This is a genomic window from Cellulomonas sp. P22, assembly GCF_044392165.1.
In genome coordinates this window covers 1-56,094 of record NZ_JBISBW010000001.1, presented here as the reverse complement: position 1 = coordinate 56,094, position 56,094 = coordinate 1, and the positions used below count along the sequence as shown (strand labels likewise).

Annotated in this window: 56 protein-coding genes (1 of these 56 only partly in view); 21 read left to right on the top strand and 35 right to left on the bottom strand. The window is 73.5% G+C overall.

The genetic code is table 11. The features are described 5' to 3' along the window. The 4 genes in view from ACGIF2_RS00280 to ACGIF2_RS00265 are tightly spaced (at most 46 nt apart) and all read left to right on the top strand, a layout consistent with a single transcriptional unit that may run on beyond the window. Positions 1-1,588, top strand: partial view of a SulP family inorganic anion transporter gene (locus ACGIF2_RS00280; RefSeq protein ID WP_396042262.1) — the 3' portion only. The gene continues 158 nt to the left of window position 1, outside the view; 1,588 of the gene's 1,746 nt are visible here — the last part of the coding sequence; the start codon falls outside the window, past its left edge; it ends in the stop codon at positions 1,586-1,588. Between the two features lie 38 nt (positions 1,589-1,626). Continuing rightward, positions 1,627-2,169, top strand: a complete 543-nt coding sequence (locus ACGIF2_RS00275) for a YbhB/YbcL family Raf kinase inhibitor-like protein (protein ID WP_396042260.1) — start codon at positions 1,627-1,629, stop codon at positions 2,167-2,169. A gap of 46 nt (positions 2,170-2,215) precedes the next feature. Beyond that, on the top strand, positions 2,216-2,791 hold the full coding sequence (locus ACGIF2_RS00270) for a YbaK/EbsC family protein (protein WP_396042258.1): 576 nt from the start codon (positions 2,216-2,218) through the stop codon (positions 2,789-2,791). A 24-nt stretch (positions 2,792-2,815) separates the two neighbouring features. After that, a complete protein-coding gene (locus ACGIF2_RS00265; protein WP_396042256.1) occupies positions 2,816-3,331 on the top strand; it encodes a GNAT family N-acetyltransferase in 516 nt (171 codons plus the stop codon). A gap of 68 nt (positions 3,332-3,399) precedes the next feature. On the opposite strand, the gene ACGIF2_RS00260 is transcribed toward ACGIF2_RS00265, so the two are convergent. The 8 genes from ACGIF2_RS00260 to ACGIF2_RS00225 all read right to left on the bottom strand — a co-directional run bounded on the left by ACGIF2_RS00260 (position 3,400) and on the right by ACGIF2_RS00225 (position 13,529). Next, on the bottom strand, positions 3,400-4,722 hold the full coding sequence (locus ACGIF2_RS00260; RefSeq protein ID WP_396042254.1) for an endo-1,4-beta-xylanase: 1,323 nt from the start codon (positions 4,720-4,722) through the stop codon (positions 3,400-3,402). 126 nt (positions 4,723-4,848) lie between these two features. Next, entirely contained in the window at positions 4,849-6,072 is a 1,224-nt protein-coding gene (locus tag ACGIF2_RS00255; protein WP_396042252.1) for a methyltransferase domain-containing protein, read from the bottom strand. 301 nt (positions 6,073-6,373) lie between these two features. Next, positions 6,374-7,231, bottom strand: coding sequence for a TrmH family RNA methyltransferase (locus ACGIF2_RS00250; protein WP_396042250.1), 858 nt, complete (start codon positions 7,229-7,231; stop codon positions 6,374-6,376). A gap of 59 nt (positions 7,232-7,290) precedes the next feature. After that, positions 7,291-9,183, bottom strand: a complete 1,893-nt coding sequence (locus tag ACGIF2_RS00245; protein WP_396042432.1) for an ABC transporter ATP-binding protein — start codon at positions 9,181-9,183, stop codon at positions 7,291-7,293. A gap of 101 nt (positions 9,184-9,284) precedes the next feature. Further along, positions 9,285-11,021, bottom strand: a complete 1,737-nt coding sequence (locus ACGIF2_RS00240; RefSeq protein WP_396042248.1) for an ABC transporter ATP-binding protein — start codon at positions 11,019-11,021, stop codon at positions 9,285-9,287. Continuing rightward, a complete protein-coding gene (locus ACGIF2_RS00235; RefSeq protein ID WP_396042246.1) occupies positions 11,021-11,686 on the bottom strand; it encodes a TetR/AcrR family transcriptional regulator in 666 nt (221 codons plus the stop codon). Before ACGIF2_RS00235 ends, ACGIF2_RS00240 begins: the two co-directional genes overlap by 1 nt. Before the next feature lie 82 nt (positions 11,687-11,768). After that, positions 11,769-13,016, bottom strand: coding sequence for an SPFH domain-containing protein (locus ACGIF2_RS00230; RefSeq protein WP_396042244.1), 1,248 nt, complete (start codon positions 13,014-13,016; stop codon positions 11,769-11,771). A 63-nt stretch (positions 13,017-13,079) separates the two neighbouring features. Beyond that, positions 13,080-13,529: an NfeD family protein gene (locus ACGIF2_RS00225; protein ID WP_396042242.1), complete on the bottom strand. Its 450-nt coding sequence runs from the start codon at positions 13,527-13,529 to the stop codon at positions 13,080-13,082. 379 nt (positions 13,530-13,908) lie between these two features. Between ACGIF2_RS00225 and ACGIF2_RS00220 the strand changes: the two genes are divergently transcribed. Beyond that, the gene (locus tag ACGIF2_RS00220; protein WP_396042239.1) at positions 13,909-14,766 is read left to right on the top strand and encodes an alpha/beta hydrolase; all 858 of its coding nucleotides are present in this window, start codon (positions 13,909-13,911) and stop codon (positions 14,764-14,766) included. A gap of 10 nt (positions 14,767-14,776) precedes the next feature. On the opposite strand, the gene ACGIF2_RS00215 is transcribed toward ACGIF2_RS00220, so the two are convergent. Next, entirely contained in the window at positions 14,777-15,559 is a 783-nt protein-coding gene (locus ACGIF2_RS00215; RefSeq protein WP_396042237.1) for an ABC transporter ATP-binding protein, read from the bottom strand. A 65-nt stretch (positions 15,560-15,624) separates the two neighbouring features. Between ACGIF2_RS00215 and ACGIF2_RS00210 the strand changes: the two genes are divergently transcribed. Further along, on the top strand, positions 15,625-16,410 hold the full coding sequence (locus ACGIF2_RS00210) for a hypothetical protein (protein ID WP_396042235.1): 786 nt from the start codon (positions 15,625-15,627) through the stop codon (positions 16,408-16,410). Positions 16,411-16,419: 9 nt separating this feature from the next. On the opposite strand, the gene glgA is transcribed toward ACGIF2_RS00210, so the two are convergent. Next, positions 16,420-17,667 carry a glycogen synthase gene (gene glgA, locus ACGIF2_RS00205; RefSeq protein ID WP_396042233.1) on the bottom strand — a complete coding sequence of 416 codons (1,248 nt, stop codon included), beginning with the start codon at positions 17,665-17,667 and terminating at the stop codon, positions 16,420-16,422. A gap of 111 nt (positions 17,668-17,778) precedes the next feature. Between glgA and ACGIF2_RS00200 the strand changes: the two genes are divergently transcribed. Both ACGIF2_RS00200 and serB read left to right on the top strand, forming a co-directional pair. Beyond that, a complete protein-coding gene (locus tag ACGIF2_RS00200; RefSeq protein WP_396042231.1) occupies positions 17,779-19,020 on the top strand; it encodes a glucose-1-phosphate adenylyltransferase in 1,242 nt (413 codons plus the stop codon). 43 nt (positions 19,021-19,063) lie between these two features. Then, complete coding sequence (serB, locus tag ACGIF2_RS00195) at positions 19,064-19,747, top strand: phosphoserine phosphatase SerB (RefSeq protein WP_396042229.1); 684 nt, start codon at positions 19,064-19,066, stop codon at positions 19,745-19,747. 36 nt (positions 19,748-19,783) lie between these two features. Here the strand turns inward: serB and ACGIF2_RS00190 are convergent, their stop codons facing one another. From ACGIF2_RS00190 to ACGIF2_RS00180, 3 genes are all read right to left on the bottom strand, one after another. Then, on the bottom strand, positions 19,784-20,308 hold the full coding sequence (locus ACGIF2_RS00190) for a SixA phosphatase family protein (RefSeq protein WP_396042227.1): 525 nt from the start codon (positions 20,306-20,308) through the stop codon (positions 19,784-19,786). Between the two features lie 4 nt (positions 20,309-20,312). Further along, the gene (gene fabI / locus ACGIF2_RS00185; RefSeq protein WP_396042225.1) at positions 20,313-21,080 is read right to left on the bottom strand and encodes an enoyl-ACP reductase FabI; all 768 of its coding nucleotides are present in this window, start codon (positions 21,078-21,080) and stop codon (positions 20,313-20,315) included. Positions 21,081-21,145: 65 nt separating this feature from the next. Continuing rightward, positions 21,146-21,877, bottom strand: a complete 732-nt coding sequence (locus ACGIF2_RS00180; RefSeq protein WP_396042223.1) for a beta-ketoacyl-ACP reductase — start codon at positions 21,875-21,877, stop codon at positions 21,146-21,148. Between the two features lie 142 nt (positions 21,878-22,019). Here ACGIF2_RS00180 and ACGIF2_RS00175 point away from each other — a divergent pair, with 142 nt between their 5' ends. Genes ACGIF2_RS00175 through ACGIF2_RS00165 form a run of 3 tightly spaced genes read left to right on the top strand, consistent with a single transcriptional unit; the run spans position 22,020 to position 23,487 of the window. Then, entirely contained in the window at positions 22,020-22,352 is a 333-nt protein-coding gene (locus ACGIF2_RS00175) for a DUF3099 domain-containing protein (protein WP_396042221.1), read from the top strand. Next, positions 22,349-22,591, top strand: a complete 243-nt coding sequence (locus tag ACGIF2_RS00170; protein ID WP_396042219.1) for a hypothetical protein — start codon at positions 22,349-22,351, stop codon at positions 22,589-22,591. Before ACGIF2_RS00175 ends, ACGIF2_RS00170 begins: the two co-directional genes overlap by 4 nt. Then, entirely contained in the window at positions 22,588-23,487 is a 900-nt protein-coding gene (locus tag ACGIF2_RS00165; RefSeq protein ID WP_396042217.1) for an SURF1 family protein, read from the top strand. The genes ACGIF2_RS00170 and ACGIF2_RS00165 overlap by 4 nt, the downstream gene beginning before the upstream one ends. Positions 23,488-23,549: 62 nt before the next feature. On the opposite strand, the gene ACGIF2_RS00160 is transcribed toward ACGIF2_RS00165, so the two are convergent. Next, complete coding sequence (locus ACGIF2_RS00160) at positions 23,550-25,148, bottom strand: ABC-F family ATP-binding cassette domain-containing protein (protein ID WP_396042215.1); 1,599 nt, start codon at positions 25,146-25,148, stop codon at positions 23,550-23,552. 172 nt (positions 25,149-25,320) lie between these two features. Here ACGIF2_RS00160 and ACGIF2_RS00155 point away from each other — a divergent pair, with 172 nt between their 5' ends. The 4 genes from ACGIF2_RS00155 to ACGIF2_RS00140 all read left to right on the top strand — a co-directional run bounded on the left by ACGIF2_RS00155 (position 25,321) and on the right by ACGIF2_RS00140 (position 28,294). Continuing rightward, positions 25,321-25,962: a biotin transporter BioY gene (locus ACGIF2_RS00155; RefSeq protein WP_396042212.1), complete on the top strand. Its 642-nt coding sequence runs from the start codon at positions 25,321-25,323 to the stop codon at positions 25,960-25,962. Between the two features lie 13 nt (positions 25,963-25,975). Continuing rightward, positions 25,976-26,701, top strand: coding sequence for an energy-coupling factor ABC transporter ATP-binding protein (locus tag ACGIF2_RS00150; protein ID WP_396042210.1), 726 nt, complete (start codon positions 25,976-25,978; stop codon positions 26,699-26,701). Beyond that, the gene (locus ACGIF2_RS00145; RefSeq protein WP_396042208.1) at positions 26,698-27,339 is read left to right on the top strand and encodes an energy-coupling factor transporter transmembrane component T family protein; all 642 of its coding nucleotides are present in this window, start codon (positions 26,698-26,700) and stop codon (positions 27,337-27,339) included. The genes ACGIF2_RS00150 and ACGIF2_RS00145 overlap by 4 nt, the downstream gene beginning before the upstream one ends. Before the next feature lie 82 nt (positions 27,340-27,421). Further along, entirely contained in the window at positions 27,422-28,294 is an 873-nt protein-coding gene (locus tag ACGIF2_RS00140; protein ID WP_396042206.1) for a neutral zinc metallopeptidase, read from the top strand. 60 nt (positions 28,295-28,354) lie between these two features. On the opposite strand, the gene ACGIF2_RS00135 is transcribed toward ACGIF2_RS00140, so the two are convergent. The 8 genes from ACGIF2_RS00135 to ACGIF2_RS00100 are packed head-to-tail and all read right to left on the bottom strand — an operon-like array spanning position 28,355 to position 35,170. Continuing rightward, positions 28,355-28,687, bottom strand: a complete 333-nt coding sequence (locus ACGIF2_RS00135; protein WP_396042204.1) for a metal-sulfur cluster assembly factor — start codon at positions 28,685-28,687, stop codon at positions 28,355-28,357. Next, positions 28,684-29,172, bottom strand: a complete 489-nt coding sequence (gene sufU, locus ACGIF2_RS00130; RefSeq protein WP_396042202.1) for a Fe-S cluster assembly sulfur transfer protein SufU — start codon at positions 29,170-29,172, stop codon at positions 28,684-28,686. The genes ACGIF2_RS00135 and sufU overlap by 4 nt, the downstream gene beginning before the upstream one ends. A 10-nt stretch (positions 29,173-29,182) precedes the next feature. Then, a complete protein-coding gene (locus ACGIF2_RS00125; protein WP_396042200.1) occupies positions 29,183-30,505 on the bottom strand; it encodes a SufS family cysteine desulfurase in 1,323 nt (440 codons plus the stop codon). Positions 30,506-30,552: 47 nt separating this feature from the next. Next, positions 30,553-31,317, bottom strand: coding sequence for a Fe-S cluster assembly ATPase SufC (gene sufC, locus ACGIF2_RS00120; RefSeq protein WP_396042198.1), 765 nt, complete (start codon positions 31,315-31,317; stop codon positions 30,553-30,555). Positions 31,318-31,337: 20 nt separating this feature from the next. Then, positions 31,338-31,670, bottom strand: a complete 333-nt coding sequence (locus ACGIF2_RS00115; protein ID WP_396042196.1) for a non-heme iron oxygenase ferredoxin subunit — start codon at positions 31,668-31,670, stop codon at positions 31,338-31,340. Beyond that, positions 31,667-32,956 (bottom strand): Fe-S cluster assembly protein SufD, encoded by a 1,290-nt coding sequence (gene sufD, locus ACGIF2_RS00110; RefSeq protein ID WP_396042194.1) that lies wholly within the window; start codon positions 32,954-32,956, stop codon positions 31,667-31,669. The genes ACGIF2_RS00115 and sufD overlap by 4 nt, the downstream gene beginning before the upstream one ends. Further along, positions 32,956-34,398, bottom strand: a complete 1,443-nt coding sequence (gene sufB / locus ACGIF2_RS00105) for a Fe-S cluster assembly protein SufB (protein WP_396042192.1) — start codon at positions 34,396-34,398, stop codon at positions 32,956-32,958. The genes sufD and sufB overlap by 1 nt, the downstream gene beginning before the upstream one ends. Position 34,399: 1 nt before the next feature. Continuing rightward, positions 34,400-35,170, bottom strand: a complete 771-nt coding sequence (locus ACGIF2_RS00100; RefSeq protein ID WP_396042190.1) for a helix-turn-helix transcriptional regulator — start codon at positions 35,168-35,170, stop codon at positions 34,400-34,402. Between the two features lie 138 nt (positions 35,171-35,308). Between ACGIF2_RS00100 and ACGIF2_RS00095 the strand changes: the two genes are divergently transcribed. The 5 genes from ACGIF2_RS00095 (at position 35,309) to ACGIF2_RS00075 (ending at position 39,922) form a co-directional block, all read left to right on the top strand. Continuing rightward, positions 35,309-36,253, top strand: a complete 945-nt coding sequence (locus ACGIF2_RS00095; protein ID WP_396042188.1) for an ABC transporter ATP-binding protein — start codon at positions 35,309-35,311, stop codon at positions 36,251-36,253. Beyond that, a complete protein-coding gene (locus tag ACGIF2_RS00090; RefSeq protein WP_396042187.1) occupies positions 36,250-37,041 on the top strand; it encodes an ABC transporter permease in 792 nt (263 codons plus the stop codon). The genes ACGIF2_RS00095 and ACGIF2_RS00090 overlap by 4 nt, the downstream gene beginning before the upstream one ends. A 112-nt stretch (positions 37,042-37,153) precedes the next feature. Then, complete coding sequence (locus ACGIF2_RS00085; RefSeq protein WP_396042185.1) at positions 37,154-38,134, top strand: ATP-binding cassette domain-containing protein; 981 nt, start codon at positions 37,154-37,156, stop codon at positions 38,132-38,134. Further along, a complete protein-coding gene (locus ACGIF2_RS00080) occupies positions 38,131-38,934 on the top strand; it encodes an ABC transporter permease (protein WP_396042183.1) in 804 nt (267 codons plus the stop codon). The genes ACGIF2_RS00085 and ACGIF2_RS00080 overlap by 4 nt, the downstream gene beginning before the upstream one ends. Positions 38,935-38,998: 64 nt before the next feature. Beyond that, the gene (locus ACGIF2_RS00075) at positions 38,999-39,922 is read left to right on the top strand and encodes a heme A synthase (RefSeq protein ID WP_396042181.1); all 924 of its coding nucleotides are present in this window, start codon (positions 38,999-39,001) and stop codon (positions 39,920-39,922) included. A gap of 78 nt (positions 39,923-40,000) precedes the next feature. Here ACGIF2_RS00075 and ACGIF2_RS00070 read toward each other — a convergent pair whose 3' ends face one another. From ACGIF2_RS00070 to ACGIF2_RS00010, 13 genes are all read right to left on the bottom strand, one after another. Then, positions 40,001-40,576, bottom strand: a complete 576-nt coding sequence (locus ACGIF2_RS00070) for an NUDIX domain-containing protein (RefSeq protein ID WP_396042179.1) — start codon at positions 40,574-40,576, stop codon at positions 40,001-40,003. Positions 40,577-40,616: 40 nt separating this feature from the next. After that, positions 40,617-42,302, bottom strand: coding sequence for a CTP synthase (locus ACGIF2_RS00065; protein ID WP_396042177.1), 1,686 nt, complete (start codon positions 42,300-42,302; stop codon positions 40,617-40,619). A gap of 99 nt (positions 42,303-42,401) precedes the next feature. Then, the gene (locus ACGIF2_RS00060) at positions 42,402-43,523 is read right to left on the bottom strand and encodes a glycosyltransferase (RefSeq protein ID WP_396042175.1); all 1,122 of its coding nucleotides are present in this window, start codon (positions 43,521-43,523) and stop codon (positions 42,402-42,404) included. Then, positions 43,520-45,241 (bottom strand): murein biosynthesis integral membrane protein MurJ, encoded by a 1,722-nt coding sequence (murJ, locus tag ACGIF2_RS00055; protein WP_396042173.1) that lies wholly within the window; start codon positions 45,239-45,241, stop codon positions 43,520-43,522. Before murJ ends, ACGIF2_RS00060 begins: the two co-directional genes overlap by 4 nt. Next, a complete protein-coding gene (locus ACGIF2_RS00050; protein WP_396042171.1) occupies positions 45,238-46,140 on the bottom strand; it encodes a hypothetical protein in 903 nt (300 codons plus the stop codon). Before ACGIF2_RS00050 ends, murJ begins: the two co-directional genes overlap by 4 nt. Beyond that, on the bottom strand, positions 46,137-47,168 hold the full coding sequence (locus tag ACGIF2_RS00045) for a copper transporter (protein WP_396042168.1): 1,032 nt from the start codon (positions 47,166-47,168) through the stop codon (positions 46,137-46,139). The genes ACGIF2_RS00050 and ACGIF2_RS00045 overlap by 4 nt, the downstream gene beginning before the upstream one ends. 52 nt (positions 47,169-47,220) lie before the next feature. After that, positions 47,221-48,408: a putative cytokinetic ring protein SteA gene (steA, locus tag ACGIF2_RS00040; RefSeq protein ID WP_396042166.1), complete on the bottom strand. Its 1,188-nt coding sequence runs from the start codon at positions 48,406-48,408 to the stop codon at positions 47,221-47,223. A gap of 6 nt (positions 48,409-48,414) precedes the next feature. Next, positions 48,415-50,142, bottom strand: coding sequence for a DNA repair protein RecN (gene recN / locus ACGIF2_RS00035; RefSeq protein WP_396042164.1), 1,728 nt, complete (start codon positions 50,140-50,142; stop codon positions 48,415-48,417). 2 nt (positions 50,143-50,144) lie between these two features. Further along, positions 50,145-51,038: an NAD kinase gene (locus ACGIF2_RS00030; protein ID WP_396042162.1), complete on the bottom strand. Its 894-nt coding sequence runs from the start codon at positions 51,036-51,038 to the stop codon at positions 50,145-50,147. Continuing rightward, positions 51,035-51,859 (bottom strand): TlyA family RNA methyltransferase, encoded by an 825-nt coding sequence (locus ACGIF2_RS00025; protein ID WP_396042160.1) that lies wholly within the window; start codon positions 51,857-51,859, stop codon positions 51,035-51,037. Before ACGIF2_RS00025 ends, ACGIF2_RS00030 begins: the two co-directional genes overlap by 4 nt. 7 nt (positions 51,860-51,866) lie before the next feature. Next, positions 51,867-52,064 (bottom strand): hypothetical protein, encoded by a 198-nt coding sequence (locus ACGIF2_RS00020; RefSeq protein ID WP_396042158.1) that lies wholly within the window; start codon positions 52,062-52,064, stop codon positions 51,867-51,869. Between the two features lie 70 nt (positions 52,065-52,134). Further along, entirely contained in the window at positions 52,135-53,199 is a 1,065-nt protein-coding gene (locus tag ACGIF2_RS00015) for an HAD-IIA family hydrolase (RefSeq protein WP_396042156.1), read from the bottom strand. Continuing rightward, entirely contained in the window at positions 53,196-54,008 is an 813-nt protein-coding gene (locus tag ACGIF2_RS00010) for a hypothetical protein (RefSeq protein ID WP_396042155.1), read from the bottom strand. Before ACGIF2_RS00010 ends, ACGIF2_RS00015 begins: the two co-directional genes overlap by 4 nt. Here ACGIF2_RS00010 and ACGIF2_RS00005 point away from each other — a divergent pair. After that, positions 53,952-56,072, top strand: a complete 2,121-nt coding sequence (locus tag ACGIF2_RS00005) for a hypothetical protein (RefSeq protein ID WP_396042154.1) — start codon at positions 53,952-53,954, stop codon at positions 56,070-56,072. The two genes, ACGIF2_RS00010 and ACGIF2_RS00005, sit on opposite strands and share 57 nt — an antisense overlap. The last annotated feature ends 22 nt before the right edge of the window (positions 56,073-56,094 follow it).

Below are 56,094 nucleotides of genomic sequence, written 5' to 3'. Positions count from 1 at the left end.
GCTCGCGCTCGGCTTCGGGGTGACCTCGGGCCTCGGCGCCACCGCCGGGCTCGTGACCGCCGTCGTGGCCGGCGCGGTCGCCGCCGTCTTCGGCGGCTCGCACCTGCAGGTCTCCGGGCCCACGGGCGCCATGACCGTGGTGCTGATCCCGATCGTCGCGCGCCACGGGCCCGAGTCCGTGGCGGCCGTGGCCATCATGGCCGGCGTGCTCGTGATCGTCGGCGGGCTCGTAGGCCTCGGACGGCTCGTCGCGTACATCCCCTGGCCCGTGGTCGAGGGGTTCACGTTCGGCATCGGCGTGGTCATCGCGCTCCAGCAGGTTCCCCTCGCGCTCGACACCCCCAAGGCCGCGGGCGAGAACGCCGGGCTCGTCGCGCTGCGCACCCTCGGCACGGTCGCGTGGGCCGACGCGCTGCCCGCGCTCCTCGTCGTCGCCCTGGTCGTGGCGACCATGACGCTGCTCCCCCGCGTCAACAGAGCCGTGCCCGCCTCGCTCGTCGCGGTCGTCGTGGCCACCGTGCTCGTCGAGCTCACGAGCACCGACGTCGACCGGATCGGCGTGCTGCCCTCGTCGCTGCCCGCGCCGTCCGTCCCCCTGGTGAGCCTCGAGACCACGAGCGCGCTGTTCTCGGCAGCGTTCGCGGTCGCGATGCTCGCGGCCCTCGAGTCCCTGCTCTCCGCCCGCGTGGCCGACGGCATGGCCGACGACGTGCCGCGCACCCAGCCCAACCGCGAGCTCGTGGGGCAGGGCCTCGCGAACGTCGCCGCCGGGATGTTCGGCGGCATGCCCGCCACCGGCGCCATCGCCCGCACCGCCGTCAACGTGCGCGCCGGTGCCCGCACCCGCACCGCCGCCCTGCTGCACGCCGTGGTGCTCGCCGCGATCGTGTACCTGGCCGCGCCGTGGGTCGGGCGCATCCCGCTCTCAGCGCTCGCGGGGGTGCTGCTCGTGACCGCTGCCCGCATGGTCGACCTGCCCACGGCCCGCGCCATCTGCCGCTCGGGCACGTCGGGCGCCGTCGTCTTCCTGACCACGCTGGGCGTCACCGTCGTCTTCGACCTGGTGCTCGCGGTCGAGGTGGGCGTCGCCGTGACGGCGGTCCTCGCGCTGCGGGCCGTCGCGCGCGCGAGCGGCCTGCACCGCGAGCCCCTGCCCGAGCCGGGCACCGAGGCGGTGGGCACCGACGCCGAGCGTGCGCTGCTGCACGAGCACATCGCCCTGTACCGCATCGACGGCGCCCTCTTCTTCGCCGACGCACGCCGGTTCCTCGACGAGCTGGCCCGGGTGGCTGACGTCCGCGTCGTGGTGCTGCGCCTGTCGGCGATCCGCGTGCTCGACACCAGCGGGGCGAACGCGCTCGCGGAGGTCGTCGCCGACCTGCAGCGCCGCGGCATCGTGGTGCTGCTCAAGGGGCTGCGTCCTGAGCACCGGCGCGTGGTCGAGTCGGTCGGGGTGCTCGCCGAGCTGCAGCACCACCGGCACCTGTTCACCGACCTCGACGAGGCCGTCGAGCACGCCCGCGACCACGTGCGCCGCTCCCGGGGCGCACCGCTCCCCGAGGGCAGGGACGCGACCACCTCGGCATGATGGGAGGAAGGACGCACCCCGCCCACGAGGAGGATCCCGTGGCCGTCTCCCTGACCCGACCGGTGGCCCCCGACCCGTACGCGGCGCTGCCCCCCGTGCCGTCGTTCACGCTCACGAGCGAGGACGTCCGTGACGGCGAGCCGCTGCTCGACGCGCAGTGGGCGCCACCGGGCGGCAACACCTCGCCCCCGCTGGGCTGGTCCGGCTTCCCGGCGCAGACGCTCTCGTTCGTCGTGAACCTCTTCGACCCGGACGCCCCGGGCGTCACGGGGTTCTGGCACTGGTTCATGGTCGACGTCCCGGCCCGCACCACGTCGCTGCCCCGGGGTGCGGGCTCGCCCGACGACGCCCGCGTGCCTCCGGGCGTGTTCCAGCTGCGCGGCGACTCGGGCAGCTCGGGGTTCAGCGGCGCGAAGCCGCCGCCCGGCGACCGTGCGCACCGCTACGTGATCGCGGTGCACGCGCTCGACGTCGAGCACCTCGGCGTCGGCACGTCCACCATGCCGGGCGCCGCCTCGATCGCGACCGTGCGCCACACCCTGGCCCGGGCGATCTTGGTGGGCACCGCCCAGGCCGCCTGACGGTCGACCCGTGCGACGCCGCGGCCGGGGTCGCTAGCCTCGGGCCATGCCTCCCGCGACCCTCGGCACCCTGACCTGGCTCGGCGCGCTCGACCACCCCGAGCTCCTCGCAGAGAGCACGTTCGCGGCCCTGAGCGGCTGGGCCGCGGTCGAGCGCCAGGTGGCCGAGGCGGTGGTCGTCGCCGAGATCGACCCCACCCTCGCGGACACCGCAGCCATGACCGAGGCCTACGGGCTGCCGCTCGCGGTCTCTGCCAACTGCGTGCTCGTCGCAGGTCGGCGCGCGGGCGAGGAGCGCGCGGCGGCGGCCGTGGTCCGCGCGACGACCCGCGCGGACGTCAACAACGCCGTCAAGCGGCTGCTCGACGTGCGCAAGGCGTCGTTCCTGCCCATGGAGCGCGCCACCGAGGAGTCCGGCATGGAGTTCGGCGGCATCACCCCGATCGGCCTGCCCGACGGCTACCGCGTGCTGGTCGATGCCCGCGTCGCGACCCCCGACCCCGACGCGGGTGACCTCGTGATCATCGGCAGCGGGCTGCGCCGGTCCAAGCTGGCGCTTTCGGGTGCCCTGCTGGCCGCGCTGCCCGGCGCCGAGCTCGTCGACGGCCTCGCGCTCGCCTGACGACGACAGGGGCCGATGCTCGTCATGACCGCAACCACGTCCCGGCTGCGGCTGCGCCCGTTCTCGGAGTCGGACTTCGCCTGGCTCCACCTCATCACGGCGAACCCGACCGTGACGCGCTACACGAGCTGGGGCCCGAACACGCCGGCGGACACGCGGGCCTTCCTGGACGAGGCGTCGCGGTCAGGCCGCGGGCCGGACGAGTTCACGTGGGCGGTCACGCTGCCGGACGGGACGGGGATCGGGTCCGCCGGGCTGGAGGTCATCGGTCGCGAGAACCGTCGGGCGTCCTTCGGGTACATGCTCGACCCGGGCTACTGGCGCCAGGGCTACGCCACGGAGGTCGCAGAACAGCTGGTCGCGTTCGCCCAGACCCTGGGCATGCACCGCGTGGAAGCGACGTGCCACCCCGACAACGCCGCATCCGCCCGGGTGCTGGAGAAGGCCGGCCTGACCCTCGAAGGCCGGCTCCGGGACCACCTGCACGTCCGCGGTGCGTGGCGCGACAGCCTCTTGTACGCCGTCGTCCTGCGGAACTGACCTGACGACGGAAGGACGCGTCCGGGAGTGGCGGAAGGGCCGTCGTCGGTCCGACGAGTCCCGTCCGCTCACGCGGGGAGCCGGACCTCGACGTGACCCGCCCCCGGTGCGTCGAGGGTGAACGACGCGCTCGCGGACCCGGCACCGACCCGGTAGTCGCCCAGGAAGCCCGTGACCAGGACCTGCCCCTCGGCGTCCGTCACGAGCGTCCGTGGTGCGTGCCACCACTCGCCCTTCACCAGCCCGTGCAGCGCGTCGTAGGCGGGCTTGGGCGTGCCGTCGGCGCGGACCAGCCCGCCCGGGGCACCGAGCCACATGCCGGCGTCGGACAGGCCCCAGTACGTGATGGCCTCGACCGCGGGGTGCGACACGAGCGTGCGGTAGTGCCGGGCGACCTCGTCCGCCTGCCGCTCCTCGCCCTCGGGGGTCGAGGGCCAGCTCGCGACCTGGTGGTCGTTGAGGTCGTCGATGTGCGCGGGCATGAGCTCACCCGAGAGCAGCGTGGTCTCGGTGAGGTGCAGCGGCAGGCCGAAGCGTGCGAACCGGTCGAGCACCTCGAGGGTCCTCTCCTCGCCCCACCAGCCCTGGTGCATGTGGCTCTGCAGCCCGATCGCGTCGATCGCGATGCCGGCCTCGAGGCAGCCCTCGATGAGGCACTCGTAGGCCGTGGACATGTCGAAGTCGTTGAGCAGCAGCGTGGCCGTGGGGTCGGCCGCGCGTGCCGTGTCGAACGCGAGCCGGATCGTCGGGATCCGGCCCCGGTCCCAGCACAGCCGGGTCAGGCCGTTGGGCTGCTTGTCGAAGACCGGCATGATCACGACCTCGTTGATCACGTCCCACACGCGCACCACGTCCGCGAACGTGCTCACGTCGCGTGTGATGCGGGCGGTCTGCGCGGCGGCGACCTCGTCGGTCGTGAGCTCCTCGAGCCACGGGGCCGTCTCGGTGTGCCAGGCCAGCGGGTGCCCCTTGACGAGCACGCCCCGATCGGCGAACCAACGCGCCGCGTGGTGCAGCCGTGCGGTGTCAGGACGGCCGCGCACCGGCTCGAACTGGCCCCAGTAGAACGGCAGCGTGGTGGCGTTGAACAGCGCGAGCCACTGCTCGGCGAGCACCTCGTCCGCGGCCTGCTGCGCGGCCGGGACATCGGGCCCCGCGCCCGCCTCACGGTTGGCGAGGTCCACGAGGTCGAAGCCGATGCAGCCGAACGCGAGGCGGTGGCGGGTCTGCTCGACGACCACCGTCTCCCCCGCGAGCGGTCGCCCGTCCGGGCCGCGCACCGTGAGCGTCGCCTGGGCCGTGCGGTGCCGCATCGACACGTCCGGACGGGGCGTGCCGCGCCCGGGCGCGGGCTGGGGCGGGGCCACGGTGGTGGTGGCGGTGGTGGGCATCGGCGACCTCCTCGTCACGGACGAAGAGCACAGCGTCGCACGTCACGGCCCCATGTCCCCCGCAGGCGCGTGGTCGCGCACGACGACGCAGCCTGACGCGACCCCGCCCCGGTGATCGTCAGACGGTCACTGCACGAGCCGGTAGAACCGGAAGGTGTCGTGCTCGACGTCGAGCACCTCGACGTCGGTGAAGCCTGCCGCGCGCGCGTACCCGGCGAGCACGTCCGGCCGCATCACGGTGCCGGTGCCGGCGCTGGGGGTCTCGGCGAGCGAGTCGGGCAGGCACACGGTGAGCGAGTAGCCGTAGAACAGCCGCTCCATGGCGCCGGCACGGGCGCCGAACTCCGTCTCGGTGCGCTCGTCGACGACCAGGACGTACCCCTCCGGGTCCGCGAGCGCCCGCATCCCGCGCAGCACGCCGACCGGGTCCCGCAGGTCGTGCACGCACTCGAAGGCAGTGACGACGCCGTACGGGCCGGACCGTGCCGCGCTCGTCGCGGCGTACTCGACGGCGTCGGCCTCGATGAACCGCACCCGATCCGACACGCCCGCCGTGCGCGCGTGGCCGTGGGCTGCGGCGACCGACGGGCCGTCCAGGTCGATGCCGTCCACGTGCACGGTGGGGAACCCGAGCGCGAAGGCGATCGACGACCAGCCCTCGCCGCACCCGACGTCCGCCACCCGGGCGCCGCCGTCCAGCAGCGTCGCGAGCAGCGGCAGCTGCGGCACGACGTCCTGGGCGAGCTGGCGCAGGAAGAACGGGCGGTTCAGTGCGGCCTGCGCCTCGCGTGCGTCCGACCCCAACCGTTCCCAGCTGACGCCCGCGCCCGTGCGGTAGGCCTCGACCGTCTCGTCGACCACGCGCCAGGTGGCCGCTGCCAACCGCCCGAACGGGGCCAGGTAGGTGAGCGAGGCGCTGTCGGTGAGCACCTCCTGCGCGCCCGGCGTCAGCGCGAACCGGCGGGCGTCGGCCCCCGACCCGGGTGGTTCGGCCGGCTCGACGGTCAGGTACCCGACCGCCGCCTGGTGCTCGAGCCACTCGCGGACGTACCGGGGGTGGGTGCGGGTGCGCTGCGCGAGCTCGGTCGCCGTCGACGCGCCGTGCTGCGCGAGCGACCGGTACCAGCCGAGCCGGTCGCCCGCGTACAGCGCGTGCATCTCCTGCGCGCCGAGGAGCGCCGCCATGACGCGTCCCGCGACGTCGTCCGTGGACGCGCCCAGGCTCAGGAGCAGGTCGCCGGGCGCCTCGCTCAGCGGCACATCGGGCACGCCTCCGTGCGGCGTCGGGACGGTGGCCCCGCCGGGGCGAGCAGGATCCGGGTGACCCAGGGGGTCGACGTCGAACGACATGGCGACCTCCGTCGCGAGGCGGTCGGCGTCCGCGTCCCGGACGCCTCCATCGACCTTGCGCCGGTCCCGGCCCGCCCGCAAACCGGCTCGGATACCGGATGCATCTCACTCGCACCCTTGAGGCAGTCGAGGCTTCCGCGTCTCTCGACCTTAGGGAAGGATGACCACCCCACGGCACGGCGCGTCAGGACGCATGGCACGCGCGGGGTCACGAAGAGCAGCGCGTGGGCTCGAGTACCGACAGCTCCGCCGCGACCGCCCGCGGAGCCAGATCCGTGACCTCGGGTCGCGCCGGTCGGGCTCAGGAGGCGGGGCGGGTGGCCCAGAACGCGACAGCCGCAGCCGCGGCCACGTTCAGCGAGTCGACGCCCCCGGCCATGGGGATGCGCACGGTCAGGTCGGCCGCCGCGATCGTGGTGGACTTCAGACCGTGACCCTCGGCACCGAGGATCAGCGCGAGCCGGTCCGGCAGGTCCTGCTCGAGCGCGTCCAGGCTGATCGAGTCGTCGGAGAGGGCGAGGGCGGCCGTGACGAACCCCGCGTCGCGCAACGTCTCCACGCCCGCGGGCCATTCGTCGATCCGGGTCCACGGCACCTGGAAGACCGTTCCCATCGACACCCGCACCGACCGCCGGTACAGCGGGTCCGCGCAGCGGGGCGTCACGAGCACCGCGTCGACGCCCAGCGCCGCCGCCGAACGGAACGCCGCACCGACGTTGGTGTGGTCCACGATGTCCTCGAGCACGGCCACCCGCCGCGCCCCGGCGCCACCTCGGGCCGCGCTCAGCACGTCGCGCACGGAGGGCAGCACGGGCCGGTGCATCGAGGCGAGCGCCCCGCGGTGCACGTGGAACCCGGTGATGGCCTCGAGCACGTCGGGCTCGGCGACGTACACGGGCACGCAGGTCCCGTCGTCGGGCAGCCCGGCCAGCATCTCCTCGAGGTCGGGCAGCCAGCGCGGGGACACCAGCACCGAGCGCGGCCGGTGCCCGGCGGCGAGCGCCCGGCGGAGCACGGTCGAGCTCTCGGCGATGTACAGGCCCTTGGCGGGCTCGTGCTTGGAGCGCAGCGCGACGTCGGTCAGCGAGACGTAGTCGGCCAGGCGCTCGTCGGCAGGGTCGGTGAGGGCGATGATCTCGGGCGCTGGCACGTCGTCCATCATCCCGCAGGGGCTGCCCCGGTCCGGACCATCGCCCGACCCGGGGCACCCCGCGCGGGTCAGTCGAGCGCCGCCGCGGCGTCGGCGAACTGGCTCGCGTACAGCCGGGCGTAGGCCCCGCCCTCGGCGAGCAGCCCCTCGTGGGTGCCCTGCTCGACGATCGAGCCGTGCTCCATCACGAGGATCACGTCGGCGTCGCGGATCGTGGACAGCCGGTGGGCGATGACGAACGACGTGCGGCCCTCGCGCAGCGCGTTCATGGCCTGCTGCACGAGCACCTCGGTGCGGGTGTCGACCGAGGACGTGGCCTCGTCGAGCACGAGGATCGCGGGGTCGGCGACGAACGCCCGGGCGATCGTCAGGAGCTGCTTCTCCCCCGCGCTGACGTTCGACCCCTCGTCGTCGATCATCGTGTCGTAGCCCTCAGCGAGGGTGCGCACGAAGTGGTCGACGTGCGTGGTGCGGGCCGCCTCCTCGAGCTGCTCGCGGGTGATCTCGTCGGCCGCGTAGGCGATGTTCTCCGCGATGGACCCGCTGATCAGCCACGTGTCCTGGAGCACCATGCCGATCTGCGAGCGCAGGTCGTCGCGCGTCATGTCGGCGGTGTCGACCCCGTCGAGCGTGATCCGGCCGGAGTCGACCTCGTAGAAGCGCATGAGCAGGTTGACGAGCGTGGTCTTGCCCGCGCCGGTGGGCCCGACGATCGCGACCGTCTGCCCGGGCTCGGCCACGAACGACAGGTGCTCGATGAGCGGGTTCTCCGGGTCGTAGCTGAAGGACACGTCGTCGAACGCGACCCGGCCCCGGACGGGCTGGGGCACGCGCATCGGGTCGGTCGGGTCGGGGCGCTGCTCGGCCGCGTCGAGCAGCTCGAACACGCGCTCGGCCGAGGCGACACCGGACTGCAGCAGGTTCATCATCGAGGCGATCTGGGTGATGGGCTGCGTGAACTGGCGTGAGTACTGGATGAAGGCCTGCACGTCACCGAGCGAGAGCGTGCCCGACGCGACGCGCAGCCCACCGACCACCGCCACGACCACGTAGTTGAGGTTGGCGACGAAGCCCATCGCGGGCTGGATGATCCCGGAGATGAACTGGGCCTTGAACGAGGCCTCGTACAGCTTCTCGTTCTCGTCGTGGAAGGTGGCGACGGCCTCGTGCTGGTGGCCGAAGACCTTGACGAGCGCGTGGCCCGTGTACATCTCCTCGACGTGGGCGTTGAGCTGCCCGGTGCGGGCCCACTGGGACACGAACTGCGGCTGCGAGCGCTTGGCGATCGCCATGGTCACGACGATCGACAGCGGGATGGTCACGAGCGCGACCAGGGCCAGCAGCGGCGAGATCCAGAACATCATGGCGAGCACGCCGACCACGGTGAGGACTGCGGTGATGAGCTGGGACAGCGTCTGCTGGAGGGTCTGGGCGACGTTGTCGATGTCGTTCGTGACGCGGCTGAGCACCTCGCCGCGCGGCTGGCGGTCGAAGTAGGACAGCGGCAGCCGCTGCAGCTTGGACTCGACGGCCTCACGCATCCGGTAGACGGTGCGCTGCACGATCCCGGCCGTGAGCCGGCCCTGCAGCCAGCTGAACACGAACGACGCGACGTAGACCGCGAGCGCGAGCAGCAGCACGTCGCGCAGCCGCGTCAGGTCGATGCCCGCGCCGGGCACCACGTCCATGCCGCTGAGCATGTCGGCGAGCTTGTCCTGGCCGGCGGCGCGCAGCCCTTCGACGGCCTGCTCCTTCGACGTCCCCGCGGGCAGCCGCTGCCCGACGACCCCCTCGAAGATGAGGTTGGTCGCATTGCCGAGGATCTTGGGGCCGGACACGACGAGCGCGACCGAGACGACCGCGAGCGCGACGGTCAGGGCCATCTTCAGCCGCTCGGGCGACAGGAAGCCGAGCAGCCGCCGCCCCGAGCCGGTGAAGTCCATCGACTTCTCGGTGGGCATGCCCATGCCGCCCATGGGGCCGTGGCCCGGGCCGCCATGACCACCCGGGCCACCGCGGCCGCGGCGCGGTGCGCCCTGGGTACCGGTTCGCTGGTCGGCGCTCACGCTGCCTCCTCCTCGCTGATCTGGGACAGCACGATCTCGCGGTACGTCGGTGACGTCGCGAGGAGCTCGTCGTGGGTGCCGCGCGCGACGATCGTGCCGTCCTCCAGGACGACGATCTCGTCGGCGCCGCGGATGGTCGCGACCCGCTGCGCGACGATCAGGACCGTCGCCCCCCGGGTCTCGGGCACGAGCGCGGTGCGCAGGGCCGCGTCCGTCGCGAAGTCGAGCGCGGAGAACGAGTCGTCGAACAGGTACACCTGAGGCTTCCTGACGACGGCCCGCGCGATGGCCAGGCGCTGGCGCTGCCCGCCCGAGACGTTGGTGCCGCCCTGGGCGATCGGTGCGTCGAGCCCACCGGGCATCGCCTCGACGAAGTCGCGGGCCTGCGCGACCTCGAGCGCGTGCCAGATCTCCTCGTCGGTCGCGTCCTCCTTGCCGTACCGCACGTTGGAGGCGACGGTGCCGCTGAACAGGTAGGGCTTCTGGGGCACGAGCCCGATCGCGGACCACAGCTCCTCGGGGTCGAGCTCGCGCACGTCGACGCCGCCCACGAGCACGGTCCCGCCCGTGGCGTCGAACAGCCGGGGCACGAGGTTGAGGAGCGTCGTCTTGCCCGCGCCGGTCGAGCCGATGATCGCGGTGGTGCGCCCGGGACGCGCGTCGAGGTCGATGCCGTGCAGCACGGCGTGCTCGGCCCCGGGGTAGCGGAACTCGACGTCCCGCAGCTCGAGGCGCCCCAGGTCGGGCGCGGCGATCGGTACCGGGTCGGTGGGCGGGACCACCGACGTCTGCGTCCCGAAGACCTCACCGATGCGATCGGCCGAGACCACGGCGCGCGGCACCATGATGAACATCATCGTGGCCATCATGACCGACATGAGGATGTACATGATGTAGCTGATGTAGGCGATCAGGGACCCGACCTGCATCTCGCCGCTGTCGACCCGCCCGGCCCCGAACCACAGCACCGCGACGCTCGTGGCGTTCATGACGAGCATCACGAGCGGGAACATCAGCGCCATGGTCCGGCCCACGCGCCACGACGTGTCGAACAGCGCCGCGTTGGCCTCCTCGAACCGCCGTGCCTCCTGACGCTCGCGCACGAACGCGCGGATCACGCGGATGCCGGTGATCTGCTCGCGCAGCACCCGGTTGATGGTGTCGATGCGCTTCTGCATGGCCCGGAACTGCGGCACCATGCGGGACACGACGAAGCCGACGACGATCCCGAGCACGGGCACCGCGACGAGCAGCACGGCGGACAGCCCCACGTCCTGGCGCAGCGCCATGACGACGCCGCCGACGAGCATGATCGGTGCCATGACCATCACCGTGAAGGTCATGAGCACGACCATCTGCACCTGCTGCACGTCGTTCGTGGTGCGGGTGATCAGGGTGGGGGCGCCGAACCTGCCGACCTCGCGGGCCGAGAACGTCTGCACGTGCGTGAAGAGGTTCTCGCGCAGGTCGCGGCCGAAGGCCATCGCGGCGCGCGCCCCGAACCAGACGGCAGCGACCGCGCACACGACCTGCAGCAGGCTCACGGCGAGCATGACGCCGCCCTCGCGCAGGATGAACGCGGTGTCGCCCTGTGCGACGCCCTCGTCGATGATGCTCGCGTTGAGGCTCGGCAGGTACAGCGTCGCTATGGTCTGGACGAGCTGGAGCACCATGACGGCCGTGACAGCCCCGAGATAGGGCTTGAGGTAGGTCTTCAGGAGCTGGGAGAGCATCAGGCCTCCATCGGGCGGGCGAGGCCGTCGAGCAGCACGTCGACGACCTCCCGGGGGGTGAACGAGGGTGCCGCGACATCGGACCCCTCGGCGGGACGTGGACGGTGGGGCCCTGCGCCGGCGGACAGCACGAGGGCGATCAGCACGTGGGCGCAGTCCGCGGGCGGGCGGCGCAGCTCGGCGGCGTGCGGCGCGAGCAGCCCGACCAGGGCACCGGAGAGCGCCTCGATGAACACCCCGCGGTGCCCGCGGCCGGGATGACCGTGCGGGTGCCCGACGGTCCGGGCGGCGTCGGGCTCGTGCTCGCGGGGCGCCCGGTGGGCCGCGACCAGCAGGCTGGCCACGAGCTGGTGCCGGGCCTGCAGGTGGGCGACAGCCTCGACCAGCGCCTCGCGCAGCGGGGTCGTGGCGGGGATCGCGGCGATGGCCTCGACCACGGGGCCGGGGTCGAGGGCCTGGTCCATCGCGGCGCGCAGGATGGCGTCCTTGTCGGGGAACACCCGGAACAGGGTGCCTTCGGCGACGCCCGCCGCGGCGGCGATCTGGCGAGTGGTCACGGCGAACCCCTGCTCGCGCAGCAGCGGGATCGTGGCGTCGAGGACGGCGGCGCGGCGCTCGGCCGGTGCCAACGGCGCCGCGCGGCGCGGTCGGGAGGTCGGGGTCACGGGTCGATGCTAGATGAGTGAGCGCTCACTCACAAGCTATTTTCCGACGGGCCCGCTCCCGGCCGCGTCGCCCCCTCGTCGCTCAGCGCGAACCGTCACCCTCCCCCGGGTCGTCCGGCCCGGGCTCGGGCACGATCGGGTCCACGTCCTCGGGCGGCTCCCTCGGTGCGAGCGGCTCGGGCGGCGGCGTGCGTCCGCCCGCCGGACCGACGGGCGGCGCCGCGGGACGCTGCCCCAGCTCGACCGACGGGTCGAACGGACGCCCGCTGAACGTGCCCGCGCTCGTCGCGTCCTCGGTCGCGGCCTGCGACTCGCGCCGCGCCTCCGCGAGCGCGACCGCCGGGTCCGTCAGCGCGACGGGCGGCAGGTCCGCACCGATCGGCGAGACCCCGGGCGGGCGCGTGGGCGCGCCACCCTCGGGCACCGCAGGACCGCTGCCCGCGAACCCCTGCGCGAACTGCCCCAGCGCCCCCGTGAGCTCCGAGGGCAGGAACCACATCTTGTTCGCGGGGCTCACCGCGATCTTCGGCAGCACCTGCAGGTACTGGTAGGCCAGCAGCTTCGGGTCGGCGTCGCCGCGGTGCACGGCGTCGAAGACCTGCAGGATCGCCCGCGCCTCGCCCTCGGCGTTGAGGATCGCGGCCTGCGCCGAACCCTCGGCCCGCAGGATCGCGGCCTGCTTCTCGCCCTCGGCGGTGAGGATCTGGCTCTGCTTGACACCCTCGGCCGTGAGGATCGCCGCACGACGGTCACGCTCGGCGCGCATCTGCTGCTCCATCGAGCCCTGCACCGAGGCCGGCGGGTCGATCGCCTTGAGCTCGACACGGTTGACGCGGATGCCCCAGCGGCCGGTCGCCTCGTCGAGCACCCCGCGCAGCTGGCCGTTGATCTGGTCGCGGCTCGTGAGCGTCTGCTCGAGGTCCATCGACCCGATCACGTTGCGGAGCGTCGTCACCGTGAGCTGCTCGATGCCGGTGATGTAGTTCGCGATCTCGTACACCGCGGACTTCGGGTCCGTCGCCTGGAAGTAGATGACGGTGTCGATGCTGACCACGAGGTTGTCCGACGTGATCACGGGCTGCGGCGGGAAGGACACCACCTGCTCGCGCAGGTCGACGGCGGCGCGGACCCGGTCGACGAACGGGATCAGCAGGTGCAGGCCCGCGTCGAGCGTGCGCGAGTAGCGCCCGAGCCGCTCGACCACCATCGCGACGGCCTGCGGCACGATCCGGACCGCCCGCGCGAGGGCCACCACCACGAAGATGACGACGAGCGCGAGCACGATGAACCCGAGCACCTGCCCCGGGTCGAGGTTCTCTCCGAGCACCATGCGTCCCCCGTTCCGGCCGCCCGGTCTTCCCGGGCGGCGTCGGTCGTGCCACGCCTCGCGGGGTCAGCCGCCGGGCGCGTCGGGCTCGGCGTCCACCACGGCGGTGGCGCCGTCGATCCGGCGTACCCGCACCTCCGTCCCGGGGGCGAAGCTCTCTCCCTCGGACGCGGCACGCGCCGACCACACCTCTCCCCCGATCTTCACGCGACCACCCGCTGCGCTCGTCGGGGCCAGGACCACGGCCGAGCGGCCGACGAGCGCGGCGGTGTTGGTCTCGACCAGCGTGGTGCGCGCCCGCAGGCGGCGCAGCAGCCACGGGCGCAGCGCGAACAGCAGCACCACGGCCGTCGCGGCCGCGACGACGATCTGCAGCGGCACCGACAGCCCCAGGGCGTTGGCGACGACCCCGGCCAGGGCACCTCCGGCGAGCATGAGGAAGATGAGGTCGAGCGAGATCATCTCGGCGATGCCCAGCAGCAGGGCGCCTCCGAGCCACCACAGCCAGCCGCTCATCGCCCTCCTCCCTGCGTGCCCCTCCGTGCGCTGCGCGCCGCGGTCGCCCCGAGCAGGTCCGGCCGCGTCGCGACCCGCTGCGGCCGAGCTCGAGCTGGTCCAGATCCCTCCCTTCGACGATATCCCCGACGTCCAGGGCTGCGGCTGCCGTGGCCCGCAGCGGCCGCGCCCCGCTCCCGGCACGCCTGCGTGACGGCGCCGCCGCCCGGGTCCGGTCGCCCCGCCCGACACGCGCGTCGGTGCGCTCGCGTACGTCGTCGCGCACGTCGCCCGCGTCCATCCGGCCACGCGATCCGCGCGACCTGGGCCGTGCGATGCTGTGTGCGCACGGTCGTGCGCAGCGTTGCGGACCGACCCCACCCGCAACCGAGGAGACCTGATGGACCCGCGTGACGCCACGCGCCGGGCACTGCGCCTGACCCACCGCATCGCACCCCCGCTCGCCGCGGTCGCCGCGACCGCGCTCTTCGACAACCCCGCGCCCCGCGCCCGCGTCTGGTCGATCGAGCGCGACCCGCTCGCCCAGGCCGAGGTGCGCCGCCACCGCGTCGGCCGCCACCAGGTGCACAGCTACCACTGGGGGGACGGCGCGCGTCCTGTCCTGCTCGTGCACGGCTGGCAGGCCCGCGCGTCCCGCTGGGCGCCGCTCGCCGCGGCGCTCACGGCCGAGGGCCTGTCACCCGTCGCGTTCGACGCCCCGGGCCACGGCGAGTCCACGGGCCGCAGCACCGACGTCCCGCGCATGAGCGAGGTCGTGCTGCACCTCGCGGCGCAGACCGGCCCGCTCGACGCGCTCGTGGCGCACTCGTTCGGCGCGCTGGCCGCCACGCACGCGCTGCGCCAGGGCGTGCCTGCCGCCCGCTTCGTCGCCCTCGCCCCCGTGGCCGACCCCGAGCACCTGCTGCAGACCTTCTCGGAGCAGCTCGACCTGCACCCGCGCGTGACCGCCGGCGTGCGGCGCCGGATCGCCCGCACGCAGCCCGTCGAGGACCCGTGGCGCGCGCTGGCGGTCGATCGCGGACCGCTCGACCCCACGCTGCCCGTGCTCGTCATCCACGACGAGCAGGACCACGTCGTGCCGGTCGAGCACGGCCGACGCATGCTCGCCGCCCACGCCGACCACGGCCGGATGCTCACGACGCACGGCCTGGACCACCAGCGCATGCTCACCTCGCCCGAGGTGATCGAGGCTGTCGTCGAGTTCGTCGTCGCAGGTCAGCAGGTCGACGGACCCTGAGCCGTCCGCGCTACGCGGCGCGCGCGGCCCAGCGGTCGCCGTGCCGGTCGACCACGAGGTCCAGGCCGAACGCCGCCGAGAGGTTCTCGGGGGTCAGCGTCTCCTCGATGGGCCCGGCCGCGTGCACCCGACCGTCGCGCAGCAGCAGCAGGTGCGTGAAGCCCGGCGGGATCTCCTCGACGTGGTGCGTCACGAGCACCATCACGGGCGACCGGCGGTCGCGGGCGAGCTCGGCGAGCGCGCCGACCAGCTCCTCGCGCCCGCCCAGGTCGAGCCCGGCCGCCGGCTCGTCGAGCAGCAGCAGCTCGGGGTCGGTCATGAGCGAGCGGGCGATCTGCGCGCGCTTGCGCTCGCCCTCGCTCAGGGTGCCGAACCGGCGATCGGCGAGGTGCGCGACGCCGAACGCGGCCATCAGGTCGGTGGCCCGGCCCTCGTCGAGCGCCTCGTAGGCCTCGCGCCAGCGGCCCGTGACGCCGTACGCGGCCGTGAGGACCACGTCGCGGACCGTCTCCCCCGGCGGGATCCGGTCCGCGAGCGCGGCGCTCGACAGACCGATGCGGGGCCGGAGCTCGAACACGTCGACGCGGCCCAGCCGCCCGCCGAGCAGGTCGACTGTGCCGGCGGAGGGGTGCATGCGCCCCGAGGCGATCTGCAGCAGCGTGGTCTTGCCGGCACCGTTGCGCCCGAGCACCACCCAGCGCTCCCCCTCACCGACCGTCCACGACACCTGGTCGAGGATGGTGGTGGTCCCACGGCGGATGGACACGTCCTGCAGGTCGAGCACGTCACTCATGGGCACTGACCCTAGCCGGGCGACCTGGTGGTCGTGGAGCCCGCAACGCGTCGTAGGTTGGTGCGATGGATCACTCGGTGCTCGACCTGCCGCGATCGGTCGTCCTCGCGCTCTGGCTCCAGGAGGCCGGCGCGGGGGCCGTTCCAGTGCGCCGGCTGCTCGACGCGGTGCAGGGCGACGACGAGCCGCACGCGGTGCGCAGCGAGGACGGCGAGGCGCCGGGCACCTCGCTCGCCGAGCTCGTCGCCGCCTGGGCGTCGGGTCCGCGCAGCGTGGCGGCTGTGCTGCCCGCGCCGGGGGATCCCACCGGGGTGCCGAGCGCCGTGTCGGGGGCCGCGACCGAGGCCGGGGAGTGCGTGCTCGTGCACACCGACGACGGGGCGTGGGCCGCGGTCCCCGAGGTCGAGCAGTTCGGCTCGGTGTTCGAGCCGGGGCACCTCGTCACGTGGGACGTGCGCCGCGTGGCGGACTGGCGCACCCTGCTCGTCGGGCAGGTCGGCACGCTCGCCCAGTCCGAGCGCGAGCTGCGTACCGCCCTGATCCAGGCCACCGAGGCGCTCGCCTCGCTCGACGTCGCACGGTGGCGGCCCGACGCCGCCGACGCGATCGCTGCGCTGCGGCACCCGGCCGACCCGGGCTGGGCGCTGCCCGAGACCGTCGACGCGCGCCGCATCCAGGTGCTCGCGAGCGCGGCGCGGCTGCGGGCGATCGTCGCGCTCGCCACGGCCGACGACGGCGGCGCGGTCAACCTGTGGCAGGCCGACCAGCGGTCGGCGGCCCTGCGCGAGGTCGACCGGGCCGCGCGACGCGCGATGTCGGCCGCGGCCCAGCAACCACCCGTGCGGGACTGACCCGGCAGGTCAGCCCGGCAGCACCGAGCGGTAGACCTCGAGCGTGCGCTCGGCGATCGCCCCCCACGAGAAGTGGTCCTCGACCCGTCGCCGCGAGGCGGCACCCATCGCCGCGGCCCGCTCGGGATCGCTCACGACCCGCACGAGCGCCGCGGCCAGGTCGGCGACGAACCGCTCGGGGTCCACCGGGGTGCCCGTGCCGTCCTGCACCTGATCGATCGGCACCAGCACGCCCGTCACGCCGTCGTCGACGACCTCGGGGATGCCACCCGTCGCGCTGCCCACCACGGGCAGCCCCACGGCCATGGCCTCGAGGTTGACGATGCCGAGCGGCTCGTACACCGACGGGCACACGAAGACCGTGCCGCTCGCGAGCACGGCGACGAGCTCCGGACGGGGCAGCATCTGCTCGATCCACACCACGCCGTCGCGGCGCGTGCGCAGCTCCTCGACCAGCGCGGTGACCTCGGCGGCGATCTCGGGGGTGTCGGGCGCCCCGGCGCACAGCACGAGCTGCACCTCGGGCGGCAGGGCCTCGGCGGCGCGCAGCAGGTACGGCAGGCCCTTCTGCCGGGTGATGCGCCCGACGAAGACCACCGAGGGGCGCTCGGGGTCGATCCCCAGGCCGCGCACGACCTGCTCGGCCCGCGCGATTTCGACCTCGCCCGTCGGGCGCTGCCAGCCGTCGAGGTCGATGCCGTTGTGCACCACGTGCACGCGCTCGGGGTCGATCGACGGGTAGCTGCGCAGGATGTCCGCCCGCATGCCGGCGCTCACAGCGATGACCGCGTCGGCGGCCTCGAACGCTGTGCGCTCGGCCCAGCTCGACAGCGCGTAACCGCCGCCGAGCTGCTCGGCCTTCCAGGGGCGCAGCGGCTCGAGGCTGTGCGCGGTCACGACGTGCGGGATGCCGTGCTGCAGGGCGGCCAGGTGACCCGCGAGGTTCGCGTACCAGGTGTGCGAGTGGACCAGCTCGGCGGGACCGTCGGTGTCGTGGACCGCGAGCCGGTCGCCCGGTCGTCCGACCGCGTCGGTGATCTCGAGGTCGACGCCGAACGTCGCGAGGGCGGGGTTCGCGTCGGCCAGGTCGGCCGGGACCGCGTGACCCACGACCCCGGCCTCGTCACGCGGACCGTCGAAGCACTGGACGCGCACGTCGATGCTGCGGCGCAGCACCGCGGCCAGCTCGGCCACATGGACCCCGGCGCCGCCGTACACGTACGGCGGGTACTCCCGAGTCAGCAGGTCGACCCTCACGTCCGTCCCCTCCCCGCGGGCAGTGGATCCGCCCAGCACATCGGGCGACACGCTAGCGCCTCGGGGGCCTTCACCTCGCTCCGGACGGGACCCAGGCTCTAGGGTCTTGCCATGGCAGCGCCGCGCGTCCTTGCGATCGTCCTTGCAGGTGGAGAGGGCAAGCGACTCATGCCCCTGACAGCAGCCCGGGCCAAGCCCGCGGTGCCGTTCGGGGGGATCTACCGCCTGGTCGACTTCGCCCTCTCCAACCTGGTCAACTCGCACTACCTGCACATCGTCGTGCTCACCCAGTACAAGTCCCACAGCCTCGACCGCCACGTGACCAAGACGTGGCGCATGTCCTCGCTGCTCGGCAACTACGTGGCCCCGGTGCCCGCGCAGCAGCGCGTCGGCAAGCACTGGTACCTCGGCAGCGCCGACGCGATCTACCAGTGCCTGAACATCATCGACGACGAGCGCCCCGACATCGTCGTCGTGGTCGGCGCCGACCACGTGTACCGCATGGACTTCTCCCAGATGGTCGACCAGCACATCGCCTCGGGCGCCGAGCTGACCGTCGCGGGCATCCGGCAGCCCATCGAGATGTCCGACCAGTTCGGGGTCATCGAGACGTCCGCCGCCGACCCGACCCGCATCACGGCTTTCCGCGAGAAGCCCACCGACCCGATCGGCCTGCCGGACTCTCCGCGCGAGATCCTCGCGTCGATGGGCAACTACGTCGTCAACGCCGACGCGCTCGTGCGCGCGGTCACCGCCGACTCCGAGAACCCCACGTCGCGCCACGACATGGGCGGGGACCTGGTGCCGGCGTTCGTCGAGCGCGGCACCGCAGGGGTCTACGACTTCATCCGCAACGACGTGCCGGGCTCGACCCCCCGCGACCGCGACTACTGGCGTGACGTCGGGACCCTCGACTCGTACTTCGACGCGAACCAGGACCTCATCTCGATCGAGCCCGTGTTCAACCTCTACAACTACGAGTGGCCCCTGCACACCGGGTACACGGGCCTGCCGCCCGCCAAGTTCGTGCACGCGGGCGCGGGGCGGCTCGGTCACGCGGCCGACTCGATCGTCTCCCCCGGCGTGCTCGTCTCGGGTGCGACGGTCTCGGGCTCGGTGCTGTCCCCGGGCGTGTACCTGCACTCGTGGGCGCAGGTGACCGACTCGGTGCTCATGGACGGCGTGCAGGTCAACCGGTACGCCCAGGTGCACCGGGCGATCCTCGACAAGAACGTCATCGTGCCCGAGCGGGGCCGGGTCGGCCTGGACCGCGAGCACGACCTCGCGCGCGGTTTCACGATCACCGAGACGGGCATCACCGTGGTCCCCAAGGGGACCGTCATCGAGGGGTGAGCACGCCCGCCAGGCATCCTGGCGGGCGCACTACCCTGCCCGTGTGAGCCCGACCACCTCTGAACCGAGCACCCCGCCTGCCCCCGGCCCGCGTCGACTGGTCGTCATGGACGTCGACTCGACGCTCATCACGGCCGAGGTCATCGAGCTGCTGGCCGCCCGCGCGGGCTCGCTCGACGAGGTCGCCGAGATCACGGACCGGGCCATGCGCGGCGAGCTCGACTTCGCGCAGTCGCTGCACCAGCGTGTCGCGACCCTCGCGGGGCTCCGGGCCACCGTGTTCGACGAGGTGCTCGGCGAGGTCGAGCTGACCCCCGGAGCCGGCGAGCTCGTCGCCGAGCTCGCCGCGCGCGACTGGCCGCTCGCGCTCGTCTCGGGGGGCTTCCTCGAGGTCGTCGCGCCGCTCGCGGCCGGTCTCGGGATCACGCGCTACCGCGCCAACGGTCTCGAGGTCAGCGACGGCGTGCTCACGGGCCGGGTCCACGGGCCCGTGATCGACCGGGCCGCCAAGGCCCACGCGCTGCACGAGTTCGCGGCGGAGGTCGGGGTTCCCCTGGACCGCACGATCGCGATCGGCGACGGGGCGAACGACCTCGACATGCTCGATCAGGCGGGCTTCGGCATCGCGTTCAACGCCAAGCCGCTCGTGTGCGGGCAGGCAGACGCGGTGGTGCGCGGGCGCCTCGACGACGTGCTCGCGCTCCCACCGTTCACCTCGGCGGGTTGACGGCCTTCGGGCGGTCGCTCGTCGGGCGGTCGCTCGTCAGGCGGTGGGTGTGACGAGCCGCACGAGGCGTGCCCCGTCGGGCTCGAGCGCCGACCACGGCACGTCGGTCTCGAGCACCGTGTAGCTCGCTGTCGGCACACCCACCCGGACCCGCTCGAGCACGGCCTCGTCCGAACCGGGGCCGGCGAGCGTCGCCGCGGCCTGGGACACGACGGGCTCGTGCCCCACGACCAGAAGCGTGGTGACGTCGTCACCCACCTCGCGCACGATCTCCAGGAGCCGGCGCACACCCGCGTGGTAGGCCTCGTCGTTGACGTCGACCGACTGCGGGTCGCCCGCGAGCGCGGTCCGTGCCAGGTCCCAGGTCTGGCGCGTGCGCACCGACGACGAGCAGATCACGTGGTCCGGGATGAGCTGGTCGCGGCTCAGGCTCGCCCCCACGTCCGCGGCCTGCCGGCGTCCGGGGAGCGCGAGGGGGCGCAGGCGGTCGTCGAGCCGGTCCGGGTGCTCGGCCTTGGCGTGCCGGAGGATGACGAGACGGCGCGAGGTGGGTGCGTTCACCCCCCTAGAGTCCCATCGCGTGCACGCCTCCGTCGACGTGCACGATCTCGCCCGTGGTCGCGGGGAACCAGTCGGACAGCAGCGCGGCGACCGCGCGGGCGGTCGGCTCGGGGTCGGTGACGTCCCAGCCGAGCGGCGCACGGTCGGGCCAGCCGCCCTCCATCTGCTCGAAACCGGGGATCGACTTGGCGGCCGTCGTGCGGATCGGGCCGGCCGAGACGAGGTTGACCCGCACCCCTTCGGGGCCGAGGTCGCGGGCGAGGTAGCGGGCCGTGGACTCGAACGCGGCCTTCGCCACACCCATCCAGTCGTACACGGGCCACGCGTAGCGCGCGTCGAACGTCAGGCCCACGATCGACGAGCCGCGAGCGAGGAGCGGCTGCGCGGCGACCGCGAGCGACTTGAGCGAGAACGCCGAGACCTGCACGGCGGTCGCCACGTCCTCCCACTCCCCCGCGAGGAAGTTGCCGCCCATGACCGACTGGGGCGCGAACCCGATCGAGTGCACGACGCCGTCGAGGCCGTCCACGTGCTCCCGCACCCGGTCCGCGAGCGCCGCCAGGTCCTCGGCCGACGTCACGTCGAGCTGGACCACGGGGGCGGGGGCCGGCAGCCGGCGGGCGATCGCCTGGGTGAGCCGGAACTGGCGGCCGAAGGACGTCAGCACGACCTCGGCCCCCTGCTCCTGCGCGAGACGCGCGACGTGGAACGCGATCGAGCTGTCCGTGAGGACGCCGGTGACGAGGAGCTTCTTGCCGGTGAGCAGACCCATGGGAGGTGTTCCGTTCCGGTAGTCGGGTCAGGCGCGGGTGGCACGCGCCTGGAGGGTGCGAGAGGTCAGTGACCCATGCCGAGGCCGCCGTCGACGGGCACGACTGCCCCCGAGACGTAGGCCGCGTCGGGCGAGGCGAGGAACTGGACCACGCCGGCGACCTCGTCGGGCAGCGCGAAGCGGCCGAGCGGGATCGACGCCCGGTAGGCCTCCTGCCGCTCGGGCGGGAGCTCGGCCGTCATGGCCGTGTCGATGAAACCGGGGGCGACGACGTTCGCGGTGATGCCGCGCCCGCCGAGCTCACGGGTGAGCGAGCGGGCCATGCCGACGAGCCCGGCCTTGGACGCCGCGTAGTTGACCTGCCCGGGCGCGCCGTACAGCCCGACCACGGACGAGACGAGGACGATCCGGCCGCGACGCATCCGGATCATGCCCTTGGAGGCCCGGCGCACGCAGCGGAACGCCCCGGTGAGGTTGACGTCGAGCACCTGCTCGAACTCCTCGTCGGTCATGCGCAGCAGCAGCTGGTCGCGGGTGATGCCGGCGTTGGCGACGAGCACCTCGACGGGGCCGTGCTGGGCCTCGACCTCGGTGAAGGCCGCGTCGACGGCTGCGGTGTCGCGCACGTCACCCACGGCACCCAGGACCCCCTCCGGGAGGTCGCCGCTGCGGTAGATGGTGGCGACCTTGTCACCGTTCGCCACGAAGCGCTCGGCGATCGCACGGCCGATCCCTCGGTTCGCGCCGGTCACGAGCACGCTGCGAGGTGCGGGCGGGTTCTGGGTGGTCTGGGGCACGAAAGCCGACGCTAGCCGACCTGCGCGCCCGTCAGGGGCAACGCCGTCGCACACGTTGGCGTGCCGTCGTTGTCCGGTCCGCACAACGACCGGGCCACGACGGGCGGGTTCCCGCGCCCCCGGGCGGACTTAAGATCGGATGATGAGCAGGAAGCAGCCGGACGCCGAGGAGGTCCATCGGATCACCACGGCGCCAGAGGCTCTCGCTGAGGACGTGGCCCGCCGCACGCGGCACTACCTGGTGCAGATGGGCGTGCGTGTCGTGTGCTTCGTGGTGGCCGTGCTGACGTGGCACCACGTGCCGGGCGTCCTGTCGGCCGCGCTGATCGTGGCGGCGGTCGTGCTGCCGTACGTCGCGGTCCTGCTCGCCAACGCGGGGCGGGTGCGCAACGACGACGCACAGCTCATGGACCCACGCACCCTCGGGGCCGGGCACGCACCGGAGACCGACCAGCACGGAGGCACCCACCGATGAACCTGCTGTCCCCCACGCCCGATGCGATCGACGAGCTCGTGTGCAGCGCACGCAGCTGCCGCGACGAGGCGGCCTGGGGCCTGTTGTGGAACAACCCCAAGATCCACACCCCCGAGCGCCGCAAGGTGTGGCTCGCGTGCGACGGCCACCGGGCGCACCTCGAGGAGTACCTCAACGTGCGCTCGTTCCTGCGTGACACGGTCCCCGTGGCCGACCTGCCGGTGACCGACGTCCGATGACCCCTCGGGTGCGCCGCGCCGTCGGCCTCGTGCTGCTCGGTGCCGTCCTTGCCGTGACCTGCACGTTCCTGGGCCGCTGGCAGTGGCACCGCCACGTGGCCCGCGACGCGCGCATCCAGGTGGTGGAGCAGAACTACGACGCCGCGCCTGTCCCGCTCACCGAGGTGCTCCCCTCGCCGTCGACGCGGCTGACGGCGGGTGACGAGTGGCGTCAGGTGAGCGTGTCGGGCCGCTACGAGGCGCAGTCCACCGTGCTGCTGCGCAACCGGCCGGTCGAGAGCACAGCCGGGTACCACGTGCTGGTCCCGTTCGTCACCGACCCTGACGGTGCCGTGCTGCTGGTCGACCGGGGCTTCGTGCCCATGGGCGCGGACGGCTCGTCCGAGGTCGACGTCCCGACCCCACCCGCGGGTCAGGTCACCGTCACGGTGCGGCTGCGCCAGGACGAGCCCGCCCTGGGCCGCCCGTCGCCCGCGGGCCAGGTGCAGTCGATCACGGTGGACGAGGTGCTGGCCGCGGGGGACGTGCCCACGGACGGCGCGACGGACGCCGGTGCGTACCGGGCGTACGGGTCGCTGGTCAGCGAGGACCCGGCCCCGGCCACCGCCCTCGTGGCGCTGCCCGTCCCGAGCACCGACCCGGGCTCGCACCTGTCCTACGCGTTCCAGTGGTGGACGTTCGCGCTCGGCTCGTTCGTGGGCTTCGCGTGGTTCGCTCGCCGTGAGCTGCACGAGGAGGACGAGGTGGACGGGCCCGACGACGGAGCCCCGGACCCCGACGCGCCGTCGGCTCCCGCCCCACGCCCCTCAACGGCCCCGCGCCCCTCACCGGCCCCGCGTCGCCGTCCGAGCGCCGAGGACGAGGAGGACGCCCTGCTGGACGCCCAGCAAGGCTGACCTCGTCAGCGCGCGCCACCCGGGTCCGGAACACCGGTCCAGGCGCGCGCGCCGGCTGTCGCTCAGGCGAGCGAGATCAGGTCCAGGTAGTCCGGGCCCCACAGGTCCTCGACGCCGTCGGGCAGCAGCACGATGCGCTCCGGGTTGAGCGCCTCGACCGCGCCCTCGTCGTGGCTCACGAGGACCACGGCCCCCGTGTACGAGCGCAGTGCCGCGAGGATCTCCTGGCGGCTGGCCGGGTCGAGGTTGTTGGTGGGCTCGTCGAGCAGCAGCACGTTCGCGGCCGAGACCACGAGGGCCGCGAGCGCCAGACGGGTCTTCTCGCCGCCCGAGAGCACCCGGGCCGGCTTGTCGGCGTCGTCCCCCGAGAACAGGAACGAGCCGAGCACCGAGCGCACCTGGGTGTCGGTGAGGTCCGGCGCGGACGAGCGCATGTTCTCCACGACCGTGCGGTCCAGGTCGAGCGTCTCGTGCTCCTGCGCGTAGTACCCGAGCTTGAGCCCGTGCCCCGCGCGCACCTCGCCCGTGTCGGGCTTGTCGATGCCCGCGAGCATGCGCAGCAGCGTCGTCTTGCCCGCACCGTTGAGGCCGAGCACCACGACCTTGCTGCCCCGGTCGATCGCGAGGTCGACGTCCGTGAAGACCTCCTGCGAGCCGTACGACTTGGACAGGCCCGACGCTGTGAGCGGCGTCTTGCCGCAGGGCGCCGGGTCGGGGAACCGCAGGTGCGCGACCTTGTCGCTCGCGCGGACCTCCTCGAGCCCCGAGAGCATCCGCTCGGCGCGGCGCATCATGTTCTGCGCGGCGACGGCCTTGGTCGCCTTGGCCCGCATCTTGTCGGCCTGGGCGAGCAGCACCGTGGCCTTCTTCTCGGTGTTGGCGCGCTCGCGCTTGCGCCGCTTCTCGTCGGTCTCGCGCTGGAGCAGGTACGCGTCCCAGCCCAGGTTGTACTGGTCGAGCTCACCCCGGTTCGCGTCCAGGTGGAAGACCTTGTTCACGGTGGCGCGGAGCAGCTCGGTGTCGTGGCTGATGACCACGAAGCCGCCCGAGTACGACTTGAGGTAGTCGCGCAGCCACAGGATCGAGTCGGCGTCGAGGTGGTTCGTCGGCTCGTCGAGCAGCAGCGTCTCGACACCCGAGAACAGGATCCGGGCGAGCTCGACGCGGCGCCGCTGCCCACCGGACAGCGTGCCGATCGTCTGGCCCAGCACGCGGTCGTCGAGGCCCAGGTTCGCGGCGATGCGGTGCGCCTCGCTCTCGGCCGCGTACCCGCCCGCGGCCTGGAACCGCGCGTCGAGCTTCGAGTAGCGCTCCATCGCCGCGTCGCGTGTCTCGTCGTCGGCGCTGGCCATCGCGCCCTCGGTCTCACGCATCGACCGGACGATCTCGTCGAGCCCGCGGGCGGAGAGCACGCGGTCGAGGGCGAGGACGTCGAGGTCGCCCGTGCGCGGGTCCTGCGGCAGATAGCCGACATCGCCCGTCCGGGTGATCTGGCCGCCGGTCGGCAGGGTCTCACCGGCGAGCGTCTTGGTGAGGGTCGTCTTGCCGGCGCCGTTGCGCCCGACCAGACCGATCCGGTCACCTGCCGCGATCCGGAAGGTGGCCTCCTCGAGGAGCACTCGGGCGCCGACGCGCAGCTCGACGGCGTGGGCAGTGATCACTGATGTCCTTCCGAGGCCGGTCGACGACCGGCTGGGGTTTCCTCCGACTGCCCGCCGTCACCGTTGGACGTGGGCACAAACGCCACCAAGTCTACGACCGGCTAGCGTTGTCAACGGCCCGATGACCCTGTCCGGGCTCACAGCAGACCTCCCCCGCACCGTCAGGAGAGCCATGTCGCACGTCCCGGGCGAGCCCCTCACCGGCACCACGGACAGCGTGAGCAGCACGGTCCCGCTCCCCGTCGCCCGCTCGTCGGCGGCGACCGACGTGGCCCTCGTGGCGACGTTCGCGGCCCTCCTCGCGGTGTGCGCGATCCTGCCGCCCGTCGCCGTCGCGGGCCTCGCGGTGCCGATCACGCTGCAGACGTTCGGCGTGATGCTCGCGGGGCTCGTGCTCGGACCCCGGCGCGGCGCCCTCGCGGTGCTGCTCTACCTCGCGGTCGGGCTCGCGGGCCTGCCCGTGTTCGCCGGCGGCACGGGCGGCGTCGGCGTGCTCGGCACGGCCTCGGCCGGCTACCTGGTCGCGTTCCCGTTCGCGGCGCTCGTCGCAGGTTTCCTCGCGAGCCGCACCGGGGCGCTGCGCCCGGCGCTGCGGTACGCGGCGCTGTTCGGCTCGGCGATGACCGCGAGCCTGCTGCTGGTCCACCCGCTCGGCATCACGGTCATGGGCTGGCGCCTGGGCATGTCGGCGACCGAGGCGATCGCCGCCGGCGCGGTCTTCCTGCCCGGCGACGTCGTCAAGAACCTCCTCGCGGCGCTCGTCGCGTCGGCCGTGCTCCGGGCCTTCCCCGACCTGCTGCGCCGCGCGCGCTGACACGGCCCGCCCGATGATCGAGCTCGACGCCGCCACCGTCACCGCGTACGCCGCGCGTGACGGCGGCGGCGCGCCCGACGAGGTCCGCACGCTGCTGCACCCCGTGACGTGTCGGCTCACCGAGCGGCGCATCGCCGTGATCGGGGCGAACGGCTCGGGCAAGTCCACCCTCGCGCGGCTCGTCAACGGCCTCACGCTGCCCTCGGCGGGCACCGTGCGGGTCGACGGCCTCGACACCGTGCGCCAGGGACCCGCGGTGCGGCGCAGGGTCGGGTTCGTCTTCTCCGACCCCGACGCGCAGCTCGTGATGCCGACGGCCGTCGAGGACGTCGCGCTCTCGCTGCGCCGCCTCGGCCTGCGCGCGTCCGAGCGGGACGCACGGGCCCGCGAGATCCTCGACCGCTTCGGGCTCGCCGCCCGCACCGAGGTCCCGGTGCACGCGCTGTCGGGCGGGCAGAAGCAGCTCCTCGCGCTCGCCGGGGTGCTCGCGACCGAACCCGCCGTGCTCGTGTGCGACGAGCCGACCACGCTGCTCGACCTGCGCTGGCGCCGCGTCGTCGACGACCTGCTCGCGGGGCTCGAGCAGCAGGTGCTCCTCGTGACGCACGACCTCGAGGCCGCCGCGCGCGCCGACCGGGTGCTCGTGGTCGACGAGGGCACAGTGGTGCACGACGGCGACCCGCACGCCGGGGTCGCGCGTTACCGCGAGCTCATGGCAGCGATCCCGGCGCCGCTGTGAGGAGCGCGCGTGGCCCCCGGCGTCGGCCGTGGGCGGGCCCGCTCGGGCTCTACCACCCCGGCACGACCCCGCTGCACCGGGCGGGCCCCGCCCCCAAGCTCGCCGGGCTCACCCTGCTCAGCGTGCTCGTCGTCGCTCTCACGGGCGTGCCCGCGACCCTCGTGCTGCTCGCCGTAGCGGTCGCCATGGCGCTGGTCGGCCGGGTCCCGCTGCGGACCACGCTGCGCGGCGCCGCCCCCGTGCTGGTGACCGCCGCCCTGGTGCTCGCCTACCAGTGGTGGGCGCGCGGCTGGCAGGTCGGCCTCGAGGTCGCGCTCGACCTCGTCACGATCGTGCTGGCCGCGAGCGTGCTGACGGCGACCACCCGGTCCGACCACATGCTCGACGCGCTGGCCCGAGCCGCACGGCCTCTGCGGCACGTCGGGCTGCCGCCCGAGACGTTCGCGCTGGCCGTGAGCCTCATGCTGCGCGCCGTCCCCGCGCTCGTGGAGACGTTCGGCGAGGTCCGCGACGCGGCCTGGGCTCGCGGCCTCGACCGTGACCCCCGCGCCCTGCTCGCCCCCGCGGCGGTGCGGACCGTCGCCCGCGCACGGGCGACGGGCGACGCGCTGGCCGCACGCGGCATCGGCGAGGACTGACCTGCCCCACCCGGCGTCCGACGCGTGCACGGACCTGGACGCTCGACCTGCACGCTGAGCGGGTCGCGGTTAAATTCACCGGATGACGTTCAACGAGGGTGGCAGCTTCGAGGGTGGCCGAGTCCAGAGCCGGCGCGGCGGCAAGGGTGTCGCGGTCGGCGGCGGCATCGGGGCGCTGGTCGTCGCGGTGGTCGCCGCGGTGTGGGGCGTCGACCTCTCGTCCGCCGTGAACGGCCTGAGCGGCGGCGCGTCCGAGGAGCAGTCGACCGTCGCCAGGTGCACCGCCGAGCAGGCCAACGCCGACCGCGCGTGCCGCCTCTCCGGGACCGCGCGGTCGCTCGACGCGTACTGGTCGCAGGCGCTGCCCGCCGCCGGGCTGACGTTCGCCGAGCCGGGCGTGGTCGAGTTCGCCGACGCGACCTCCACGGGCTGCGGGCAGGCATCGTCCGCCACCGGCCCGTTCTACTGCCCGCCCGACCAGGCCATCTACATGGACCTGACCTTCTTCGACGAGCTGCGCACGAGCTACGGCGCGACGGGCGGCCCGCTCGCCGAGATGTACGTGACGGCGCACGAGTACGGCCACCACGTCCAGCAGCTCACCGGCGTCATGGACACCGCCGAGCGCGGCGGGACGGGGGCCACGTCCGACTCGGTGCGGGTCGAGCTCCAGGCCGACTGCTACGCGGGGATCTGGACCGGGCACGCCGCACAGACTGTCAACCCGTCCACCGGCGTGACGTTCCTCGCCCCGATCACTCCGCAGGAGCTCGCCGACGCCCTCTCCGCCGCCGCGGCCGTGGGTGACGACCACCTGCAACAGCAGTCCGGCGGCGGCGTCGACCGCGACTCGTGGACGCACGGGTCGAGCGAGCAGCGTCAGCGCTGGTTCACCACCGGCTACGAGCAGGGCACCCTGGCCGCGTGCGACACGTTCGCAGCCTCCGAGCTCTGAGGTCGCCGCGGTGACCCGGTCACCCGGGTCGCCGCGGCCCCTCGGGCCCAGCGGGACCGCTCAGATGTTGAAGCCGAGGGCCCGCATCTGCTCGCGGCCGTCGGGCGTGATCTTCTCGGGGCCCCACGGCGGCATCCACACCCAGTTGATGCGGAAGCCGTCGACGATCCCCTCGAGCGACTGTCCCGCCTGCTCCTCGATCACGTCGGTGAGCGGGCACGCGGCCGACGTCAGCGTCATGTCGATCACCGCGTTGTTCTGCTGGTCGATCGCGACCCCGTAGACGAGGCCGAGGTCGACGACGTTGATCCCGAGCTCGGGGTCGATGACGTCGCGCAGGGCCTCCTCGACGTCGGCGGCCGTGGTCGGCCGGGCCGGGTTCGTGGCGGTCATGCGTCCTCCTGGGGGGTCGTGGCGCCGGTCTTGATGAGGGCGTCCTGCAGCGCTGCCCAGCCGAGCAGCGCGCACTTGATCCGTGCGGGGTACTTCGCGACGCCGGTGAAGGCGGTCGCATCGCCGAGGGAGTCCTCGGCGTCGTCGTCCAGGCCGGCACCCCGGGAGCCCATGAGCGCCCGGAACGTCGCACCGAGCGAGTCGGCCTCCGTCAGCTCGACGCCCGTGACCAGGTCGTGCAGCACCGAGATCGAGGCCTGGGAGATGCTGCAGCCCTGCCCCTCCCAGCTGATCTCACGCACCCGGGGCACCGGGCCGTCGGTGTCGAGCTCGACCCGCAGGGTCACCTCGTCGCCGCACGTCGGGTTGACCTGGTGCGACTCGGCCGCGACGTGCGCGGCGTCCACCAGCCCCTTGCCGTGCGGCGCACGTGCGTGGTCCAGGATGACCTGCTGGTACAGCTGCTCCATCGAGCCCGTGCTCATGAGTCCCCTCCTAGCCGACCGGGACGGTCGGCGCGTCCGTCAGTCCGAAGAACGCCCGGACCCCTGCGAGTGCTTCCCGGAAGACCTCGATCTCCTCGAGCGTCGTGTACACCGCGGCGCTCGCCCGGGCGCTCGCCGTGGCGCCCAGCCGCCGGTGCAGCGGCTGTGCGCAGTGGTGTCCCACCCGCACCGCCACACCCGCGTCGTCGAGCACCTGGCCCACGTCGTGCGCGTGCACGCCGTCGACCACGAAGGAGACGGTAGCGAGCCGGTCGCGGGTGTCCGTGGGTCCGAGGACCCGCACGCCCGGCACCGAGGCCACAGCGTCGAGCAGCGCCCGCGCGAGGTGGTGCTCGTGCGCGGCCACCGCGTCCATGCCCAGCTCGGCCAGGTAGCTCGCCGCCGCGCCCATCGCGACGGCCTGCGAGACCATCTGGGTGCCGGCCTCGAAGCGCTGCGGCGGCGGCGCGTACGTGGTGCGCTCCATCGTCACGACCTCGACCATCGACCCGCCCGTCATGACGGGCGGCATCGACTCGAGCAGCTCACGGCGCCCGTAGAGCGCCCCCACGCCGGTGGGGCCGAGCATCTTGTGCCCCGAGAAGACGGCGAAGTCCACCCCGAGCGCGGTCAGGTCGACGGGCAGGTGCGGCACCGACTGGCACGCGTCGAGCACGGTGAGGGCCCCGACCTCCCGGGCCCGGGCGACGAACGGCTCGACGGGCGTGATGGCCCCCGTGACGTTCGAGGCGTGCGTGAACGCGAGCACCCGGGTGCGGTCCGTCACGACCGTCGCGAGGTCCTCGAGGCGCAGCCGCCCGTCGTCGTGCACCCCGATCCAGCGCAGCGTGGCACCGGTCCGTTCGGCGAGCTCCTGCCACGGCACGAGGTTCGCGTGGTGCTCGGCCTCGGTCACGACGATCTCGTCACCGGGTCGCAGCGCGAACCGCTGGGCCTCGGCTCCCCCGCGGCCCAGCGACGCGTTCGACATCGCGTAGGCCACGAGGTTGATCCCGGCCGTCGCGTTCGACGTCCAGACGAGCTCGGCCGGTGAGACGCCGACGAACGCGGCGACCTGGGCGCGTGCACCCTCGAAGGCCTCGGTGGCCTCCTCGGCGAGCTGGTGGGCGCCCCGGTGCACGGCGGCGTTGCGCTGGACGTAGAAGTCCTGCTCCGCGTCGAGCACCACCTCGGGCTTCTGCGAGGTGGCCCCCGAGTCGAGGTAGACCAGCGGGCGCCCGTCCCGCACCGTGCGTGCGAGCAGCGGGAAGTCCGCCCGCACGGCGGCGAGCTCGCTCGCGCCGAGCGTCGTGCCCTCAGGGGTGTGCGTCACAGCGGTTCCGTCCTTGGTCTCGGTCTCGTGCTCGGGGGCGCCTCGGGTCAGGCGCTGACGCCCCCGGTGATGAACCGGTCGTAGCCCTCGTTCTCGAGGCGGTCGGCCAGCTCGGGGCCACCCTCCTCGGCCACGCGACCGTCGACGAAGACGTGCACGAAGTCGGGGGTGATGTAGCGCAGGATGCGCGTGTAGTGCGTGATGAGCAGCACGCCGACGTCGCCGCCGGCCCGCACCCGGTTGACGCCCTCGGACACGACGCGCAGCGCGTCGACGTCCAGGCCCGAGTCGGTCTCGTCGAGGATCGCGAACTTCGGCTTGAGGAGCTCCATCTGGAGGATCTCGTGGCGCTTCTTCTCGCCGCCCGAGAAGCCCTCGTTGACCGAGCGCTCGGCGAACGCCGGGTCCATGCGCAGGGCGTCCATGGCACCGCGGACGTCCTTGACCCACGACCGCAGCGGCGGGGCCTCGCCGTCGATCGCGGTCTTGGCGGTGCGCAGGAAGTTCGCGACGCTCACGCCGGGGACCTCGACGGGGTACTGCATGGCCAGGAACATCCCGGCACGGGCACGCTCGTCGACGCTCAGCGACAGCACGTCCTGGCCGTCGAGCGTCACGCTGCCCGAGGTGATCTGGTACTTGGGGTGGCCGGCCAGCGAGTACGCCAGCGTCGACTTGCCCGAGCCGTTCGGGCCCATGATGGCGTGGGTCTCGCCGCTGGCGATCGTCAGGTCGACGCCGCGCAGGATCGGCTTGGGGCCTTCCTTGGTCTCGACGCTGACGTGCAGGTCGCGGATCTCAAGCGTGGACATACTCAGGTTCTCCTCAAGGCTCACAGGGGCGCGTCGACATCGACGAGCACACGCTCGCCGTCGACGGTCAGGGGGTAGACGGGGACAGGACGCACGGCGGGCGGGCTGAGCGGCTTGCCGGTGCGCAGGTCGAACCGCGAGCCGTGCAGCCAGCACTCGACCGTGCAGCCCTCGACCTCACCGTCCGAGAGCGACACGGCCCCGTGGGAGCACACGTCGCTGATGGCGTGCAGCTGTCCGTCCTCGTCGCGCACGACGGCGACCTCGACGGTCCCCGACGCGCCCTCGAGCTCGACACGCAGGGTGCCGGCCACGGGGACGTCGGAGGCGTAGCACGCCAGCTGGGCGCTCATGCGCCCTCCGTCTGGGCGCCCGTCTCCGAACCCGCGACGTGCGGCTCGACGGCGGGGTACAGGTCGCTCATCGACTTGGACAGCTCGGCCTCGATCGAGGCGATCAGGCGGTCCTCGACCTCGGTCACGCCGATCTGCTGGATGAGCTCGGCGAAGAAGCCGCGCACCACCAGCCGACGGGCGTCGAGCTCGGGGATGCCGCGGGCGCGCAGGTAGAACAGCTGCTCGTCGTCGAAGCGTCCCGTCGCGCTCGCGTGGCCCGCACCCTCGATGAGACCGGTCTCGATCTCGAGGTTGGGCACCGAGTCGGCGCGCGCACCGTCGCTGAGCACCAGGTTGCGGTTGAGCTCGTACGTGTCGGTGCCCTCGGCCTCGGCACGGATGAGCACGTCGCCCACCCACACCGTGTGCGCGTCCTGACCCTGGAGCGCGCCCTTGTACGTGACGCGCGAGCGGCAGCTCGGCACGGCGTGGTCGACGAAGAGGCGGTGCTCCTGGTGCTGGCCCGCGTCGGCGAAGTACAGCCCGAGCATCTCGACCGAGCCGTTCTCGCCCACGAACTCCGCGTCGGGGGTCACCCGCACGACGTCGCCCCCGAGGGTCACGACGATGTGCTTGACGGTCGCGTCACGACCCAGCCGCAGACGGTGCGAGGCGGTGTGCACCGAGCCCGGCGCCCAGTCCTGCACCGAGACGAGCGTGAGGTGCGCGCCGTCCTCGACGACGACCTCGACGGTCTCGGTGAGCATCGCGTGCCCGACGTGGTCGAGCACGACGACGGCCTCGCTGAGCTCCTGGGCGTGCACGACGAGGTGCGAGCCGGTGGGCTCGAGCGGGTCCTGGCCCTCGACGCCCTCGATGCGGATCGACGTCGCGGTCGACGCGACGGCCTGCCTCGGGATCGTCACGACCGTGGCCCGCGGGAACGAGGCCCAGGCCACGACCGCGGCACGGTCGCCGGGGCGTCCTGCCGTGCCGAGCCGGGCGTCGTCGCGGTCGACGATCTCGACGGTGACCTCGGGGGCCTCGACGACCGTCGTGAGCACGCCGTGGCCCGTGAGCACGCCGTCGGAGCCTGCCCCGAACAGCGGCGCGATCCGGTCGACGGGAGCGAAGCGCCACTCCTCCTCGCGCCCGGTGGGCACGGGGAAGTCGGCGACGTCGAACGAGGTCGCCCGCTCGGCCCGCGAGCCCTGCGGCACGACACCGTGGCTGTGGGCGCCGTCGGCCTTGGCCCGGCTGTGGTCGGTCGACAGACCGGTGGTGTCCTGTGTGGTGGTCGACATCAGCCGACGGCCCCTTCCATCTGCAGCTCGATCAGGCGGTTCAGCTCGAGGGCGTACTCCATGGGCAGCTCGCGCGCGATCGGCTCGACGAAGCCGCGCACGATCATGGCCATGGCCTCGGTCTCGGTCATCCCGCGGGACATCAGGTAGAACAGCTGGTCCTCGCTCACGCGCGAGACCGTGGCCTCGTGACCCATCGACACGTCGTCCTCACGGACGTCGACGTACGGGTAGGTGTCGGAGCGGGAGATCTGGTCGACGAGCAGCGCGTCGCACAGCACGTTGGAGGCCGAGTGCTCGGCACCCTCGAGCACCTGCACGAGACCGCGGTAGGACGTGCGCCCACCGCCGCGCGCGACCGACTTCGAGACGATCGAGGACGACGTGTGCGGTGCGGCGTGCACCATCTTGGCGCCCGCGTCCTGGTGCTGGCCCTCGCCGGCGAACGCGATCGACAGCGTCTCGCCGCGGGCGTGCTCGCCCATGAGGTAGATCGCCGGGTACTTCATCGTGACCTTCGAGCCGATGTTGCCGTCGACCCACTCCATGGTCGCGCCCTCGGCCGCGGTCGCCCGCTTGGTCACGAGGTTGTACACGTTGTTCGACCAGTTCTGGATCGTCGTGTACCGCACCCGGGCGTTCTTCTTGACGATGATCTCGACGACCGCGGAGTGCAGCGAGTCGGACGAGTACACCGGCGCGGTGCAGCCCTCGACGTAGTGCACGTACGAGCCCTCGTCCGCGATGATCAGCGTCCGCTCGAACTGGCCCATGTTCTCGGTGTTGATCCGGAAGTACGCCTGCAGCGGGATCTCGACGTGCACGCCCGGCGGCACGTAGACGAACGAGCCGCCCGACCACACCGCGGTGTTGAGCGAGGCGAACTTGTTGTCACCCGGGGGGATCACCGAGCCGAAGTACTGCTCGAAGATCTCCGGGTGCTCGCGCAGCGCCGTGTCGGTGTCGAGGAAGATGACGCCCTGCTCCTCGAGCTCCTCCTGGATCTGGTGGTAGACGACCTCGGACTCGTACTGGGCGGCGACTCCCGCGACGAGGCGCTGCTTCTCGGCCTCCGGGATGCCCAGCCGGTCGTACGTGCTCTTGATGTCGTCGGGCAGCTCTTCCCAGGTGGTGGCCTGCTTCTCCGTCGAGCGCACGAAGTACTTGATGTTGTCGAAGTCGATGCCCGTGAGGTCGGAGCCCCACCACGGCATGGGCTTCTTCTCGAACAGGCGCAGCGACTTCAGGCGCGTCTTGAGCATCCACTCGGGCTCGTTCTTGAGCGCCGAGATGTTGCGCACCACGGCCTCGGAGAGCCCGCGCTGGGCGATCGCACCCGCGTCGTCCTTGTCGTGCCACCCGTAGGTGTAGTTCCCGATCGAGGCGATCGCCTCGTCCTGGGTCAGGGGTGTGTTGGGGGCACTCTCGGTCGGTGCACTCATGTCATCGTCCTTCCGCGGGGGCAGGGGTCGTCGTCGTCGGGATGTTGGTGGTGCAGACGTGGCCGCCCCCGGCCAACGTCGCGAGGCGCTGCACGTGCACGCCGAGCAGCCGCGAGAACGCCTGCGCCTCGGCCTCGCACAGCTGCGGGAACTCGTGGGCGACCTGCTGCACGGGGCAGTGCCCCTGGCACAGCTGGATCGCGGCCGCACCGGGGACCGGGCGTGCCGTGGCGGCGTACCCGTCCTCGGCCAGGGCGTCGGCGAGGGCCTGGACCCGCGCCCGAGGGTCGGTCCCCGCGGCCTCGACGGCCGCGCTGTGGCGGTCCTCGAGCTCGCGGACCCGGCGCGCGGCGAACTGCTCGACCGCCTCGGGCCCGGCGACCTCGGCCAGGAAGCGCATCGCCTCGGTCGCGATCCCCGAGTACGCGTGCGGCTGCGCGTCCTGCCCCTCGTTCGTCACGACGTACCGGCGCGCCGGTCGGCCGCGACGGGCCGGTCCCGCGCCGCTCGCGTCGTGCACGGTGATCTGCCCGGTGCCCTCGAGCGTCGCGAGGTGCCGACGGATCGCCGTGGGGGTCAGGTCCAGGTCGGCGGCGAGCTCGGCGGCCGAGATGGGCCCCTCGGAGGTCACGAGCTGCAGCACGCGCTGCCGCGTGCCCGCATCGGGGTCGCCCAGGTCGCGCGTGGTCAGGAGCCGCACGTGCACGGGTCGCCCGTGGGCCGCGGACCGTGCAGCCGCATGCGCGCGGACGTCAGGCAGTGTCGAGCTCATACGCACCTCCCGGACGGTCCAGACGCTCGTCGATATTGGCAACATCGTTGTTGTCAATATGCTTCCGTGCAAGCAAGGTGAGCCTCACCACGCACGTGGCCCTCCGCCCGACCGGCCAGCACACCTACACTCGACGGCGTGTCCGCACCCCCCGCAGTCGAGATCCGCGGGCTCGTCAAGCGGTACGGCGGCCTCGCCGTCGTCGACGGGCTCGACCTCACCGCCGACCACGGGCGCATCACCGCTGTGCTCGGCCCCAACGGCGCAGGCAAGACCACGACGATCGAGTGCTGCGAGGGCCTGCGCACCCCCGACGAGGGCACCGTGCGCGTGCTCGGGCTCGACCCGCGCACCGACGCCGCCCGGCTGCGCCCCCGGGTCGGCGTCATGCTGCAGGACGCGGGGCTGCCCACCGGCGTCCGTGCGCTCGACCTGCTGCGGCACGTCGCGACCATGTACGCCGCGCCGCGCGACGTCGGCGAGCTGACCGAACGGCTCGGCCTCGAGTCGTTCGCCACCACGACCATCCGCCGGCTCTCGGGCGGCCAGCGTCAGCGTCTGGCCCTCGCCGCCGCCGTGGTCGGTCGCCCCGAGCTCGTGTTCCTCGACGAGCCGAGCGCGGGCATGGACCCCCAGTCGCGGCACGCGGTGTGGGACCTCGTCCGCGAGCTGCGCGCCGACGGCGTCGCCGTGGTCCTCACCACCCACCTCATGGACGAGGCCGAGGCGCTGGCCGACCACGTCGTGGTGGTCGACCACGGCGACGTCGTCGCCCAGGGTGCCGTCCGTGACCTCGTGGCCGCCGCCGAGGACCGCACGCTGCGGTTCGCCGCCTCCCCCGCGCTGGACCTGGCCGCGCTCGGCGCAGCGATCACAGCGTCCGCGGGCGGCGAGGGCGCGGCGCTCTCCGTGCACGAGCCCGCCCCCGGCGAGTACACGGTCACCGGACCCGTGACCCCCACGACGCTCGCTGCCCTGACCGCCTGGTGCGCCGCGCACGACGTGCTCGTGACCCGGACCAGCATCGGACGGCACACGCTCGAGGACGCGTTCCTCGACCTGACCGGACGGAGCCTGCGATGAGCACCGGGCCCACCGCCACCACGACCGTCTCCCGGCCGCACGCCGGACCGGCGTCACCCGCACGGCGGGTGCTCTCCCAGGCCGGGTTCGAGGCGCGCGCGATCCTGCGCAACGGCGAGCAGCTCATGGTCACGCTCGTGCTGCCGGCGCTCGTGCTCGTCGGGCTCACGCGCAGCAGCCTCGTGGGGCTCGGCACCGACGGGGCGGCGCGCATCGACTTCGTGGCCCCCGGCGTCATCGCGCTGGCCGTCATGAGCACGTCGTTCACCTCCCAGGCCATCGCGACGGCGTTCGACCGCCGCAACGGCGTGCTGCGCTTCCTCGCGACCACCCCGCTCGGGCGGCGCGGTCTGCTCGCGGGCAAGGTGCTCGCCGTGCTCGCCGTCGAGGTCGTGCAGATCGTCGTCCTGGGCGCCCTCGCTGTCACGCTCGGCTGGCGACCCGACCTCGCGGGCGTGCCCCTCGCGCTCGCCGCGGTCGCCCTCGGCACCGCGGCCTTCACCTCCCTCGCGCTGCTCGTGGCGGGCACGCTGCGCTCCGAGGCCGTGCTGGCCGTCGCGAACCTGCTGCTCGTGCTGCTCGCCGTCGGGGGTGGGGTCGTCGTGCCCGCGAGCCAGCTGCCTGGGCCGCTCGAGCACGTGGCGCTCGCCCTGCCGTCGGGCGCCCTGGGCGAGGCCCTGCGCGCGTCGCTGCTGCACGGCGGGATGCCCGGCTGGACCGCGCTCGTGCTCCTCGGCTGGACCGTGGTGCTCGGGTGGTCGGCAGCGCGGCTGTTCCGCTGGCACTGAGCGCCTCCGCGCGCCGCTGAGCGCCCCGCCACGCCGAGCACCCGGCGAGCCTCGGAGAGCTCTCTATCCGCCCGAAGCGCGCATGTCGGGCACCCGGCCTAGCATCGCCCCCATGGCTGACGCGATCACGGCGGAGGGACTCGTCAAGCGCTACGGCAAGGTGACGGCGCTCGACGGCGTCGACCTGCGTGTGCCCACCGGGTCGGTGCTCGCGCTGCTGGGGCCCAACGGCGCAGGCAAGACCACCGTCGTGCGGATCCTCACCACGCTGCTGCGCCCGACCGCGGGACGCGCGTGGGTCGCGGGCGCCGACGTGCTGGACCAACCGGCCACCGTGCGTCGCAACATCGGGCTCTCGGGCCAGTACGCGGCCGTCGACGAGTACCTCACCGGTTTCGAGAACCTCGTGATGATCGGGCGGCTCTACCACCACGGCCGCCAGCAGGCACGGTCCCGGGCGCGCGAGCTGCTCGCCTACTTCGGCCTCGAGGACGCGGGCGACCGGCCCACGCGCACCTACTCCGGGGGCATGCGCCGGCGCCTCGACCTGGCCGGCGCCCTCGTGGCCCACCCGCCGGTCCTGTTCCTCGACGAGCCCACCACCGGGCTGGACCCACGCGGACGCACCGACATGTGGGGCGTGCTGCAGCGGCTCGTCGAGGGAGGCACGACGCTGCTGCTCACGACGCAGTACCTCGAGGAGGCCGACCTGCTCGCCGACGAGATCGTCGTGATCGACCACGGCCGGATCATCGCCCAGGGCACGGCCGACGACCTCAAGCGCCAGGTCGGGGGCGAACGTGTCGAGCTCACTCTCACCGACGGGGCCCGGCTGCCCGACGCCGAGCGCCTGCTCACGCCGCTCGGGGTGGGGCCGGCCACGCTCGACCCCGACCGCCGCGGGCTCGTGATGCCCGTCGGCGGCGGCGCCACGTCGCTCGCGAACACCCTGCGGGTGCTGGACGACGCCGCGATCGGGCTCGACGACATCGGGTTGCGCCGTCCGACGCTCGACGACGTGTTCCTCACCCTCACGGGACGCAGCACCGCCGAGGAGGACGGCTCCGAGCCGAGCGAAGGAGACCACTCATGAGGGTGCCGCACGTGCTGGCCGACGCCTCGGTCGTCGCGACCCGCAACATCATCAAGATCAAGCGCGTCCCCGATCTGCTGGTGTTCACGACCCTCTCGCCGATCATGTTCGTGCTGCTGTTCGCCTACGTGTTCGGCGGTGCGATCGGCGGCGGGAGCGGTGCGAGCTACCGCGAGTACCTCATGGCGGGGATCTTCGCCCAGACCGTCATCTTCGGTGCCACGATCACGGGCGCGGGGCTCGCCGACGACGTCAAGAAGGGCATCATCGACCGTTTCCGGTCGCTGCCCATGGCACCCTCGGCCGTGCTCACGGGACGCACGCTCTCGGACGTGGTCAACAACGTCATCGTGCTCGTCGTCATGTCGCTCACCGGGCTGCTCGTCGGCTGGCGCATCCACACCTCGGCGTTCGAGGCCCTGGCAGGCTTCGGCCTGCTGCTCGTCTTCGCGTACGCGATCTCGTGGATCATGGCGTGGGTCGGGATGCTCGTCCCGAGCCCCGAGGTCGTCAACAACGCCTCGTTCGTCATCATCTTCCCGCTGACGTTCATCGCGATCACGTTCGTCCCGCTCGACACGCTGCCGGTGCCGCTCCAGCGCTTCGCGGAGTGGAACCCCGTCTCGGCTGTCACCCAGGCCGCCCGCGAGCTCTTCGGCAACATCCCCCCGGGGACCCCCGAGCCCACCGCGTGGCCGCTCGAGCACCCGGTCGTCTACACGCTCCTGTGGTCGGCGGCGATCCTCGCCGTGTTCATCCCGCTCGCGAACGCCCAGTACCGCGTCTCGACCAGCCGCTGACGCGCCGCGCATCTCACACCCGAGCGCCCCGGCGGCTCCTCGCGGCGCACGTACGCTGGTCCCCGTGAGCGCAGCCCCCGTCATCACGTCCCCCGCAGGGACCGCCCTGGACCGTCGCGCGCGCTGGACGCGCCCCGCGCTGGTCGCCAACCTCGTCGCGCAGATCGGCATCGTCGTCACCGGTGGCGCCGTGCGGCTGACCGGCTCGGGGCTGGGCTGCTCGACGTGGCCGCAGTGCGAACCGGGGGCGTTCACGCCCGCCATCCACGAGGCGACGACGCTGCACCCGTACATCGAGTTCGGCAACCGCACGCTGACCGGTGTCCTGGGCATCATCGCGCTCCTGGTCGCCGTGCTGGTGTGGGGTGACCGCGGCCGGTCGCGCTCCTACCGCCTCCTGGGTCTCGCGCCGCTGGTCGGCGTCGCGATCCAGGCCGTGATCGGCGGGATCACGGTCCTGCTCGACCTCGCCCCGGCCGTCGTCGCGCTGCACATGCTCGTCTCCCTGGGGCTCGTCGCCGCCTCGACCGTGCTGCTGGTCCGCCACCGCACGGGTGACGGCGCGCCGCGTCCGGTCGTGGCGCCGTGGCTGGGCGCCACCGGCTGGGCGCTCGCCGCGCTGACTGTCGTCGTCGTCGCGCTCGGGGTGGTCGTCACGGGTGCGGGACCGCACGGCGGCGACGACGAGGTCGCCTACCGGTTCGCTGTCGACCCGGCGCTCGCCGCCCGGGTGCACGCCCTCGCGGTGTGGGCCTTCGTCGCGGTGCTGGTCGCGCTGCTCGTCGGCCTGTTCCGGGCCCCGTCCCCCGCGACGACCCGTCGGGCCGCTCTCGTGCTGCTCGGCGTGACGCTGGCCCAGGGCCTGATCGGCTACGTGCAGTACTTCACGGGCCTGCCCGAGGTGCTGGTCGGCCTGCACATGCTCGGCGCAGGGCTGCTCGCGGCCGCGACGACGCGGGCCGTGATGTCGCTGCGCCCGCGCGCCTGACCGACACGCACGAGAGGGCCCGCACGACCAGTCCGGTCGTGCGGGCCCTCTCGTCTGCCGGGCTGTCTGGGCTCGCGGTCAGCGGCGCGCCGCCGAGTCCGCAGGGCGCAGCGTCGACCAGCCGCGGTCGCGTGCGGCCGCGGCGGCGAGCACCCCGACCACCGTCGTGGGGCTGTGCAGCCGGCCGGCCAGTGCGGCCTCGACCGCCTCGTCGAGCGGGACCCACACGGGCACCATCTCGGCCTCCTCGTCCTCGCGCACGAAGCGCTCCGACTCGGGCACCGGCGACAGGTCACGGGCCAGGAACACGACGATCGACTCGTCCGAGCCGCCGGGCGTCGTGAAGAAGTCCACGAGCACGTCCCAGGTGCCGGCACGCAGGTCGGCCTCCTCGGCGAGCTCGCGCGCGGCAGCGTCGACCAGCGGCTCCCCCGCCACGTCGAGCAGGCCCGCGGGGGGCTCCCACAGCTCGGTGCGCACCGGGTGGCGGTACTGCGAGAGCAGCAGCACGCGCTCGTCGGGGTCCATCGCGATCACCGCGACGGCCCCCGTGTGCGCGACGTACTCGCGCAGAACCTGGGACGCACCCAGGTCCACGACGTCGCCGACCACGTCCCACACCCGACCCTGGTGGATCACCGTGTGCTCGGTCACGGGCCGCGGAGCCGGCCGGTCGGCCAGCTCCGCGTCCGCGTCAGTCCTCGTCCGTGCCACGGCGCTCGAGCGCAGCGCCGATCAGGCCCGCGAACAGCGGGTGGGCCCGGTTGGGGCGCGACTTGAACTCGGGGTGGGCCTGCGTCGCGACGTAGTACGGGTGCGTCTCGCGGGGCAGCTCGACGAACTCGACGAGCGACTTGTCGGGCGACGTGCCCGAGATGACCATGCCCGCGCTCTCGAGACGGTCGCGGTAGGCGTTGTTCACCTCGTACCGGTGACGGTGACGCTCCGACGCCTCGGTCGAGCCGTAGGCCTCGGCGACGACCGAGCCGGGCGTGAGGACGGCCTCGTACGCACCGAGCCGCATGGTGCCGCCCAGGTCGCCCGCGCCGTCGACGATCGCGAGCTGCTCGGCCATGGTCGCGACGACCGGGTCGACCGGGTCGGTGTCGAACTCGGACGACGACGCCCCGGGCAGGCCCACGACGTTGCGTGCGTACTCGATGACCATGCACTGCAGACCCAGGCAGATGCCGAGCGTCGGCACCAGCTGTTCGCGGGCCCAGCGCAGCGCACCGAGCTTGCCCTCGATGCCGCGCACGCCGAAGCCGCCCGGCACGAGCACGGCGTCGACGCCCTCGAGCGCGAGGGCCGCACCCTCCTCGGTCTGGCAGTCGTCGGACCTCACCCAGCGGATGACCACGCGTGCGTCGTGGTGGAAGCCACCCGCACGCAGCGCCTCGGTGACCGAGAGGTACGCGTCGGGCAGGTCGATGTACTTGCCGACGAGCGCGACCTCGACCTGGTGCGCGGGGTTGTGCACGCGCTCGAGCAGCTCGTCCCAGCCGCTCCAGTCGACGTCACGGAACGGCAGACCGAGGCGCTGCACGGCGTACGCGTCGAGCCCCTCGGAGTGCAGCACGCGCGGGATGTCGTAGATGCTCGGCGCGTCCTTGCACGTGATGACGGCCTCGACGTCGACGTCGCAGAACAGCGCGATCTTGCGCTTGGTCGACTCGGGGATCTCCCGGTCCGACCGGCACACGATCGCGTCGGGCTGGATGCCGATCGAGCGCAGCGCCGCCACCGAGTGCTGGGTGGGCTTCGTCTTGAGCTCCCCGCTCGGACCGATGAACGGCACGAGCGAGACGTGCAGGAAGAAGACGTTGTCGCGACCCAGGTCGTGCCGCACCTGACGCGCGGCCTCGAGGAACGGCTGCGACTCGATGTCGCCGACGGTCCCACCGATCTCGGTGATGATCACGTCGGGGGCGACACCGCCCACCGGGTCGGCCTGCGCCCGCATGCGGGACTTGATCTCGTCGGTGATGTGCGGGATGACCTGAACGGTGTCGCCGAGGTACTCGCCGCGACGTTCCTTGGCGATGACCTGCGAGTAGACCTGCCCGGTCGTCACGTTCGCGGAGCCGACGAGGTCGACGTCGAGGAAGCGCTCGTAGTGACCGACGTCCAGGTCGGTCTCGGCACCGTCTTCGGTGACGAAGACCTCGCCGTGCTGGAACGGGTTCATGGTGCCGGGGTCGACGTTCAGGTACGGGTCGAGCTTCTGCATCGTGACTTTGAGCCCCCTCGAACGCAGAAGGCGTCCGAGGCTGCTGGCCGTCAAGCCCTTGCCGAGAGAGGAGGCAACGCCTCCAGTAACGAAGATGTGCCGGGTCGTGTTGTCCGACCGCCCGGAGAGTCGATCTGCGCGCTCTGCCACGGGCTTCCACTCTACCCGAGAGACCGGCGGCGGCTGTCACGGCGCACCGTGAGTCGCACCACTCCTGGGCTCGTGGGGCGCGGTCGGACCGCGCCCCCGTCAGCCGTCGACCGGTCGGGCGTCCCACCCGTACACGCACCGGAGCTGCCCGAGCACGTCGGCGACCTGCGGGAGCGTCGCCGCCCGGGCCCGCGAGGCCCGGCCGAGCCCTGCCCGGCGGTCGGGGTCGCTCACGATCCCGGCGAGGACCTCGGCGAGCCGTGCGGCGTCCCCCACGGGCACCAGCACCGCCGCGTCCCCCGTGACCTCGCGCGTCCCGCCGGCGTCCGTCGCGACGACGGGAGCACCGAGCTGCAGCGCCTCCTGCACCGCGATCGGCTGCCCCTCCCAGACGGCTGTGCTCACCACGACGTCCGCGGCCGCGAGCAGGTCCGCGACGTCCGAGCGCCGACCGAGCAGCCGCACGGGCAGGTGCTCGCCGTCGATGCGGGCCTGGAGCGGCTCCGCGAGCGGCCCGTCGCCCGCGACGACCCACAGCAGGCCCGGCCCGTGGTCCCGGGCGAGCAGCGCGGCGCCGTCAGCCAGCAGGTCCAGGCCCTTCTGGGGCGCGAGGCGCGCGACGGTGACGAGCAGCGCCACGTCGTCGGGCACCCCGAGCGCGCCACGCACCTGCGCACGGTCCCGGCCGGGGCTCGGCAGCGGCGGCGCCGGGACGAGCGCCCGCGACGCCTCACGGGCGCCCCGCGAGCGGGCCCGCTCGACCAGGTCGCCCGAGACCCCGAGCACCACGTCCGCGCCCCGTGCGACGACGCTCTCGAGCACCGCCGAGACGGCACGGATGGCCCGACCGCCCACCGGCAGGTTGTGCAGCGTCACGACGACGCGAGGACGCGAGCCCGACGGCAACGAGCGTGCTGCGAGCACCACGAGGGCACCGGCACGCAGCCCGTGCGCGTGCACGACGTCGGCACCCCGGGCGAGCGTGCGCAGCCGGCGCACAGCCTCCAGGTCGGACGCGCGCGGGCGGTCGGCCACGGGCACGGCGTGGAACACAGCACCCGAGCCCTGCGGGGCGACGACCGCCGCGAGGTCGTCCGGGCCGGCGACGTGGACGACGGTCCCCGCGTCGCGGTCGTCCGCGAGCGCGCGGGTGACCTGTGCGACGTGTCGCGCCACCCCGCCAGCGCTCGATCCGAGCACCTGCAGCACCCGTTCGCTCATGGCTTCTCCTGCCCGGTCGCATCCGTCTGTCGGGGCCTGTCGTCCTGCGGGGGCCCACCGTCCGGCGCGGCGCCACCCACGGTCGCCGGGGGCGCCCCCCGGTCCAGCGCGAGGACCCCGCGAACCGTTCCTCGGTCGAACCCGACCACCGCGACCGCCGTCACCCCGACGGCCAGCACGGCACCACCGGCCGCGGCGCCGATCGCGGACACGATGCCACCGCCGATCACGTCCAGCACCGCGACGGTCGTCCAGCGCCCCACGAGCGCGCCGACAGCGGCACCCGCCACGAGCACGACGAACGTCCGGGGCATCCCGTGCAGCGCACCGGCTCCCGCGCTCCGTCGCAGCGCCGCGAGCAGCGCGACCCCTGCGACGACCATGCCGATGCTGCTGCCCGCGCCGAGCGCGACGAGCACCCCGGGGCCGTCACCCGCAGGCACCAGCACGAACGCGATGGTGACGGACGCGACGGCCACCGCGGCCCAGCCCAGGGCCGCAGCGACGACGGCCGCCCGACCGTGCTCGAGCGCGTACAGCGCACGGGTCACGTGGAAGAGCAGCGCGAAGCCGATCAGCCCGGGCGCCATCCAGGTCAGCGTCGGCGACATCGCCTGGACGGTCTCGGGGTCGACGTCGGTGATCGAGAGGAACATCGCGGCCGCTGCGGGGGCCGCCGCGACGAGCGCCGCGGCTCCGACCCCGGCGACCACGACGACAGTGCGCGTCGTGAGCGCAGCCATCTCGGCGAACCCCTCGCGGGCGGGACGCGCGGCCCGCTCGGCCAGCCGCGGGAACGTGCTGGTCGCGAGGGGCACGGCCAGCACCGCGTACGGCAGCAGGTACACAGCCTGCGCGTAGAGGAACACGGTCCAGGTGGCCGTCGCGCCCCGCGCGTTGGCCAGCAGCAGCGTCACCAGCACCGAGCCCTGCTGCGCGAGGAGCGCGCCGATGCCCGCGAAGGCGAGCCGACGCACGCGGGCCGCGACCCCGGGCGGGAAGCTCAGGGTCGGGCGCAGGCGCACCCCCGAACGCAGGACGGGCACGAGCAGCGGCAGGCTCATGGCCGCGACGCCGGCGGTCGTGCCCCAGGCCAGCCAGGCGAGCGCCGAGCCGGAGGTGGCTGCGAGGTCGTCGGTGTGCCCCTCGGTCAGGCGGCCGTACATGGCGTAGGCGACGATGACCACGCTGGTCGACAGCGCCGGGGCCAGGGCCGGCCAGAAGAACTTGCGCTGCGCCTGCAGCACTCCCGCGAGCACGACACCGAGCCCGTACAGCGGGATCTGGACCGCGAACACGAGGACGAAGTAGCGCGTCAGCTCGGGGGGCACGGGGTGCTCGGAGAGGCGGGCCAGGAGGGCGGCCAGCGGCTCGGCCACGAGTGCGAGGACGGCCGCGATCGGGAGGAGCACGAGCAGGGCCCAGCCCAGCGTCGCGGACGCCGTCCGGTCGACCTCGGCCCGGTCGCCACGGCGCAGCGGCCCGCTGATCACGGGGATGAGGGCACCCGCGAGGGCTCCACCGGCCGCGACCTCGAAGAGGACGTTGGGCAGCGTGTTCGCCAGGTTGTACGCGGCGCCGACCGTGCCCGGGCCCACCTCGCTCGCCTGGACGAACCAGCGGGCGAACCCGAGCACGCGGCTCACCACTGTGATCACGGCGATCATCGCCGCAGCGCCCGCGAGTCCGCCGAGCGCCCGCCGGAGGGCGGGGCTCACGCCGTGCGGCTCTCGTCCCCGGGGGGTGCGACGACAGGTCGGCGACCCCAGGCGTCGATCTCGCGCAGCACCGGGGTGCGGGCGATGACCTCGGTGAAGCTCACGCGCTCGCTCGCGACGGTCAGACCGACCGCGCCCGCGAGCAGCGCGAGCCGGACGGGCCGGGGTGCGTCGAGCACGACGGCCGTCCCGAGCAGGGCACCCAGCGCGTTCGCTCCCCCGTCACCGAGCATGTCGCGCTCGGCCAGGTCGGCCTCGAGCCCCGCGGACACCACGCCGAGCGCCGCAGCTGCAGCGCCGGCGCCGGGACCACCCGCGAGCGCGAGGGGCGCCGCGGCGATGCCCACGGCCTTGAGGGCGCGCCCGGGGCGCAGGTCGAGCAGGTTCACGAGGTTGGCGCTCGCGGCGATCAGGGCGCCCGACGTCGCGACGTCCACGACCCAGCCCGCACCCGAGCGCCGGGTGCCGTCGGGGTGCCGGGCCGGGGTGGCCACGGCCGCGGCGACGAGGGCCCCCGCGCCGATCCCCAGCACCTTGAGGGCACCGGTGGTCAGCTGTCCGTGGCGCAGCGCACCGAGGTGCCCGCGCAACCCCTTGGCCTTGCGGTCGTGGTCCTCGGCGAGGTCGTCGACGAGGCCGAAGGCCGCACCGCTCAGTGTCGCGACGCCTGCGGCGACGGCCGCGCGCGGCGTCGACGCGCCGACGGCCCCGCCCACCAGCAGCCCAGCGGCGGCGGCCGGGCCGGACAGCAGGCTCACGGGCTCGCCGCGGTGGTTCGTGCGCGTCCACCGGCGCGACCCGCCGGGCGGGTCCTCGTCGAGAGCTCCCCGGGTCGCTGCCGTCGCCGCCGCAGCGACGAGACCGGCCGCGAACCTCTGCGGGATGGTCCCGGTGTTCACCCGGCCGTCCCGTCGCTCGCGTCGCCGCCGAGACCCGCGGAAGGCTGCGGGGTGCGGTCGACCGGCGCGAGCTCGACGCGGGTGGGGACCACGGTCTCGCCCTCACCGAAGCCGTAGTGCCCGTTCGTCCCGCCGATGCGCGCGTTGAGCGCGAGCGGAACGGTCACCTGGCCGGAGATCTGGTCTGTGCCCGAGACGGTCGTGATGCTGTCCGCGAGCTCGTCGTCCGCGAGCACCGCGCGCCACAGCGCGTCGGTGCCGTCCTCGCCGTCCGCGAGCACCGCACCTTCGGAACCGTCCTGCGCGGCGCTGACCAGCGCGAGCAGCGAGGCGCGGACCTGGGCCGCCTCGTCGTCCGAGGTGGACCCCTTGTCGTCCGACGAGGTCTGCGGGGCGAGGAGCACGATCGCGTCGGCCGGGGCCGTGACCGAGTCCGCGCCGGTCACGAGCGGCTTCTCGTCCGTGCTGAGGAGGTCGAGGAGCACCGAGGCAGGCTCGGAGAACTGGTCGGGTGCGGCCGGGTCGGCGCCGGTCAGCGCCTGGACCAGCGCGTCGGCGAGCTCGACGTCGGCACCCTCGTCACCCTCGGGCGCGGGCGAGAGATAGCCCACGAGGGTGCTGACGAGCGCCTGCCGGAAGCTGCGCAGCCCCGGGTCGGTCCACGTCGACGTCAGGGTGACGACGCCGCTGACCTCGGCACCGGCCGCGGCGAGCTGCGTCTCGACGGCACCGACCTCGTTCTCGGTCACCTCGCCCAGCGCGATCACGGCGACCCGACGGTCGGTGAGGGCACCGGCGAGCAGCTGGGGCGCCGCGGCCTCGATGTAGCTCTCGGAGTTCTTGAGCTGCCCCGTGGCGACGTCCACCTCGGAGCGCAGCGAGTCCTTCTCGGCCCGGAGCGCCTCGACCTGTCCCGTGAGGGTGTCGCCGATCGTCTCCTTGAGCGGTCCGGCCCCCAGGGCGATGCCGACCGCGAGGGCCAGGAACACCGAGATGAGGGAGACGATGTGGTAGCGGAAGTCGATCACGATGTGGTCTCTCGGTCAGGTGTGGTCAGGTCCCGGGGCGTGGTCGGAGGCGTCATGCCGAGCCTCCGAACAGCGAGTGGAACCACGAGAACAGGTCGTCGAAGCGCGCGCCGGTGAGGCCGAGCAGCGTCTGCCCCGAGGCGGTCGAGGCGAGCGCGACGCCGAGCGCCAGCAGACCGGCGAGCACGAGCAGCAGGAGCTGCAGGTTCGAGATGCGCTGGCGGTAGAGCCGCGACACCCCCTTGGCGTCGACGAGCTTGCTGCCGACCCGCAGCCGGGTGAGGAACGTGCTCGCCATCCCCGAGCGTCCCTTGTCGAGGAACTCGACCAGGGTCGCGTGGGTGCCGACTGCCACGATCAGCTCGGCGCCCTTGTCGTCGGCGAGCAGCATCGCGACGTCTTCGCTCGTGCCCGTCGCCGGGAACACGACGTGCTTCACGCCGAGCTGCTCGACGCGGGCGAGCCCGGGGGCACGACCGTCGCGGTACGCGTGCACCACGACCTCGGCCCCGCACCGGAGCGCCCGGTCCGACACCGAGTCCATGTCCCCGACGATGAGGTCCGGGGTCCAGCCCGCCTCGAGGATCGCGTCCGCCCCGCCGTCCACCCCGATGAGCACCGGGCGGTACTCGCGGATGTACGGACGCAGCGTGACGAGGTCCTCCTTGTAGTGGTAGCCCCGCACCACGATGAGCACCTGGCGGCCGTCGATCACGGTCGAGATGTCGGGCACCCCCACGCCGTCGAGCAGCAGGTCGCGCTCGCGTCGCAGGTAGTCCATGGTGTTCGCGGCGAACGACTCGAGCTGCACCGACAGGCCTTCGCGGGCCTCGGCCATCGCGGCTGCGACGGTCTCGGCGGTCTGCTCGACCCCCTCGGCGACCAGGACGTCGCCGTCGTGCACGGTGCCGTCCACGACGCGCAGGACGTGCCCCTCGGGGATCGTCATGAGGTCGGGGCCCAGGTCGTCGACCAGCGGGATCCCGGCCTCGATGAGGATCTCCGGTCCGAGGTTCGGGTAGCGCCCCGACGTGGAGCGCGCGGCGTTCAGCACCGCCACCGGCTGGCAGGCGACGAGCGCCTCGGCCGAGACCCGGTCGAGGTCGAGGTGGTCGATCACGGCCACGTCCCCCGGGCTCAGGCGCTTGGTGAGCGCCTTGGTGCGGGGGTCGACTCGGGCAGGCCCAGAGACACCGGGCTCGTCGGGCAGGGAGGCGCGCTTGCGCAGGAAGGCTCTCATCGCGGCTTATGGTCCCACGTCGGACTGGCTGAGGAGCTCGGCTGCGTGCGTCCGTGCCGCGTCCGAGTCCTCCTGGCCCGAGAGCATGCGTGCCAGCTCGCGGATGCGGTCCTCGTCGGTGACGTGCCGCACGTCGGACTCGGTCACCATGTCCGCGCCGCCCGCCTTCGTCACGACGAGGTGGTGGTCGGCGAACGCCGCGACCTGGGCCAGGTGCGTCACCACCAGCACCTGCCCGCCCTTCGCCAGGGTCGCCAGCCGGCGCCCGACCTCGACCGCGGCCTTGCCACCGACCCCGGCGTCGACCTCGTCGAACACGAACGTGGAAGGACGGGGTGCACCCGACCCGGGTGCTGTGGCGAGCGCCACCTCGATCGCGAGCATCACCCGCGACAGCTCACCGCCCGACGCCCCCTTGCCGAGCGGGCGCGCGGGCGCGCCGGCGTGCGGCACCAGCAGCATCTCGACGCGATCGGTGCCGTACGGCCCGGGCTCGTCGGCCGGGGTGACCTCGACCACGAGCTGCGCCCCCGCCATCGCGAGCCCGGCGAGCTCCTCGGTCACGGCCTTCGCGAGCTCGGCGCCCGCGTCACGGCGACGCGCACCGATCCGCTCGCCGAGCTCCGCCAGCGTGGCCGTGAGCTGCTCGCGCTCCTCGACGAGCCCGGCGAGCCGCTCGTCGCCGCCGTCCAGGTCGAGCAGCCGCAGACCGGCCTGCGCGGCCCACTCGAGGACCGCCGCGACGTCCGCCCCGTACGAGCGCGTGAGCGCGGTCAGCTCGGCACGGCGCCGCTGAGCCACCTCGAGGCGGGCCGGGTCGGCCTGGAGGTCCTGCAGGTAGCTCGAGAGCTCGGCCGCGACGTCGTTCAGCAGGTATCCGACCTCGGCGACCCGCGTCGCGAGCGCCGCGAGCGTCCCGTCGTGCCCGCCGCCCTGCTCGAGCAGCCGACGGGCCTGCTCGACGAGCGCGGTCGCCGCCTGGTCGTCGCCGACGTCGTCCCCCACGAGCACGGTGTGCGCCCCCGCCGCAGCACCGCGCAGGTCCTCGGCGTGCGCGAGCCGTTCGATCTCGGCCGCGAGGTCGACGTCCTCACCGGGCTGCGGGGCCACGCGCTCGACCTCACCGAGCCCCAGCCGCAGCAGCTCGGCCTCGCGCGCCCGGTCCTGCGCGCGCTCGGTCAGGTCGCGCAGCTCGGCCACGACGGCCTGCCGTCGCACCCACGCGTCGCGGTAGCGCCCGAGGACCTCCTCGTGCGCCGGACCGGCGAACGCGTCGAGCGCCTCGCGCTGGTGCGCGGGTGAGCGCAGCCGGGCCTGGTCGGCCTGGCCGTGCACCGTGACGAGCTCGTCGGCGATCTCCGCGAGGAGTCCCTGGGGCACCGACCGGCCACCCAGGTACGCCCGGGACCGTCCCGGGGAGTCGGGCGTCGAGGCGCCGACGGTCCGCACGAGCACGAGCGCGCCGTCGTCGTCCAGCTCCGCGCCGGCCTCCCGCGCGCGTGCCAGCACGGGCGAGCCCGCGGGCAGCAGGACGCGCCCCTCGACGGCAGCGGACGTGCCACCCGTGCGGACCGTCGCCGGGTCGGCCTTGCCGCCGAGCAGCAGGTTCAGCCCGGTGAGGACCATGGTCTTGCCCGCGCCGGTCTCCCCCGTCAGCACCGTCAGCCCCGGGCCGAACGCGACGTGCGCCCGGCCGATGACCCCGAGATCCTGGATCCGCATCTCCTCGAGCACGATCAGCCCTCCCGTCCCACAGACGTCCCGTAGGGCCGGGGAGCCCCGGTCCCACCCCGCCAGCCGTCGACCGGGAGCCCGAACTTGCTCACGAGCCGGTCCGTGAAGGGGGCGTGCGTGAGCCGCGCGAGCCGTACCGGCACCCCGCTGCGCCGCACCTCGATGCGCGATCCCACCGGCACCTCGACCCGGCGGCGACCGTCACAGCTGAGCATCGCGTTGGCGGGTGACCGGTTGACGATCTCGACCGCGAGCACGCTCGACGGACCCACCACGAGCGGCCGGGCGAACAGCGCGTGCGCCGAGAGCGGCACCAGGATCATGCCGTCGACATCGGGCCACACCACGGGACCACCGGCCGAGAACGCGTGCGCGGTCGAGCCGGTCGCGGTCGCCATCACCACACCGTCGCAGCCGAACGCGGACAGCGGGCGCCCGTCGACCTCGATGACCACCTCGATCATGCGGGCCGGGTCGCTCTTCTCGAGCGCGGCCTCGTTGAGCGCCCAGCCGTGCACCACGTCGGCCTCGCCGGGCAGGTGCACCTCGACGTCGAGCGTCGAACGCTCCTCGACCGCGAAGTCGCCGTCCGCGAGCCGGCGCACGGCCTCGGCGATGTTCTCCCGCTCGCTCTCCGCGAGGAAGCCCACATGGCCGAGGTTGACGCCCAGCAGCGGGATGCCCGTCCCGCGCGTGAGCTCGGCGGCACGCAGGATCGTGCCGTCCCCGCCCAGGACGATCGCGAGCTCGAGGTCGCCCAGCGGCTCCGGACCGCCGTCGTCGACGGCCAGCACCGGCGTCAGGCCCACCGCCTCGAGCGCGCGCACGGTCTCCTCGGTCGCGGCGACCGCCTCCTCGCGGCCGCTGTGGGTCACGACCAGCACGCGACGCGTCACGACTCATCACCTCCGGGCGCAGGGGCGCGCACAGCACGCTCGACCTGCTCGACGAGATCTGCGTCGGAGGTCGACGACCCCCGACGGTTCAGCCACACGAAGTACTCCACGTTGCCGCTCGGCCCCGGCAACGGGCTCTGCACGACCCCTGCGACGTGCCACCCGAGACGGGTCGCGCAGCGTGCGACGTCGAGCACAGCCTCGGCCCGCAGCTCGGGCGAGCGCACCACCCCACCCGAGCCGAGCCGCTCGCGGCCCACCTCGAACTGCGGCTTGACCATGACGACCACGTCGGCCTCCGGCGCTGCGACGTCCACGAGAGCAGGCAGCACGAGCGTGAGCGAGATGAAGGACAGGTCCGCGACCACGAGATCGGGCGCGGGCGTGACGTCCCCGGCGTGCAGGCGACGCACGTTGACCCCCTCGCGGACCTCGACGCGAGGGTCGTCGCGGAGGCTCTGGACGAGCTGGTCGTGCCCGACGTCGACCGCCACGACGTGCTCGGCGCCGCGCCGCAGCAGGACGTCGGTGAACCCTCCGGTGCTCGCGCCCGCGTCCAGGCAGCGCCGCCCGGCGACCCGCAGGCCCTGCACCTCCCAGGCGTCCAGCGCGCCGACGAGCTTGTGACCCGCCCGCGAGGCGTACCCCGGGTCGGTGCCCGCGAGCACCTCGACGTCCTGCTCGGGGCGCAGCGGGGTCGCGCTGCGGACCGCCGTCACGCCGTCGACCAGCACCTGGCCGGCTGCGATGAGCTCCCCCGCCTGCCGGCGCGACCGCGCCAGCCCGCGGCGCACGAGCTCGATGTCGAGTCGGTTGCTCACGAGGACCTCAGCCCTCGGTGTCCGCGAGCCGGTCCTGCAGCGCGGTGTGGATCGCGTCGAACACCTCGACGTGCTCGCGCAACGGCCGGTCGACCAGCGGCGCGAGCAGCGTCAGCGCCTGGTCCACCGCGGCATCCCCCGTGCCGGCTGCGCCGTGCGCGCCCGAGCCCGTCCCGTCGCGTGCCTCGTCGTACGCCTCGCTCACCGCAGTCCCTCCGTCGTCGGTCCGGAGCGCGGGACCCTTGACGGGACCCGCGCTCCGGGGCAGGCCCACGCTACCGGGCAGCGGAGGCCGAACCGGCGCCGTGCACATCCAGGTCGGGCACGGATGTGGGATCGAGCACCTCACCCGCGTCGGCCGCCGACCACGCGGCCGCGCACGCCGCACGGATCAGGTCGACGCGGTCCTCGCGGGACGCACCGTCCACCGCGGCGGCACCGTGCAGCTCGAGCCGTCCGTCGTGCACGCGGGCGGCCGCGGACCGGCACGTCCACCAGCCCTCCGCGGCGACCTGCGGCTCAGGATGCGCATCGAGCAGCGAGAGCAGGTCGGCGCCGATGTACGTCGGACGCTCCCCCGGCGCCGCCAGGACGTCGTCCCGCGCGGTGCTCACCCCCGTCAGCACGTGCAGACCCGGGTAGTCGGCCGCCCGCGCGCCACCGAGGTCGGTGTCGAGCCGGTCGCCGATCACGAGCGGTGAGGTCGCCCCCGCCCGCTCGACCGCGAGCCGGTACATCGTCGGCGCGGGCTTGCCCGCGCTCGACGGCTCGACGCCCGTCGCCGAACGCACGGCGCCCACGAGGGCCCCGTTGCCGGGGGCGAACCCCCGGGCGGTGGGCAGGCTCAGGTCGAGGTTGCTCGCCACGTGCCACGCCCCGCGCTGCACCGCGTACGCCGCCTCGGCGAGCTGGGCCCAGCCGAGCTCGGGCGCGAAGCCCTGCGCGACGGCCTCGGGCTCGTCGTCCGCCGAGGTCACGACCGTGAACCCGGCCGCACGCACCGCTGTCACGAGGCCTGCACCCCCGACCACGAGCACCTTGGCGCCGCGCGCGAGCCGGGTGGTCAGCACCTCGGCCGCGGCCTGGGCCGCGGTCATGACCTCGTCCGGCTCGGTCGGGATGCCCAGCCCGGACAGCTGCGCCGCGACCGACTCCGGCTCACGCGAGGCGTTGTTGGTCACGAACACCAGGCGCTGACCGAGCTCCCGGGCACCGCCCAGGCCCTCGGCCGCCCCCTCGATGGGCTCGTGCCCCCGGTAGGCGACACCGTCCAGGTCGACCAGCGCGAGGTCGTACCGGACAGCGAGCGGGACGTCCGAACCGAGCAGCCCGCCCCTCACGCGTCGTCCTTCGTCCCCGCAGCGTCCTCCGGCCCCTCGTCGTCCGAGCCGTCGGACTCGACCAGCACGTCGTCGTCCGCCGCCGGGGCCTCAGCCTCGTCGGACACGTCGTCGTCCTCGTCGTCCGATGCCTCGTCGTCCGATGCGTCGTCACCCGAAGACGGGTCGGACTCTGCGGCTTCGTCCTCGGAGAGGTCGTAGACGATCACGTCGTCTTCGTCCTCACCCACGGCACCGGTCGCCTCGGCGAGCTGGCTCTCGCTGTACGCGGCGAGCTCCGCCGCGGCGTCCTCGGTCCGCCCTGCCGCCTCGAGGGCGGCAGCACGTGCCTGGGCCACCCGCACCGCGAGCACGCCGGTGGCGGTCCGCACGGCAGGGGTCGAGAGCGTCGCGACGGCAGCCTCGGGCTCGCCGAGGTCCAGCCGCGCACCGCTCGTCACGATCGCGAGCTCGATTCGCGCCGCGGGGTCGAGCTCCTCGGCCTCGGGGCTCGCGGCCAGCGCGATCGCCCGCTCGGGACGACCCAGCCCACGCTCGCAGTCGGCCATGATCGCCAGGTGCTCGGACGAGCCGTTGAGCCGGCGCACGGTCCGCAGCTCGCGCAGCGCCTCTGCGAACCGCTCGGTGCGGTACGCCGCGAGACCTGCTGCCTCACGCACGACGTCGACGCGACCGGCCCGACGCACCGCTGCCTGGGCGTGCTCGTAGGCGAGCTCAGGGTCGGTGTCGAGCAGGCGCCCGGCCATGACCAGGTGCAGGCCGACGTTCTCGGCGTTCTCCTTGCTCAGCGTCCGCAGTCGCGCACGCACGCTGCGGTCGAGGTCGGAGAACTGGATGTCGTCGGGCAGCTCGGGAGCAGCCTCGCGCTCCGACTGCGGCGGACGCGACTGACGCGTCTCGTCACGGTCGAAGGCGGCACCCCGGTCGGGGTACGCCGCGCGCTGCGGACGGTCGCCACGCTCGGCAGCGGCAGGGTTGCCACCGGTCGGACGCGAACGGTCGTCACGCTGCGGCCGATCGCCACGCGAGTCGGGCCGACGGTCGTCACGCGAGCCGTAGCGGTCATCACGCGGCGGGCGGCGGTCACCGGTCGGCGGACGCCCCTCGGTCCGCGGGGGACGCGACTCGTACGACGGACGCGAGTCGCGGGCGGGCCGGTCGTCGCGTGCCGGACGCTCGGGCCGCTGGGCGAACCGGTCGTCGCGCGGTGCACGTGCCGGACGCTCGTCACGCGACCCGAAACGCTCGCCGGAGCGCTGCGTGCGGTCGTCACCGGACGGACGACGGTCATCACCCGAAGGTCGGAACGGGCGATCGCCCTGAGGGCGGTCACCGGACGGACGGTACGGACGGTCACCCTGGGGGCGACGGTCATCACCCGACGACCGGAACGGACGGTCACCCTGGGGGCGGTCACCCGACGGACGGAACGGACGGTCACCGGAAGGCCGGAACGAACGGTCACCCTGAGGGCGGTCACCGGACGGACGATACGGACGGTCACCCTGCGGGCGACGGTCATCACCCGACGACCGGAACGGACGATCACCCTGAGGGCGGTCACCCGACGGACGGAACGGACGGTCACCGGACGGACGGAACGAACGGTCACCCTGGGGGCGGTCACCGGACGGACGGAACGGACGGTCACCCTGCGGGCGACGGTCATCACCCGACGACCGGAACGGACGATCACCCTGAGGGCGGTCACCGGACGGACGGAACGGACGATCACCCTGAGGGCGGTCACCGGACGGACGGAACGGACGGTCACCCTGCGAGCGACGGTCATCACCCGACGACCGGAACGGACGATCACCCTGAGGGCGGTCACCGGACGGACGGAACGGACGGTCACCCTGAGGGCGACGGTCATCACCCGACGACCGGAACGGGCGATCACCCGACGGACGGAACGGACGATCACCCTGGGGACGATCACCCTGGGGACGATCACCCGACGGACGGAACGGACGATCACCCTGCGGGCGGTCACCCGACGGACGGAACGGACGGTCACCCTGCGGGCGACGGTCATCACCGGACGGACGGTACGGACGATCACCCGAAGGACGGAACGAACGATCACCCTGCGGGCGATCACCCGAAGGACGGTACGGACGGTCACCCTGCGGGCGACGGTCATCACCCGACGGACGGTAAGGGGCGCCGCTGCGAGGCGCGTCACGGCGCGGTCCCCCGCTGGCCGGACGGCCCGAGCGGTCGTCACGCTCGAAGCGCTGACCGCCGCCACCTGCTGCGGGGCGTCCGGGGTTGCCTCGCCACTCGCCCGCGAGCGGGGTGCGCGAAGAACGGTTGTCGCGGTCTCCGCCCCAGCTGCCGCGCGAGCTGCTCTCGCCCGAGCGCTCGGGGCGCTGGTCACGCGAGTCGCGACCGTACCCGCTGCCGGATCCGGTGCGCTCGGGGCGCTGCCCACCGCCGGCGCTCGATCCCCACGAGGACGTGCCTCGGGCCGAGCGCGGGGGCTGGCCCGCGACGCGCGGAGGGCGTCCTTCGCTCCCGGCGGGACGCCCGCGGTCGCGGGAGCCGCCTGTGCTGCCTGCGTTCGTGCGCGGCGTCCTGGGCGGACGTGCTCCGTCGTCACTCTTCATGTGTGTGAGTTCCCCTCATCGTGCTGCAACCACCATGATCTCATCCCTGCCGACCGGTTCGAGCCCCTGAGGGCGAACGGAGCCGTCGCCCACGTCACCATCGGAGGTCGCACGGACCTCCCGGGAACTGCTCCGGGTCACCAGTGCCGTTCGCAGGGGAAACAGAAAGAGCCATCCCCGAAGGGATGGCTCTTTCTGAATGATGTTCCGGCGGCGACCTACTCTCCCACACCCTGGCGAGTGCAGTACCATCGGCGCTGAAGGGCTTAGCTTCCGGGTTCGG

Bases quoted from the DNA above. Each gene is read 5' to 3' on its own strand.
- ACGIF2_RS00200 (WP_396042231.1), top strand. From the start codon at position 17,779: ATGGCAGCGCCGCGCGTCCTTGCGATCGTCCTTGCAGGTGGAGAGGGC.
- ACGIF2_RS00060 (WP_396042175.1), bottom strand. From the start codon at position 43,523: ATGAGCGAACGGGTGCTGCAGGTGCTCGGATCGAGCGCTGGCGGGGTG.
- ACGIF2_RS00230 (WP_396042244.1), bottom strand. From the start codon at position 13,016: ATGGTGCTCGGAGAGAACCTCGACCCGGGGCAGGTGCTCGGGTTCATC.
- sufU (WP_396042202.1), bottom strand. From the start codon at position 29,172: ATGAGCACGGGCTCGATGGAGCAGCTGTACCAGCAGGTCATCCTGGAC.
- ACGIF2_RS00175 (WP_396042221.1), top strand. From the start codon at position 22,020: ATGAGCAGGAAGCAGCCGGACGCCGAGGAGGTCCATCGGATCACCACG.
- ACGIF2_RS00225 (WP_396042242.1), bottom strand. From the start codon at position 13,529: ATGAGCGGCTGGCTGTGGTGGCTCGGAGGCGCCCTGCTGCTGGGCATC.
- ACGIF2_RS00260 (WP_396042254.1), bottom strand. From the start codon at position 4,722: ATGCCCACCACCGCCACCACCACCGTGGCCCCGCCCCAGCCCGCGCCC.
- ACGIF2_RS00215 (WP_396042237.1), bottom strand. From the start codon at position 15,559: ATGAGTGACGTGCTCGACCTGCAGGACGTGTCCATCCGCCGTGGGACC.
- ACGIF2_RS00250 (WP_396042250.1), bottom strand. From the start codon at position 7,231: ATGGACGACGTGCCAGCGCCCGAGATCATCGCCCTCACCGACCCTGCC.
- ACGIF2_RS00090 (WP_396042187.1), top strand. From the start codon at position 36,250: ATGAGCACCGGGCCCACCGCCACCACGACCGTCTCCCGGCCGCACGCC.
- ACGIF2_RS00100 (WP_396042190.1), bottom strand. From the start codon at position 35,170: ATGAGCTCGACACTGCCTGACGTCCGCGCGCATGCGGCTGCACGGTCC.
- sufB (WP_396042192.1), bottom strand. From the start codon at position 34,398: ATGAGTGCACCGACCGAGAGTGCCCCCAACACACCCCTGACCCAGGAC.
- ACGIF2_RS00255 (WP_396042252.1), bottom strand. From the start codon at position 6,072: ATGTCGTTCGACGTCGACCCCCTGGGTCACCCGGATCCTGCTCGCCCC.
- ACGIF2_RS00085 (WP_396042185.1), top strand. From the start codon at position 37,154: ATGGCTGACGCGATCACGGCGGAGGGACTCGTCAAGCGCTACGGCAAG.
- ACGIF2_RS00140 (WP_396042206.1), top strand. From the start codon at position 27,422: ATGACGTTCAACGAGGGTGGCAGCTTCGAGGGTGGCCGAGTCCAGAGC.
- ACGIF2_RS00165 (WP_396042217.1), top strand. From the start codon at position 22,588: ATGACCCCTCGGGTGCGCCGCGCCGTCGGCCTCGTGCTGCTCGGTGCC.
- ACGIF2_RS00115 (WP_396042196.1), bottom strand. From the start codon at position 31,670: ATGAGCGCCCAGCTGGCGTGCTACGCCTCCGACGTCCCCGTGGCCGGC.
- ACGIF2_RS00210 (WP_396042235.1), top strand. From the start codon at position 15,625: ATGGATCACTCGGTGCTCGACCTGCCGCGATCGGTCGTCCTCGCGCTC.
- sufC (WP_396042198.1), bottom strand. From the start codon at position 31,317: ATGTCCACGCTTGAGATCCGCGACCTGCACGTCAGCGTCGAGACCAAG.
- ACGIF2_RS00135 (WP_396042204.1), bottom strand. From the start codon at position 28,687: ATGACCGCCACGAACCCGGCCCGGCCGACCACGGCCGCCGACGTCGAG.
- ACGIF2_RS00245 (WP_396042432.1), bottom strand. From the start codon at position 9,183: ATGCCCACCGAGAAGTCGATGGACTTCACCGGCTCGGGGCGGCGGCTG.
- ACGIF2_RS00270 (WP_396042258.1), top strand. From the start codon at position 2,216: ATGCCTCCCGCGACCCTCGGCACCCTGACCTGGCTCGGCGCGCTCGAC.
- ACGIF2_RS00080 (WP_396042183.1), top strand. From the start codon at position 38,131: ATGAGGGTGCCGCACGTGCTGGCCGACGCCTCGGTCGTCGCGACCCGC.
- sufD (WP_396042194.1), bottom strand. From the start codon at position 32,956: ATGTCGACCACCACACAGGACACCACCGGTCTGTCGACCGACCACAGC.
- ACGIF2_RS00155 (WP_396042212.1), top strand. From the start codon at position 25,321: ATGTCGCACGTCCCGGGCGAGCCCCTCACCGGCACCACGGACAGCGTG.
- fabI (WP_396042225.1), bottom strand. From the start codon at position 21,080: ATGGGTCTGCTCACCGGCAAGAAGCTCCTCGTCACCGGCGTCCTCACG.
- ACGIF2_RS00265 (WP_396042256.1), top strand. From the start codon at position 2,816: ATGACCGCAACCACGTCCCGGCTGCGGCTGCGCCCGTTCTCGGAGTCG.
- ACGIF2_RS00240 (WP_396042248.1), bottom strand. From the start codon at position 11,021: ATGCTCTCCCAGCTCCTGAAGACCTACCTCAAGCCCTATCTCGGGGCT.
- ACGIF2_RS00170 (WP_396042219.1), top strand. From the start codon at position 22,349: ATGAACCTGCTGTCCCCCACGCCCGATGCGATCGACGAGCTCGTGTGC.
- steA (WP_396042166.1), bottom strand. From the start codon at position 48,408: ATGAGAGCCTTCCTGCGCAAGCGCGCCTCCCTGCCCGACGAGCCCGGT.
- ACGIF2_RS00220 (WP_396042239.1), top strand. From the start codon at position 13,909: ATGGACCCGCGTGACGCCACGCGCCGGGCACTGCGCCTGACCCACCGC.
- ACGIF2_RS00150 (WP_396042210.1), top strand. From the start codon at position 25,976: ATGATCGAGCTCGACGCCGCCACCGTCACCGCGTACGCCGCGCGTGAC.